63 protein-coding genes, 4 tRNA genes, 1 rRNA gene and 1 pseudogene (1 of these 69 running past the window's edge) are annotated in these 55,232 nt (G+C 54.7%); 58 read left to right on the forward strand and 11 right to left on the reverse strand.

Annotation, left to right across the window (positions count from 1 at the left end):
- Nucleotides 1–39 precede the first annotated feature (39 nt).
- The 51 genes from rrf (at nt 40) to bfr (ending at nt 36,826) form a co-directional block, all read left to right on the forward strand.
- Nucleotides 40–155: ribosomal RNA gene (rrf, locus tag AC1DWM_RS21425) — 5S ribosomal RNA — on the forward strand.
- A gap of 135 nt (nt 156–290) precedes the next feature.
- A complete protein-coding gene (birA, locus tag AC1DWM_RS21430; RefSeq protein WP_223521823.1) occupies nt 291–1,250 on the forward strand; it encodes a bifunctional biotin--[acetyl-CoA-carboxylase] ligase/biotin operon repressor BirA in 960 nt (319 codons plus the stop codon).
- Nucleotides 1,240–1,989 carry a pantothenate kinase gene (locus AC1DWM_RS21435; RefSeq protein ID WP_477796064.1) on the forward strand — a complete coding sequence of 250 codons (750 nt, stop codon included), beginning with the start codon at nt 1,240–1,242 and terminating at the stop codon, nt 1,987–1,989. The genes birA and AC1DWM_RS21435 overlap by 11 nt, the downstream gene beginning before the upstream one ends.
- A 7-nt stretch (nt 1,990–1,996) precedes the next feature.
- The gene (locus AC1DWM_RS21440) at nt 1,997–2,437 is read left to right on the forward strand and encodes a hypothetical protein (protein WP_223521826.1); all 441 of its coding nucleotides are present in this window, start codon (nt 1,997–1,999) and stop codon (nt 2,435–2,437) included.
- Nucleotides 2,438–2,581: 144 nt separating this feature from the next.
- A tRNA-Tyr gene (locus AC1DWM_RS21445) sits at nt 2,582–2,666 on the forward strand.
- Between the two features lie 24 nt (nt 2,667–2,690).
- Nucleotides 2,691–2,764: transfer RNA gene (locus tag AC1DWM_RS21450), tRNA-Gly, on the forward strand.
- 26 nt (nt 2,765–2,790) lie between these two features.
- Nucleotides 2,791–2,866 (forward strand) — tRNA-Thr (locus AC1DWM_RS21455).
- Between the two features lie 84 nt (nt 2,867–2,950).
- Nucleotides 2,951–4,144: an elongation factor Tu gene (gene tuf / locus AC1DWM_RS21460; RefSeq protein ID WP_027924378.1), complete on the forward strand. Its 1,194-nt coding sequence runs from the start codon at nt 2,951–2,953 to the stop codon at nt 4,142–4,144.
- A gap of 53 nt (nt 4,145–4,197) precedes the next feature.
- Nucleotides 4,198–4,273 (forward strand) — tRNA-Trp (locus tag AC1DWM_RS21465).
- Nucleotides 4,274–4,318: 45 nt separating this feature from the next.
- Nucleotides 4,319–4,687 carry a preprotein translocase subunit SecE gene (gene secE / locus AC1DWM_RS21470; protein WP_007896620.1) on the forward strand — a complete coding sequence of 123 codons (369 nt, stop codon included), beginning with the start codon at nt 4,319–4,321 and terminating at the stop codon, nt 4,685–4,687.
- A 9-nt stretch (nt 4,688–4,696) separates the two neighbouring features.
- Nucleotides 4,697–5,230: a transcription termination/antitermination protein NusG gene (gene nusG, locus AC1DWM_RS21475; RefSeq protein WP_007896622.1), complete on the forward strand. Its 534-nt coding sequence runs from the start codon at nt 4,697–4,699 to the stop codon at nt 5,228–5,230.
- 117 nt (nt 5,231–5,347) lie between these two features.
- Entirely contained in the window at nt 5,348–5,779 is a 432-nt protein-coding gene (rplK, locus tag AC1DWM_RS21480) for a 50S ribosomal protein L11 (protein ID WP_007933726.1), read from the forward strand.
- Nucleotides 5,779–6,474, forward strand: coding sequence for a 50S ribosomal protein L1 (gene rplA / locus AC1DWM_RS21485; RefSeq protein ID WP_008041297.1), 696 nt, complete (start codon nt 5,779–5,781; stop codon nt 6,472–6,474). Before rplK ends, rplA begins: the two co-directional genes overlap by 1 nt.
- Before the next feature lie 198 nt (nt 6,475–6,672).
- Entirely contained in the window at nt 6,673–7,173 is a 501-nt protein-coding gene (rplJ, locus tag AC1DWM_RS21490; protein ID WP_038981297.1) for a 50S ribosomal protein L10, read from the forward strand.
- 74 nt (nt 7,174–7,247) lie between these two features.
- Nucleotides 7,248–7,613, forward strand: a complete 366-nt coding sequence (rplL, locus tag AC1DWM_RS21495) for a 50S ribosomal protein L7/L12 (RefSeq protein WP_223521827.1) — start codon at nt 7,248–7,250, stop codon at nt 7,611–7,613.
- A gap of 220 nt (nt 7,614–7,833) precedes the next feature.
- Nucleotides 7,834–11,907, forward strand: coding sequence for a DNA-directed RNA polymerase subunit beta (gene rpoB, locus AC1DWM_RS21500; protein ID WP_477796065.1), 4,074 nt, complete (start codon nt 7,834–7,836; stop codon nt 11,905–11,907).
- Nucleotides 11,908–11,971: 64 nt separating this feature from the next.
- Entirely contained in the window at nt 11,972–16,171 is a 4,200-nt protein-coding gene (rpoC, locus tag AC1DWM_RS21505) for a DNA-directed RNA polymerase subunit beta' (protein WP_008145492.1), read from the forward strand.
- 216 nt (nt 16,172–16,387) lie between these two features.
- On the forward strand, nt 16,388–16,759 hold the full coding sequence (gene rpsL, locus AC1DWM_RS21510; RefSeq protein WP_002555494.1) for a 30S ribosomal protein S12: 372 nt from the start codon (nt 16,388–16,390) through the stop codon (nt 16,757–16,759).
- 118 nt (nt 16,760–16,877) lie between these two features.
- Nucleotides 16,878–17,348, forward strand: coding sequence for a 30S ribosomal protein S7 (rpsG, locus tag AC1DWM_RS21515; protein WP_002555493.1), 471 nt, complete (start codon nt 16,878–16,880; stop codon nt 17,346–17,348).
- A 30-nt stretch (nt 17,349–17,378) separates the two neighbouring features.
- Complete coding sequence (fusA, locus tag AC1DWM_RS21520; protein WP_223521829.1) at nt 17,379–19,484, forward strand: elongation factor G; 2,106 nt, start codon at nt 17,379–17,381, stop codon at nt 19,482–19,484.
- A 30-nt stretch (nt 19,485–19,514) separates the two neighbouring features.
- Nucleotides 19,515–20,708, forward strand: coding sequence for an elongation factor Tu (gene tuf / locus AC1DWM_RS21525; protein WP_027924378.1), 1,194 nt, complete (start codon nt 19,515–19,517; stop codon nt 20,706–20,708).
- Nucleotides 20,709–20,864: 156 nt separating this feature from the next.
- Nucleotides 20,865–21,176, forward strand: coding sequence for a 30S ribosomal protein S10 (rpsJ, locus tag AC1DWM_RS21530; protein WP_003186070.1), 312 nt, complete (start codon nt 20,865–20,867; stop codon nt 21,174–21,176).
- Between the two features lie 80 nt (nt 21,177–21,256).
- Nucleotides 21,257–21,892: a 50S ribosomal protein L3 gene (gene rplC / locus AC1DWM_RS21535; RefSeq protein WP_003186059.1), complete on the forward strand. Its 636-nt coding sequence runs from the start codon at nt 21,257–21,259 to the stop codon at nt 21,890–21,892.
- A 12-nt stretch (nt 21,893–21,904) separates the two neighbouring features.
- Entirely contained in the window at nt 21,905–22,507 is a 603-nt protein-coding gene (gene rplD / locus AC1DWM_RS21540) for a 50S ribosomal protein L4 (RefSeq protein ID WP_007896707.1), read from the forward strand.
- Nucleotides 22,504–22,803, forward strand: coding sequence for a 50S ribosomal protein L23 (rplW, locus tag AC1DWM_RS21545; protein ID WP_002555488.1), 300 nt, complete (start codon nt 22,504–22,506; stop codon nt 22,801–22,803). The genes rplD and rplW overlap by 4 nt, the downstream gene beginning before the upstream one ends.
- Before the next feature lie 14 nt (nt 22,804–22,817).
- Nucleotides 22,818–23,642, forward strand: coding sequence for a 50S ribosomal protein L2 (gene rplB, locus AC1DWM_RS21550; RefSeq protein ID WP_003176423.1), 825 nt, complete (start codon nt 22,818–22,820; stop codon nt 23,640–23,642).
- 16 nt (nt 23,643–23,658) lie between these two features.
- Nucleotides 23,659–23,934 (forward strand): 30S ribosomal protein S19, encoded by a 276-nt coding sequence (gene rpsS / locus AC1DWM_RS21555; protein ID WP_002555486.1) that lies wholly within the window; start codon nt 23,659–23,661, stop codon nt 23,932–23,934.
- 13 nt (nt 23,935–23,947) lie between these two features.
- Entirely contained in the window at nt 23,948–24,280 is a 333-nt protein-coding gene (rplV, locus tag AC1DWM_RS21560) for a 50S ribosomal protein L22 (protein ID WP_003103908.1), read from the forward strand.
- A gap of 13 nt (nt 24,281–24,293) precedes the next feature.
- The gene (gene rpsC, locus AC1DWM_RS21565; protein ID WP_003176422.1) at nt 24,294–24,980 is read left to right on the forward strand and encodes a 30S ribosomal protein S3; all 687 of its coding nucleotides are present in this window, start codon (nt 24,294–24,296) and stop codon (nt 24,978–24,980) included.
- Between the two features lie 12 nt (nt 24,981–24,992).
- On the forward strand, nt 24,993–25,406 hold the full coding sequence (rplP, locus tag AC1DWM_RS21570) for a 50S ribosomal protein L16 (RefSeq protein ID WP_007896757.1): 414 nt from the start codon (nt 24,993–24,995) through the stop codon (nt 25,404–25,406).
- Nucleotides 25,406–25,597 carry a 50S ribosomal protein L29 gene (gene rpmC, locus AC1DWM_RS21575; protein WP_008030901.1) on the forward strand — a complete coding sequence of 64 codons (192 nt, stop codon included), beginning with the start codon at nt 25,406–25,408 and terminating at the stop codon, nt 25,595–25,597. The genes rplP and rpmC overlap by 1 nt, the downstream gene beginning before the upstream one ends.
- Before the next feature lie 2 nt (nt 25,598–25,599).
- Nucleotides 25,600–25,866, forward strand: coding sequence for a 30S ribosomal protein S17 (rpsQ, locus tag AC1DWM_RS21580; RefSeq protein WP_003176419.1), 267 nt, complete (start codon nt 25,600–25,602; stop codon nt 25,864–25,866).
- 23 nt (nt 25,867–25,889) lie between these two features.
- Nucleotides 25,890–26,258, forward strand: a complete 369-nt coding sequence (gene rplN / locus AC1DWM_RS21585; RefSeq protein ID WP_002555479.1) for a 50S ribosomal protein L14 — start codon at nt 25,890–25,892, stop codon at nt 26,256–26,258.
- Nucleotides 26,259–26,269: 11 nt separating this feature from the next.
- A complete protein-coding gene (gene rplX / locus AC1DWM_RS21590; protein ID WP_003176416.1) occupies nt 26,270–26,584 on the forward strand; it encodes a 50S ribosomal protein L24 in 315 nt (104 codons plus the stop codon).
- 20 nt (nt 26,585–26,604) lie between these two features.
- Nucleotides 26,605–27,144, forward strand: coding sequence for a 50S ribosomal protein L5 (rplE, locus tag AC1DWM_RS21595; protein ID WP_003176415.1), 540 nt, complete (start codon nt 26,605–26,607; stop codon nt 27,142–27,144).
- 13 nt (nt 27,145–27,157) lie between these two features.
- Complete coding sequence (gene rpsN / locus AC1DWM_RS21600; protein WP_003176414.1) at nt 27,158–27,463, forward strand: 30S ribosomal protein S14; 306 nt, start codon at nt 27,158–27,160, stop codon at nt 27,461–27,463.
- A 209-nt stretch (nt 27,464–27,672) separates the two neighbouring features.
- A complete protein-coding gene (gene rpsH, locus AC1DWM_RS21605; RefSeq protein WP_003186040.1) occupies nt 27,673–28,065 on the forward strand; it encodes a 30S ribosomal protein S8 in 393 nt (130 codons plus the stop codon).
- 12 nt (nt 28,066–28,077) lie between these two features.
- Nucleotides 28,078–28,611: a 50S ribosomal protein L6 gene (rplF, locus tag AC1DWM_RS21610; protein ID WP_007896774.1), complete on the forward strand. Its 534-nt coding sequence runs from the start codon at nt 28,078–28,080 to the stop codon at nt 28,609–28,611.
- Nucleotides 28,612–28,621: 10 nt separating this feature from the next.
- Nucleotides 28,622–28,972: a 50S ribosomal protein L18 gene (gene rplR, locus AC1DWM_RS21615; protein WP_003186037.1), complete on the forward strand. Its 351-nt coding sequence runs from the start codon at nt 28,622–28,624 to the stop codon at nt 28,970–28,972.
- A gap of 3 nt (nt 28,973–28,975) precedes the next feature.
- Nucleotides 28,976–29,476: a 30S ribosomal protein S5 gene (gene rpsE / locus AC1DWM_RS21620; RefSeq protein WP_007943782.1), complete on the forward strand. Its 501-nt coding sequence runs from the start codon at nt 28,976–28,978 to the stop codon at nt 29,474–29,476.
- A 2-nt stretch (nt 29,477–29,478) separates the two neighbouring features.
- Nucleotides 29,479–29,655 (forward strand): 50S ribosomal protein L30, encoded by a 177-nt coding sequence (gene rpmD / locus AC1DWM_RS21625; RefSeq protein ID WP_003186033.1) that lies wholly within the window; start codon nt 29,479–29,481, stop codon nt 29,653–29,655.
- A gap of 3 nt (nt 29,656–29,658) precedes the next feature.
- Entirely contained in the window at nt 29,659–30,096 is a 438-nt protein-coding gene (rplO, locus tag AC1DWM_RS21630; protein WP_007896782.1) for a 50S ribosomal protein L15, read from the forward strand.
- A complete protein-coding gene (gene secY / locus AC1DWM_RS21635) occupies nt 30,097–31,425 on the forward strand; it encodes a preprotein translocase subunit SecY (protein WP_042610655.1) in 1,329 nt (442 codons plus the stop codon).
- 27 nt (nt 31,426–31,452) lie between these two features.
- Nucleotides 31,453–31,569 carry a 50S ribosomal protein L36 gene (rpmJ, locus tag AC1DWM_RS21640; RefSeq protein WP_002555468.1) on the forward strand — a complete coding sequence of 39 codons (117 nt, stop codon included), beginning with the start codon at nt 31,453–31,455 and terminating at the stop codon, nt 31,567–31,569.
- 130 nt (nt 31,570–31,699) lie between these two features.
- The gene (rpsM, locus tag AC1DWM_RS21645) at nt 31,700–32,056 is read left to right on the forward strand and encodes a 30S ribosomal protein S13 (protein WP_003186020.1); all 357 of its coding nucleotides are present in this window, start codon (nt 31,700–31,702) and stop codon (nt 32,054–32,056) included.
- A gap of 30 nt (nt 32,057–32,086) precedes the next feature.
- On the forward strand, nt 32,087–32,476 hold the full coding sequence (gene rpsK / locus AC1DWM_RS21650; protein WP_002555466.1) for a 30S ribosomal protein S11: 390 nt from the start codon (nt 32,087–32,089) through the stop codon (nt 32,474–32,476).
- An 18-nt stretch (nt 32,477–32,494) separates the two neighbouring features.
- Entirely contained in the window at nt 32,495–33,115 is a 621-nt protein-coding gene (rpsD, locus tag AC1DWM_RS21655) for a 30S ribosomal protein S4 (protein WP_003210056.1), read from the forward strand.
- Between the two features lie 22 nt (nt 33,116–33,137).
- The gene (locus AC1DWM_RS21660) at nt 33,138–34,139 is read left to right on the forward strand and encodes a DNA-directed RNA polymerase subunit alpha (protein WP_003186012.1); all 1,002 of its coding nucleotides are present in this window, start codon (nt 33,138–33,140) and stop codon (nt 34,137–34,139) included.
- Nucleotides 34,140–34,181: 42 nt separating this feature from the next.
- Nucleotides 34,182–34,568, forward strand: a complete 387-nt coding sequence (gene rplQ, locus AC1DWM_RS21665) for a 50S ribosomal protein L17 (RefSeq protein ID WP_140671918.1) — start codon at nt 34,182–34,184, stop codon at nt 34,566–34,568.
- Between the two features lie 189 nt (nt 34,569–34,757).
- Entirely contained in the window at nt 34,758–36,212 is a 1,455-nt protein-coding gene (locus AC1DWM_RS21670; RefSeq protein WP_477796066.1) for a catalase, read from the forward strand.
- 149 nt (nt 36,213–36,361) lie between these two features.
- Nucleotides 36,362–36,826, forward strand: a complete 465-nt coding sequence (gene bfr, locus AC1DWM_RS21675; RefSeq protein WP_007943775.1) for a bacterioferritin — start codon at nt 36,362–36,364, stop codon at nt 36,824–36,826.
- Between the two features lie 63 nt (nt 36,827–36,889).
- Here bfr and uvrA read toward each other — a convergent pair whose 3' ends face one another.
- Complete coding sequence (gene uvrA, locus AC1DWM_RS21680; protein WP_477796067.1) at nt 36,890–39,724, reverse strand: excinuclease ABC subunit UvrA; 2,835 nt, start codon at nt 39,722–39,724, stop codon at nt 36,890–36,892.
- A gap of 191 nt (nt 39,725–39,915) precedes the next feature.
- Here uvrA and AC1DWM_RS21685 point away from each other — a divergent pair, with 191 nt between their 5' ends.
- From AC1DWM_RS21685 to AC1DWM_RS21715, 7 genes and pseudogenes are all read left to right on the forward strand, one after another.
- A complete protein-coding gene (locus AC1DWM_RS21685; RefSeq protein WP_223521833.1) occupies nt 39,916–41,313 on the forward strand; it encodes an MFS transporter in 1,398 nt (465 codons plus the stop codon).
- A gap of 9 nt (nt 41,314–41,322) precedes the next feature.
- Nucleotides 41,323–41,847, forward strand: a complete 525-nt coding sequence (locus tag AC1DWM_RS21690) for a single-stranded DNA-binding protein (protein ID WP_007896798.1) — start codon at nt 41,323–41,325, stop codon at nt 41,845–41,847.
- A 101-nt stretch (nt 41,848–41,948) separates the two neighbouring features.
- Nucleotides 41,949–42,335: a hypothetical protein gene (locus AC1DWM_RS21695; protein ID WP_452628336.1), complete on the forward strand. Its 387-nt coding sequence runs from the start codon at nt 41,949–41,951 to the stop codon at nt 42,333–42,335.
- Nucleotides 42,332–43,120: pseudogene (locus AC1DWM_RS21700) on the forward strand (helix-turn-helix domain-containing protein); the annotation flags it as partial. The gene AC1DWM_RS21695 and the pseudogene AC1DWM_RS21700, both read left to right, overlap by 4 nt.
- A 23-nt stretch (nt 43,121–43,143) precedes the next feature.
- Nucleotides 43,144–43,494 carry a GtrA family protein gene (locus tag AC1DWM_RS21705; protein ID WP_477796079.1) on the forward strand — a complete coding sequence of 117 codons (351 nt, stop codon included), beginning with the start codon at nt 43,144–43,146 and terminating at the stop codon, nt 43,492–43,494.
- Nucleotides 43,491–44,399 (forward strand): glycosyltransferase family 2 protein, encoded by a 909-nt coding sequence (locus tag AC1DWM_RS21710; RefSeq protein WP_477796068.1) that lies wholly within the window; start codon nt 43,491–43,493, stop codon nt 44,397–44,399. The genes AC1DWM_RS21705 and AC1DWM_RS21710 overlap by 4 nt, the downstream gene beginning before the upstream one ends.
- 180 nt (nt 44,400–44,579) lie before the next feature.
- Nucleotides 44,580–45,818, forward strand: coding sequence for a glycosyltransferase family 87 protein (locus tag AC1DWM_RS21715; protein ID WP_477796069.1), 1,239 nt, complete (start codon nt 44,580–44,582; stop codon nt 45,816–45,818).
- A gap of 105 nt (nt 45,819–45,923) precedes the next feature.
- Here AC1DWM_RS21715 and AC1DWM_RS21720 read toward each other — a convergent pair whose 3' ends face one another.
- The 10 genes from AC1DWM_RS21720 to AC1DWM_RS21765 form a co-directional block, all read right to left on the reverse strand.
- The gene (locus AC1DWM_RS21720; protein ID WP_477796070.1) at nt 45,924–48,128 is read right to left on the reverse strand and encodes an OsmC domain/YcaO domain-containing protein; all 2,205 of its coding nucleotides are present in this window, start codon (nt 48,126–48,128) and stop codon (nt 45,924–45,926) included.
- 147 nt (nt 48,129–48,275) lie between these two features.
- Nucleotides 48,276–49,433, reverse strand: a complete 1,158-nt coding sequence (locus tag AC1DWM_RS21725) for a glutathionylspermidine synthase family protein (protein ID WP_223521839.1) — start codon at nt 49,431–49,433, stop codon at nt 48,276–48,278.
- 12 nt (nt 49,434–49,445) lie between these two features.
- Nucleotides 49,446–50,156, reverse strand: coding sequence for a DUF1190 domain-containing protein (locus tag AC1DWM_RS21730; RefSeq protein ID WP_477796071.1), 711 nt, complete (start codon nt 50,154–50,156; stop codon nt 49,446–49,448).
- Between the two features lie 19 nt (nt 50,157–50,175).
- Nucleotides 50,176–50,604 carry a DUF350 domain-containing protein gene (locus AC1DWM_RS21735; RefSeq protein WP_027924370.1) on the reverse strand — a complete coding sequence of 143 codons (429 nt, stop codon included), beginning with the start codon at nt 50,602–50,604 and terminating at the stop codon, nt 50,176–50,178.
- Between the two features lie 14 nt (nt 50,605–50,618).
- The gene (locus AC1DWM_RS21740) at nt 50,619–51,299 is read right to left on the reverse strand and encodes a DUF2491 family protein (protein WP_477796072.1); all 681 of its coding nucleotides are present in this window, start codon (nt 51,297–51,299) and stop codon (nt 50,619–50,621) included.
- Nucleotides 51,286–52,320: an ion channel gene (locus AC1DWM_RS21745; protein WP_223521845.1), complete on the reverse strand. Its 1,035-nt coding sequence runs from the start codon at nt 52,318–52,320 to the stop codon at nt 51,286–51,288. The genes AC1DWM_RS21740 and AC1DWM_RS21745 overlap by 14 nt, the downstream gene beginning before the upstream one ends.
- A 71-nt stretch (nt 52,321–52,391) precedes the next feature.
- The gene (locus AC1DWM_RS21750; protein WP_223521846.1) at nt 52,392–52,955 is read right to left on the reverse strand and encodes a rhomboid family intramembrane serine protease; all 564 of its coding nucleotides are present in this window, start codon (nt 52,953–52,955) and stop codon (nt 52,392–52,394) included.
- Nucleotides 52,956–53,111: 156 nt separating this feature from the next.
- Nucleotides 53,112–53,810 (reverse strand): PspA/IM30 family protein, encoded by a 699-nt coding sequence (locus tag AC1DWM_RS21755; protein WP_223521848.1) that lies wholly within the window; start codon nt 53,808–53,810, stop codon nt 53,112–53,114.
- A gap of 21 nt (nt 53,811–53,831) precedes the next feature.
- On the reverse strand, nt 53,832–54,521 hold the full coding sequence (locus AC1DWM_RS21760) for a YjfI family protein (RefSeq protein WP_477796073.1): 690 nt from the start codon (nt 54,519–54,521) through the stop codon (nt 53,832–53,834).
- A gap of 143 nt (nt 54,522–54,664) precedes the next feature.
- A protein-coding gene (locus AC1DWM_RS21765) for an alpha/beta fold hydrolase (RefSeq protein ID WP_477796074.1) crosses the window boundary here: on the reverse strand, nt 54,665–55,232 show its 3' portion. Its footprint extends 257 nt past the window's final position; only the last 568 of its 825 coding nucleotides appear in the window; its start codon lies beyond the right edge, outside the window; it ends in the stop codon at nt 54,665–54,667.

The following is a 55,232-nucleotide window of genomic DNA, read 5'->3' on the forward strand; positions in this document are numbered from 1 at the left end:
AGCGTGAACCGAAAGGTAAACGACCTGGCTACCGAATTTCTTGACGACCATAGAGCATTGGAACCACCTGATCCCATCCCGAACTCAGCAGTGAAACGATGCATCGCCGATGGTAGTGTGGGGTTTCCCCATGTGAGAGTAGGTCATCGTCAAGATTAAATTCCGAAACCCCTATCTGCGTATGCAGGTAGGGGTTTTGTTTTGTCCGCAGGAAATCCGTCTTGTCGGGTTTCTATGCAACGGCTCGGGGCATGGCTATCATGCGGGCCTCATTGTGAGGCGAGACTTGCATGCTGACGTTGTTAAAGCTTCTTAAGGATGGCCGGTTCCATTCGGGCCAGGCCCTGGGTGTTGCCCTAGGTGTCAGTCGTAGTGCGGTGTGGAAGCAGCTTCAGCATTTAGAGGCTGAGCTCGGCTTGTCAATTCATAAGGTGCGCGGTCGCGGATATCAACTGGCGGCACCGCTGACGTTGCTTGATCCTGTCGCCATAAAAAACAATGCACCCACGTGTGACTGGCCAATTTTGGTCTTCGATTCAATAGACTCCACCAACGCTGAGGCCTTGCGGGCTATTGAGCGTGGCCAAGCTGCGCCATTTTTGGTGCTTGCCGAGCGTCAGACGGCTGGCCGCGGGCGGCGTGGTCGAAAATGGGTCAGTCCTTTTGCAGAAAACATCTATTACAGTCTGGTATTGCGTATTGAAGGCGGAATGCGGCAACTGGAAGGGTTGAGCCTTGTTGTCGGACTTGCGGTCATGCAGACCTTGCGAGCGCTCGGTGTTCCGGAAGTGGGATTAAAATGGCCCAACGATGTTTTGGTGGGGCAGAAAAAGATCGCCGGGATATTGCTCGAGTTGGTTGGCGATCCTGCGGATGTATGTCACGTGGTGTTGGGTGTTGGGATTAACGTCAACATGCAGATGGCGGATGAGGTTGATCAGTTGTGGACGTCAATGCGTCTGGAGTCAGGCAAGGTGTTTGATCGCAATTACCTGGTTTCGGAGTTGGGCTCGATGCTCCAGGCATACCTGGCTCGGCACCAGCTCGACGGATTTTCCTCGATCCAGTCAGAGTGGGAGCAAAACCACCTATGGCAGGGGCGGGCAGTGTCTCTGATTGCAGGCGTAAGCCAGATAGATGGTGAGGTATTGGGTATCGACAGTCAGGGGGCTTTGCGCTTGAAAGTGAATGGCGTTGAAAAAGTCTTTAGTGGCGGTGAGCTCAGTCTGAGGTTGCGCGATGATTCTTGAGCTCGACTGTGGAAATAGTTTTATCAAGTGGCGTGTGCTCTGTGCTGATGTCAGGCGGGTGTTTAGCGAGGGTGTAGTTGATTCGGATGACGCTTTGCTGGAGGTTTTGAGCAGGCTTGGTGGGCTCGCTCTTAGGCATTGTCGGTTGGTTAGCGTCAGAACAGCCGAAGAAACCGCTGCTTTAACTTCTATATTGACGCAAACTTTCGGTGTGGCCGTGGTGTGTGCGACACCTGCTCGCGAAATGGCTGGAGTGCGCAACGGATACGCCGAGTTTGAGCGGCTGGGGCTCGATCGCTGGCTTGCGATGCTTGGAGGGTACCATCTGGCTTCTGGTGCATGCCTGGTGCTTGATTTTGGTACGGCCGTGACTGCCGACTTCATTGCTCAGGATGGGGAGCACCTTGGCGGCTTTATTTGCCCTGGAATGCCCTTGATGCGCAACCAGCTGCGAACCCATACCCKCAGAATCCGATACGGTGACCTGGCTGCCGAGCTCGCGCTAGAGAGTCTCGCTCCTGGTCGTACAACCGTCGAAGCAGTTGAGCGAGGATGCTCTCTTATGTTGAGGGGGTTTGTCCTGACTCAGTTGGAGATGGCGCGTAGTTATTGGGGGGATGACTTTGTTGTGTTCCTCACCGGGGGGGATGCGACTCTGGTCTCCGGAATCGTGCCCGAGGCCAAGCTGGTTCCAGACCTGATTTTTGTAGGTTTAGCGATGGCGTGTCCATTGTCCTGAGGTTTTTATGCGTTGGTTGTTTCTGTTGCTGCTCGTTCTGAACGTCTTTTATTACATTTGGCATCAGCAAGAAGCCCCGCTACGGGCGAAAGATGTAACGCCTTTGAGCTTGTACCGGGGGGCGCAACAGGATATTCGCTTACTAAGCGAGGCAACTGATGCGACCCGTGACAAGGGAAAACCCGCAGTGGCGGGAAATGGCTGTCTCTATTTGGGGGGCTTTGTCCGTCAGGAGTCCGCTTTGGCGGCTGGGCGACGTCTGGGCGAGATCGGTGTCAGGTTCCAGACTCTGCCGAAAGATTCTGCCGAGTCGTCTGGTTACTGGGTGCGTATAGCGCCCGAAAGCCAGCGTTTACTGGATGATTTGCAGCTGATAAACCTTTCTAAAGAATTCAATGAGTTAAAACATAAAATAATGCCGTGCGAGGGGGTTGCACCGGCTGAATAGTTTGAATAGAATGGCGCCCGCTTCGCAGTGAAGACCTTTAACGGTCAACGGTGCGAAAGTGATGTCAACGCAGCTAAGCTCAGGTTTTTAATGAGAAAAATGCTTGACAGAAGGCTGGCATGATGTAGAATGCCGGCTCGCTTAGGAGGGGTTCCCGAGCGGCCAAAGGGATCAGACTGTAAATCTGACGTCTACGACTTCGAAGGTTCGAATCCTTCCCCCTCCACCATTTTTAGCGAGAGCTGCAAGCTCCGCGGGTATAGTTTAGTGGTAGAACCTCAGCCTTCCAAGCTGATGATGCGGGTTCGATTCCCGCTACCCGCTCCAAGTTTGCAGGTCCTGCACAGTGTTTCGCTCTTGTAGCTCAGTTGGTAGAGCACACCCTTGGTAAGGGTGAGGTCAGCGGTTCAAATCCGCTCAAGAGCTCCATATAACAAGGCAGATATGAAAATATCTGCCTTTGTTTTAATGGTTGATATTGGTTGTTCAATTCTTCTGTTGGGGGTTGTTTCGATGGCTAAGGAAAAGTTCGATCGTTCGCTGCCGCACGTCAACGTTGGTACTATTGGTCACGTTGATCATGGTAAAACCACTCTGACTGCTGCTCTGACTCGTGTTTGCTCCGAGGTTTTCGGTTCGGCTATCGTTGATTTCGATAAAATCGACAGCGCACCAGAAGAAAAGGCTCGTGGTATCACCATCAACACCGCACACGTCGAGTACAACTCGAAGATTCGTCACTACGCTCACGTTGACTGTCCGGGTCACGCTGACTACGTGAAGAACATGATTACTGGTGCTGCCCAGATGGATGGCGCGATCCTGGTTTGCTCGGCCGCTGATGGTCCGATGCCGCAAACCCGTGAGCACATCCTGCTGTCCCGTCAGGTAGGCGTTCCGTACATCGTGGTTTTCCTGAACAAGGCTGACCTGGTAGACGACGCTGAGCTGCTGGAGCTGGTTGAGATGGAAGTGCGCGATCTGCTGAGCACTTACGACTTTCCGGGCGACGACACTCCGATCATCATCGGTTCCGCTCGTATGGCTCTGGAAGGCAAAGACGACAACGAAATGGGCACCACTGCCGTTCGTAAACTGGTTGAAACTCTGGACAGCTACATCCCGGAGCCAGTTCGTCTGACTGACAAGCCGTTCCTGATGCCAATCGAAGACGTATTCTCGATCTCTGGTCGCGGTACTGTTGTGACTGGTCGTATCGAGCGCGGTATCGTTCGTGTTCAAGATCCACTGGAAATCGTTGGTCTGCGTGACACTACCGTCACCACCTGCACCGGTGTTGAAATGTTCCGTAAGCTGCTCGACGAAGGTCGTGCTGGCGAGAACTGCGGTGTGCTGCTGCGTGGTACCAAGCGTGACGACGTTGAGCGTGGCCAGGTTCTGGTTAAGCCGGGTTCGGTTAAGCCGCACACCAAGTTCACTGCAGAAGTTTACGTTCTGAGCAAGGAAGAAGGCGGTCGTCATACTCCGTTCTTCAAGGGCTACCGTCCGCAGTTCTACTTCCGTACGACTGACGTGACTGGTAACTGCGAGCTGCCAGAAGGCGTTGAAATGGTAATGCCAGGTGACAACATTCAGATGACTGTTACCCTGATCAAAACCATCGCGATGGAAGATGGTCTGCGTTTCGCTATCCGTGAAGGCGGTCGTACCGTCGGCGCTGGTGTCGTAGCCAAAATCATCGAGTAATTTGTTGTAATGTCTTTTTCGGGCCGGCATAATGGTCGGCCTGATTTTGTTTTAGGTCAGTAGCTCAATTGGCAGAGCGACGGTCTCCAAAACCGTAGGTTGGGGGTTCGATTCCCTCCTGACCTGCCAGATTCACTTGGTGTGTCTGGCTTTCTTTTCACAGGATCTTCATAGATGACTCCTAAAGCTGAAGCTCAAGGCTCTCGCTTCGATCTGCTCAAGTGGCTAGTAGTAGTCGCTTTGGTGGTTGTTGGCGTTGTTGGCAATCAGTATTACTCTGCTTCGCCGATCCTGTACCGCGTACTTGCATTGCTCGTCATTGCTGCTGTAGCTGCCTTTGTAGGCCTGCAGACAGTCAAGGGCAAGTCTTTCTTTGTACTGGTTAAGGAAGCTCGCACCGAGATTCGTAAAGTCGTATGGCCAACTCGCCAAGAAACCACGCAGACCACGTTGATTGTTGTGGCTGTCGTTCTGGTTATGGCGTTGCTGTTGTGGGGGCTCGATTCCCTGCTCGGCTGGCTTGTTTCCTTGATTGTCGGCTAAGGGTGTCCCGTGGCTAAGCGTTGGTACGTTGTGCATGCTTACTCCGGTTACGAGAAGCATGTCATGCGCTCGTTGGTAGAGCGCGTAAAGCTAGCTGGCATGGAAGATGGCTTTGGCGAAATTCTGGTTCCCACTGAAGAAGTGGTTGAAATGCGTAATGGCCAGAAACGCAAAAGCGAGCGTAAGTTCTTCCCTGGTTATGTGCTGGTACAGATGGACATGAATGAGGGTACTTGGCACTTGGTCAAGGATACTCCTCGGGTGATGGGCTTCATTGGCGGTACTGCCGATAAGCCAGCACCAATCACTGATAAAGAGGCAGAAGCAATTCTGCGTCGCGTTGCTGATGGTAGCGACAAGCCGAAGCCGAAGACGTTATTCGAGCCAGGTGAGTCGGTGCGTGTCAATGACGGACCGTTTGCTGATTTTACTGGCACGGTTGAAGAAGTTAACTACGAGAAGAGCCGGATCCAAGTGGCGGTGCTCATTTTCGGTCGCTCTACTCCGGTAGAGCTAGAGTTCAGCCAGGTCGAAAAAGTCTAGCTGAGCAAGCATCCCAACCCCGCAGCCATAGGCTGTGGGGTTTTGTCGTCACTGGGATAAACGCGCAAGTAACCGGGGAGCCTTTCGAGGCGTTTGAACCCGTAATTGGAGTGCCTCATGGCCAAGAAAATTACCGCTTACATCAAGCTGCAAGTGAAGGCCGCTCAGGCTAACCCAAGCCCACCTGTTGGTCCTGCTCTGGGTCAGCACGGCGTGAACATCATGGAATTCTGCAAGGCTTTCAACGCCCGTACTCAGGGTCTTGAGCCAGGTCTGCCGACTCCAGTGATCATCACTGTCTACAGCGACCGTAGCTTCACTTTTGAAACCAAGTCCACCCCTGCTTCGGTTCTGCTGAAGAAGGCTGCTGGTCTGACTAGCGGTTCCGCTCGTCCGAACACCGTTAAGGTTGGCACCGTGACTCGTGCTCAGCTGGAAGAAATCGCGAAAACCAAAAACGCGGATCTGACTGCAGCTGATATGGAAGCAGCCGTGCGTACTATCGCCGGTTCTGCTCGTAGCATGGGCCTTAACGTGGAGGGTGTGTAATGGCTAAGTTGACCAAGCGTCAAAAGGCTATCGCCGGCAAAATCGAAGCAGGCAAGTCCTACAACTTTGTAGACGCTGCTGCTCTGCTGGCTGAGCTGTCGACTGTCAAGTTCAGCGAGTCGTTCGACGTTGCTGTTAACCTGGGTGTTGACCCGCGTAAATCTGACCAGGTTGTTCGTAGCGCTACTGTGCTGCCACACGGCACTGGCAAGACCGTTCGCGTTGCTGTGTTCACCCAGGGTCCAGCCGCTGAGGCCGCTCTGGCTGCCGGCGCTGACCGTGTAGGTATGGACGACCTGGCTGCCGAAATGAAAGGCGGCGACCTGAACTATGACGTAGTTATCGCATCCCCGGATGCAATGCGCGTTGTTGGTCAGTTGGGTCAGATCCTCGGTCCACGCGGCCTGATGCCTAACCCTAAAGTCGGCACCGTAACTCCAGACGTAGCTACCGCGGTTAAAAACGCCAAGGCTGGTCAGGTTCGTTATCGCACCGACAAAAACGGCATCATCCACACTTCCGTTGGCAAGATCGGCTTCGACGCCGTCAAGCTGAAGGAAAACGTTGAAGCCCTGATCGCTGATCTGAAGCGTATCAAGCCAGCTTCCTCGAAAGGCATTTACGTCAAGCGCGTTACCCTGAGCACCACTATGGGCCCAGGTCTGGTCATCGACCAAAGCTCGCTCGACGCTTAAGACACAGGTTGGCGCAAGCGATTGCGCCAATTGAAAGATTGGGGTCCCTGCCTGGCGGGGGCTATCCAAGACCGTAGGCGACGCAAGTCTTAAACCTCAAGCCTACGCAGATGGTGCTCCCGGTTCCTTACCGAATCAGACACCAAAACGACATCCGGCTCCGGCCAGATGAAACGGTAACAAGCAGGAGTTAAACCCGTGGCAATTAAACTCGAAGACAAGAAGGCCATCGTCGCTGAAGTCAACGAGGCTGCCAAAGTCGCTCTGTCCGCTGTCGTGGTTGATGCCCGTGGCGTAACAGTAGGCGCAATGACCGGACTCCGTAAAGAGGCTCGTGAAGCTGGCGTTTACGTACGTGTTGTACGTAACACCCTGCTCAAGCGCGCTGTTGCTGACACTGAATACAGTGTTCTCAACGACGTGTTCACCGGCCCGACCCTGATTGCATTCTCGAACGAACATCCAGGCGCTGCTGCCCGTATCTTCAAAGAGTTTGCCAAGGGTCAGGACAAGTTCGAGATCAAGGCAGCTGCGTTCGAGGGCAAGTTCCTCGCAGCTAATCAGATCGACGTACTGGCAACTCTGCCGACCCGTGACGAAGCAATTTCCCAGCTGATGAGCGTGATTCAAGGCGCTACCAGCAAATTGGCTCGTACTCTGGCGGCAATTCGCGACCAGAAAGAAGCTGCTGCAGCCTAAGGCTCGTCAACTTCTCGCGTTTTTTGTTTATTTCGATGGTCGCGTAGGCCGTCCCCCAATTCAGGAATTGAGTCATGTCTCTGACTAACGAACAAATCATCGAAGCAATCGGCCAGAAATCCGTAGTGGAAATCGTTGAGCTGATTAAAGCGATGGAAGAAACCTTCGGTGTTACCGCTGCTGCTGCATCGGCTGGTCCAGCTGCTGCTGCCGCTGTTGTTGAAGAGCAAACCGAATTCAACGTCATGCTGCTGGAAGCTGGCGAGAAGAAAGTTAACGTGATCAAGGCAGTACGTGAACTGACCGGCCTGGGCTTGAAAGAAGCCAAGGCTGTAGTTGACGGCGCTCCTGCCATGGTTCTGGAAGCCGTTTCGAAAGATGCCGGTGACAAAGCCAAAGCTACTCTGGAAGAAGCAGGCGCTAAAGTCGAGCTGAAGTAAGCATCGACTTTGCTCCTCCAGCCCGAGCGTTAAGCGAAAGGCTGATGGCTGGTGGCTCTTGCCACCGGCCTTTTTCCGTTATTTGCAGCCGACTGGGTCGGTGCTGATAACGAGCTGTAACCACCCGATGTGGTGGCGCAAACCATGGGGTTTGCACGATTTTCTGGCTGCTCCCGTCGGGAGGGGCCAAACAAGCAGGTGACCAAGCTGGGGAACGCTGATGGCTTACTCATATACTGAGAAAAAACGTATCCGCAAGGACTTTAGCAAGTTGCCGGACGTCATGGATGTGCCGTACCTCCTGGCCATCCAGCTGGATTCGTATCGTGAATTCTTGCAAGCGGGAGCGACTAAAGATCAGTTCCGCGACGTGGGCCTGCATGCGGCCTTCAAATCCGTTTTCCCGATCATCAGCTACTCCGGCAATGCTGCGCTGGAGTACGTCGGTTATCGCCTGGGCGAACCGGCATTTGATGTCAAAGAATGCGTATTGCGCGGTGTAACTTACGCCGTACCTTTGCGGGTAAAAGTGCGCCTGATCATTTTCGACAAAGAATCGTCGAACAAAGCGATCAAGGACATTAAAGAGCAAGAAGTCTACATGGGTGAAATCCCCCTGATGACTGAGAACGGTACCTTCGTAATCAACGGTACCGAGCGTGTAATCGTTTCCCAGCTGCACCGTTCCCCGGGCGTGTTCTTCGACCACGACCGTGGCAAGACGCACAGCTCCGGTAAACTGCTGTACTCCGCACGCATCATTCCTTACCGCGGTTCGTGGTTGGACTTCGAGTTCGACCCGAAAGACTGCGTGTTCGTGCGTATTGACCGTCGTCGCAAGCTGCCTGCATCGGTATTGCTGCGCGCGCTGGGCTATACCACTGAAGAAGTGCTGGACGCGTTCTACACCACCAACGTCTTCCACGTGCAAGGTGAAAACCTCAGCCTGGAACTGGTGCCTCAGCGCCTGCGTGGTGAAATTGCTGTCCTGGATATCCTGGATGACAAAGGCAAGGTTATTGTCGAGCAAGGTCGTCGTATCACCGCTCGCCACATCAACCAGCTGGAAAAAGCAGGGATCAAAGAGCTGCAAGTGCCTCTGGACTACGTCCTGGGTCGCACTACCGCCAAGGTCATCGTGCATCCGGCAACCGGCGAAATCCTGGCAGAGTGCAACACCGAGCTGAACACCGAGATCCTGGCCAAAATCGCCAAGTCTCAGGTTGTTCGCATCGAAACTCTGTACACCAACGATATCGACTGCGGTCCGTTCGTCTCCGACACACTGAAGATCGACTCCACCAGCAACCAATTGGAAGCGCTGGTCGAGATCTATCGCATGATGCGTCCAGGCGAGCCGCCAACCAAAGACGCTGCCGAGACTCTGTTCAACAACCTGTTCTTCAGCCCTGAGCGCTATGACCTGTCTGCGGTCGGCCGGATGAAGTTCAACCGTCGTATCGGTCGTACCGAGATCGAAGGTTCGGGCGTGTTGTGCAAAGAAGACATCGTTGCGGTATTGAAGACTCTGGTCGACATCCGTAACGGTAAAGGCATCGTCGACGACATCGACCACCTGGGTAACCGTCGTGTTCGCTGCGTAGGCGAAATGGCCGAGAACCAGTTCCGCGTTGGCCTGGTACGTGTTGAGCGTGCGGTCAAAGAGCGTCTGTCGATGGCTGAAAGCGAAGGCCTGATGCCGCAAGACCTGATCAACGCCAAGCCAGTGGCAGCGGCAGTGAAAGAGTTCTTCGGTTCCAGCCAGCTGTCGCAGTTCATGGACCAGAACAACCCGCTGTCCGAGATCACCCATAAACGTCGTGTTTCTGCACTCGGCCCTGGCGGTTTGACTCGTGAGCGTGCTGGCTTTGAAGTTCGTGACGTACACCCGACTCACTACGGTCGTGTATGCCCGATTGAAACGCCGGAAGGTCCGAACATCGGTCTGATCAACTCCCTGGCCGCTTATGCGCGCACCAACCAGTATGGTTTCCTCGAGAGCCCGTACCGTGTGGTGAAAGACGCTCTGGTCACCGACGAGATCGTGTTCCTGTCCGCCATCGAAGAAGCTGATCACGTGATCGCTCAGGCTTCGGCCACGATGAACGACAAGAAAGTCTTGATCGACGAGCTGGTAGCTGTTCGTCACTTGAACGAGTTCACCGTCAAGGCGCCGGAAGACGTCACCTTGATGGACGTATCGCCGAAACAGGTAGTTTCGGTTGCAGCGTCGCTGATCCCGTTCCTCGAGCACGACGACGCCAACCGTGCGTTGATGGGTTCGAACATGCAGCGTCAAGCTGTACCAACCCTGCGCGCTGACAAGCCGCTGGTCGGTACCGGCATGGAGCGTAACGTAGCCCGTGACTCCGGCGTTTGCGTCGTGGCTCGTCGTGGTGGCGTTATCGATTCCGTCGACGCCAGCCGTATCGTGGTTCGTGTCGCTGATGACGAAGTTGAAACCGGCGAAGCTGGTGTCGACATCTACAACCTGACCAAATACACCCGCTCCAACCAGAACACCTGCATCAACCAGCGTCCGCTGGTGCGTAAAGGTGATCGGGTTCAGCGCAGCGACATCATGGCTGACGGTCCGTCCACCGATATGGGTGAACTGGCACTGGGTCAGAACATGCGCATCGCGTTCATGGCATGGAACGGCTTCAACTTCGAAGACTCCATCTGCCTGTCCGAGCGTGTGGTTCAGGAAGATCGCTTCACCACGATCCACATTCAGGAACTGACCTGTGTGGCACGTGACACCAAGCTTGGGCCAGAGGAAATCACTGCAGACATCCCGAACGTGGGTGAAGCTGCACTGAACAAGCTGGACGAAGCCGGTATCGTTTACGTAGGTGCTGAAGTTGGCGCAGGCGACATTCTGGTCGGTAAGGTCACTCCGAAAGGCGAGACCCAACTGACTCCGGAAGAGAAGCTGTTGCGTGCCATCTTCGGTGAAAAAGCCAGCGACGTTAAAGACACCTCCCTGCGCGTGCCTACCGGCACCAAGGGTACCGTCATCGACGTACAGGTCTTCACCCGTGACGGCGTTGAGCGTGATGCTCGTGCACTGTCGATCGAGAAGACTCAACTCGACGAGATCCGCAAGGACCTGAACGAAGAGTTCCGTATCGTTGAAGGCGCAACTTTCGAACGTCTGCGTTCCGCTCTGGTCGGCCACAAAGCCGAAGGCGGCGCCGGTCTGAAGAAAGGTCAGGACATCACCGACGAAGTTCTCGACGGTCTTGAGCATGGTCAGTGGTTCAAACTGCGCATGGCTGAAGATGCTCTGAACGAGCAGCTCGAGAAGGCTCAGGCCTACATCGTTGATCGTCGCCGTCTGCTGGACGACAAGTTCGAAGACAAGAAGCGCAAACTGCAGCAGGGCKATGACCTGGCTCCAGGCGTGCTGAAAATCGTCAAGGTTTACCTGGCAATCCGTCGCCGCATCCAGCCGGGCGACAAGATGGCCGGTCGTCACGGTAACAAAGGTGTGGTCTCCGTGATCATGCCGGTTGAAGACATGCCGCACGATGCCAATGGCACCCCGGTCGACGTCGTCCTCAACCCGTTGGGCGTACCTTCGCGTATGAACGTTGGTCAGATCCTTGAAACCCACCTCGGCCTCGCGGCCAAAGGTCTGGGCGAGAAGATCAACCGGATGATCGAAGAACAGCGCAAAGTTGCTGAACTTCGTACCTTCCTGGACGAGATCTACAACCAGATCGGCGGTCGTAACGAAGATCTGGATAGCTTCTCCGACCAGGAAATCCTGGATCTGGCGAAGAACCTGCGTGGCGGCGTTCCAATGGCCACTCCAGTGTTCGACGGCGCCAAGGAAAGCGAAATCAAGGCCATGCTGAAACTGGCAGACCTGCCAGAAAGCGGCCAGATGCAGCTGACCGACGGCCGTACCGGCAACAAGTTCGAGCGCCCGGTTACTGTTGGCTACATGTACATGCTGAAGCTGAACCACTTGGTAGACGACAAGATGCACGCTCGTTCTACCGGTTCGTACAGCCTGGTTACCCAGCAGCCGCTGGGTGGTAAGGCACAGTTCGGTGGTCAGCGTTTCGGGGAGATGGAGGTCTGGGCACTGGAAGCATACGGTGCCGCTTACACTCTGCAAGAAATGCTCACAGTGAAGTCGGACGATGTGAACGGCCGTACCAAGATGTACAAAAACATCGTGGATGGCGATCACCGTATGGAGCCGGGCATGCCCGAGTCCTTCAACGTGTTGATCAAGGAAATTCGTTCCCTCGGCATCGATATCGATCTGGAAACCGAATAACACGTGACGCGAATCGAGAGCGGGGCAGGATTGCCCGCTCTCTGCTCCGCCAGGAGGAAAGGCCTTGAAAGACCTACTGAATTTGCTGAAAAACCAGGGTCAAGTCGAAGAGTTCGACGCCATCCGTATTGGATTGGCATCGCCTGAGATGATCCGTTCGTGGTCGTTCGGTGAAGTTAAAAAGCCGGAAACCATCAACTACCGTACGTTCAAACCTGAGCGTGACGGCCTGTTCTGCGCCAAGATCTTTGGCCCGGTAAAGGATTACGAGTGCCTGTGCGGTAAGTACAAGCGCTTGAAGCACCGCGGCGTGATCTGCGAGAAGTGCGGCGTTGAAGTCGCGCTGGCTAAAGTTCGTCGTGAGCGTATGGCGCACATCGAACTGGCCTCGCCAGTTGCTCACATCTGGTTCCTGAAATCGCTGCCGTCGCGTATCGGCTTGCTGATGGACATGACCCTGCGTGATATCGAACGCGTTCTCTACTTCGAGAGCTATGTCGTTATCGATCCAGGCATGACTACCCTTGAAAAAGGTCAGCTGCTCAACGACGAGCAGTACTTCGAAGCGCTGGAAGAGTTCGGTGACGATTTCGATGCCCGCATGGGTGCCGAAGCTGTCCGTGAACTGCTGCACGCTATCGACCTGGAACACGAGATTGGCCGTCTGCGTGAAGAAATTCCGCAAACCAACTCTGAAACCAAAATCAAGAAGCTGTCCAAGCGTCTGAAGTTGATGGAAGCCTTCCAGGGTTCCGGCAACCTTCCAGAATGGATGGTGCTGACCGTTCTGCCGGTTCTGCCGCCAGATCTGCGTCCACTGGTCCCGCTGGATGGCGGTCGCTTTGCGACTTCCGACCTCAACGATCTGTATCGTCGAGTGATCAACCGTAACAACCGCTTGAAGCGTCTGCTCGATCTGTCCGCTCCGGACATCATCGTGCGCAACGAAAAGCGTATGTTGCAGGAAGCCGTCGACGCACTGCTCGACAACGGTCGTCGTGGCCGCGCTATCACGGGTTCCAACAAGCGTCCTCTGAAATCCTTGGCTGACATGATCAAGGGTAAGCAAGGTCGTTTCCGTCAGAACTTGCTCGGTAAGCGTGTTGACTACTCCGGTCGTTCGGTAATTACCGTAGGTCCGACCCTGCGTCTGCACCAGTGCGGTCTGCCGAAGAAAATGGCTCTCGAGCTGTTCAAGCCGTTCATTTTCGGCAAGCTGGAAATGCGTGGTCTCGCTACCACCATCAAAGCTGCCAAGAAGATGGTCGAGCGCGAGCTGCCGGAAGTTTGGGACGTTCTCGCTGAAGTCATCCGCGAACACCCGGTTCTCCTCAACCGTGCACCGACCCTTCACCGTCTGGGTATCCAGGCGTTTGAACCGGTACTGATCGAAGGTAAGGCTATCCAGCTGCACCCTCTGGTCTGTGCTGCGTACAACGCCGACTTCGACGGCGACCAAATGGCCGTGCACGTACCGCTGACACTGGAAGCCCAGTTGGAAGCGCGTGCGTTGATGATGTCGACCAACAACATTCTGTCGCCAGCCAACGGTGAGCCAATCATCGTTCCGTCGCAGGACGTTGTATTGGGTCTGTACTACATGACTCGTGAAGCGATCAACGCCAAGGGCGAAGGTCGTGTGTTCGCGGATCTGCAAGAAGTTGACCGTGTGTTCCGTGCCGGCGAAGCCGCACTGCACGCTAAAGTCAAAGTGCGGATTAACGAAACCGTTAACGATCGTGATGGTGGCAGCGTCAAGAACACCCGTATCGTCGACACCACTGTCGGCCGTGCGCTGTTGTTCCAGGTTGTTCCACCTGGCCTGTCGTATGACGTCGTCAACCAGCCGATGAAGAAAAAAGCGATCTCCAAGCTGATCAACCAGTGCTACCGCGTGGTTGGTTTGAAAGAGACCGTGATCTTCGCTGACCAGTTGATGTACACCGGTTTTGCTTATTCGACCATCTCCGGCGTTTCCATCGGTGTTAACGACTTCGTTATCCCGGATGAAAAAGCCCGCATCATCAATGCTGCTACTGATGAAGTGAAAGAGATCGAAAGTCAGTACGCCTCCGGCCTGGTAACCCAGGGCGAGAAGTACAACAAAGTGATCGACCTTTGGTCCAAGGCGAACGACGAAGTTTCCAAGGCAATGATGGCCAACCTCTCGAAAGAGAAAGTCATCGACCGCCATGGCGTCGAAGTCGACCAAGAGTCTTTCAACTCGATGTACATGATGGCCGACTCGGGTGCACGGGGTTCTGCTGCGCAGATCCGTCAGCTCGCCGGTATGCGTGGCCTGATGGCCAAGCCGGACGGTTCCATCATCGAAACGCCGATTACTGCGAACTTCCGTGAAGGTTTGAGCGTACTTCAGTACTTCATCTCGACTCACGGTGCTCGTAAAGGTTTGGCGGATACCGCGTTGAAAACTGCGAACTCCGGTTACCTGACTCGTCGTCTGGTAGACGTGGCGCAGGATCTGGTTGTGACCGAGATCGATTGCGGCACCGAGCATGGCCTGGTAATGACTCCGCACATTGAAGGCGGTGACGTTGTTGAGCCGCTGGGTGAGCGCGTATTGGGTCGTGTTATTGCCCGTGACGTGTTCAAGCCAGGTACCGAAGAAATCATCGTTCCTGCCGGCACACTGGTAGACGAGAAGTGGGTCGAGTTCATCGAGCTGAACAGCATCGATGAAGTGATCGTGCGTTCGCCGATCAGCTGCGAAACCCGCTACGGCATTTGCGCCAAGTGCTACGGCCGTGACCTGGCTCGTGGTCACCAGGTGAACATCGGTGAAGCGGTCGGCGTTATTGCTGCCCAGTCCATCGGTGAGCCGGGTACCCAGCTGACCATGCGTACGTTCCACATCGGTGGTGCGGCAAGCCGGACCTCCGCAGCTGACAGCGTTCAGGTGAAGAATGGCGGTACCGTCCGTCTGCACAACCTGAAGCACGTTGAGCGAGTGGATGGTTGCCTGGTTGCTGTGTCCCGTTCGGGTGAGCTGGCAATCGCTGATGACTTCGGTCGTGAGCGCGAGCGTTACAAGCTGCCGTACGGTGCTGTGATTTCGGTTAAAGAAGGTGACAAGGTCGACGCTGGCGCAATCGTGGCCAAGTGGGATCCGCACACTCACCCAATCGTTACCGAAATGAAAGGTACTGTGACCTACGTGGGCATGGAAGAAGGCATCACGATCAAGCGTCAGACTGACGAATTGACCGGTATGACCAACATTGAAGTACTCGACGCCAAAGACCGTCCAGCTGCCGGTAAAGATATCCGTCCTGCTGTGAAGATGGTTGATGACAACGGCAAGGATCTCTTGCTGCCGGGTACTGACGTAATTGCTCAGTACTTCCTGCCTGCTAACGCCCTGGTTGGTGTAGCGGATGGCGCGAAGATTGCGATCGGTGATGTTATCGCTCGTATCCCGCAAGAGACTTCGAAGACCCGTGACATCACCGGTGGTCTGCCACGTGTTGCCGACTTGTTCGAAGCACGTCGTCCGAAAGAAGCCTCGATTCTGGCTGAAGTCAGCGGCACCATCGCGTTCGGTAAAGAGACCAAAGGCAAGCGCCGTCTGGTTATCACTCCGAACGACGGCACCGATCCGTACGAAGAGCTGATTCCGAAGTGGCGTCACCTGAACGTCTTCGAAGGCGAACAGGTAAACCGCGGCGAAGTTATCTCCGACGGCCCGAGCGATCCACACGACATCCTGCGTCTGCTGGGTGTGAGTGCGCTGGCCAAGTACATCGTGAACGAGATCCAGGACGTTTATCGTCTGCAAGGCGTGAAGATCAACGACAAGCACATCGAGACCATCCTGCGTCAGATGTTGCGTAAGGTTGAAATCGCTGAATCCGGCGACTCGACTTTCATCAAGGGCGACCAGATGGAGTTGACTCACGTTCTGGTAGAGAACGAGCGTCTGGCGGGCGACGAGAAATTCGTTTCCAAGTTCACTCGCGTGTTGCTGGGTATCACCAAGGCGTCGTTGTCCACCGAATCGTTCATCTCGGCGGCTTCCTTCCAGGAAACCACCCGAGTACTGACCGAGGCGGCGGTAACCGGCAAGCGCGATTACCTGCGCGGCCTGAAAGAAAACGTGGTCGTGGGTCGTCTGATCCCGGCCGGTACCGGTCTGGCTTATCACAGCGAGCGTAAGCGTCGCCGTGATGCTGACAAACCGTTGCGCGTAAGCGCCAGTGAAGTGGAAGCTGCACTGACCGAAGCGCTGAACTCTAGCGGTAACTGAGTTCTGCGATAAATGAGCGTAAGGCCCTGACCGCTCCGTTCATCGAATCGAGACAATTTGTCGAGGTTGGATGGGTGGAGAGGTCGGGGCCTTGCCTTGACTGGGGGCAAGATCCTCTTTAGACTCTTGTACCCCTAAATTTGGCGGGAATTCGTTCCTGCCATTTTGCTTTTCTTGCAAGACAATAGCGTCGCAAGACAACAGTGGAGCTAGTAGATGGCAACTATCAACCAGCTGGTACGTCAGCCGCGTAAGCGTATCGTCGAGAAATCCGACGTACCTGCGCTGCAGAACTGCCCGCAACGTCGTGGCGTATGCACCCGTGTGTATACCACCACGCCGAAAAAACCTAACTCGGCACTGCGTAAAGTATGCCGTGTGCGTCTGACCAACGGTTTCGAGGTTTCCTCGTACATCGGCGGTGAAGGCCACAACCTGCAAGAGCACAGCGTGGTACTGATCCGCGGCGGTCGTGTAAAAGACTTGCCAGGTGTTCGTTACCACACCGTACGCGGTTCTTTGGATACTTCCGGCGTTAAAGGTCGTAACCAGGGTCGTTCGAAGTACGGTACCAAGAAGCCTAAGTAGTAGCGGCTTTTTGTAAAAACTGATTTTCTATTTTTCTGAGTCGATAAGAGTAAGGTCGGAGGCGTCCCGMAAGGGCACCGATTCCGAGCGAACCTGAAGACCGTTTGAGGGCTTATCCATGCCAAGAAGACGCGTAGCAGCCAAGCGCGAAGTGCTTGACGATCCAAAGTACGGCAGCCAGATCCTGGCCAAGTTCATGAACCACGTAATGGAAAGCGGCAAGAAAGCCGTTGCCGAACGTATCGTTTATGGCGCGCTGGAAAAAGTTAAAGAACGCAAGAACAGCGATCCCCTGGAAATCTTCGAGAAAGCTCTCGACGCCATCGCTCCGCTGGTCGAAGTAAAGTCGCGCCGTGTAGGCGGTGCTACTTACCAGGTTCCGGTCGAAGTTCGTCCGTCCCGTCGTAACGCTCTGGCAATGCGCTGGTTGGTAGACTTCGCCCGCAAGCGCGGCGAGAAGTCTATGGCTCTGCGTTTGGCTGGCGAACTGTTGGACGCCGCTGAAGGTAAAGGTGCTGCAGTTAAGAAGCGTGAAGACGTGCACCGTATGGCTGAAGCCAACAAGGCTTTCTCGCACTACCGCTTCTAATTTTAGCGTCACTAATTTTGCGAGGGCTTTATGGCTCGTACAACACCGATTAATCGCTACCGTAACATTGGTATCGTTGCACACGTGGATGCTGGTAAAACCACCACCACCGAGCGCGTCCTTTTTTACACTGGCAAAAGTCACAAGATGGGCGAGGTGCATGACGGCGCCGCGACCACAGACTGGATGGTGCAGGAGCAGGAGCGTGGTATTACCATTACTTCTGCTGCTATTACCGCCTTCTGGCAGGGTTCCGAGAAGCAGCACAAGGACCAATACCGTTTTAACGTCATCGACACCCCGGGCCACGTAGACTTCACTATTGAAGTTGAGCGTTCCCTGCGTGTTCTCGACGGCGCGGTCGTTGTGTTCTGCGGTACCTCGGGTGTTGAGCCTCAGTCGGAAACCGTATGGCGTCAAGCCAACAAGTATGGTGTTCCACGTCTTGTTTACGTAAACAAGATGGACCGTGCTGGTGCGAACTTCCTGCGCGTGATCGGTCAGATCAAGCAGCGTCTGGGTCATACCCCGGTGCCGATCCAGTTGGCTATCGGTTCCGAAGACAATTTCCAGGGTCAGATCGATCTGTTGGCCATGGAAGCTGTTTACTGGAACGATGCTGACAAAGGCATGGTTCCACGTCGCGAGCCTATCCCTGCTGAACTGCAGGAACTGGCTAACGAGTGGCGCGGCAACATGGTTGAGGCTGCTGCCGAAGCCAGCGAAGAGCTGATGAACAAGTACCTCGAAGGTGAAGAGCTCACCAACGCGGAAATCAAGGCCGCTCTGCGTCAGCGTACTATCGCTGGTGAGATCGTTCTGGCTGTTTGCGGTTCTTCCTTCAAGAACAAGGGTGTTCCCCTGGTTCTCGACGCCGTTATCGACTACCTGCCTGCTCCTACCGACATTCCTGCCATCAAGGGTACTGACCCGGATGACGAGACCAAGGAAATGGAGCGTCACGCAGACGACAGCGAGCCGTTCTCGGCTCTGGCGTTCAAGATCGCTACCGACCCATTCGTGGGTACCTTGACCTTTGTTCGAGTTTACTCGGGCGTGTTGGCCTCCGGCGACGGCGTGATCAACTCGGTTAAAGGCAAGAAAGAGCGCGTGGGTCGTATGGTGCAAATGCACGCAAACGCCCGTGAAGAAATCAAGGAAGTACGCGCTGGTGACATCGCGGCCTTGATCGGCATGAAGGACGTCACCACTGGTGAGACTTTGTGCAACGCTGACAAGCCAATCATCCTGGTTCGCATGGACTTCCCGGAGCCGGTTATTTCGGTTGCCGTAGAGCCTAAGACCAAGGATGACCAGGAAAAAATGGGTATCGCTCTGGGCAAGCTTGCTCAGGAAGATCCATCTTTCCGCGTCAAAACCGATGAAGAGACTGGTCAAACGATCATCTCCGGCATGGGCGAGCTGCACCTGGACATCCTGGTTGACCGGATGCGCCGTGAGTTCAACGTCGAAGCCAACATTGGTAAGCCTCAGGTTTCCTATCGTGAGCGCATCACGAAGAACTGTGAAATCGAAGGCAAATTCGTTCGTCAATCCGGCGGTCGTGGCCAGTTCGGCCATTGCTGGATTCGTTTTGCTCCTGCTGACGAAGGTCAGGAAGGTCTGCAATTCGTGAACGAAGTCGTGGGTGGTGTGGTTCCTAAGGAATACATCCCGGCGATCCAGAAGGGTATCGAAGAGCAGATGAAGAACGGCGTTGTTGCCGGCTATCCGCTGATCGGCCTGAAGGCTACCGTGTTTGATGGTTCTTACCATGACGTCGACTCCAACGAGATGGCGTTTAAGGTGGCTGCTTCCATGGCGACCAAGCAACTGGCCCAGAAGGGCGGTGGTGAGTTGCTTGAGCCGATCATGGCGGTAGAGGTTGTTACGCCTGAAGACTATATGGGTGACGTGATGGGCGACCTTAACCGTCGTCGCGGCATGATTTTGGGTATGGAAGACACGGTCTCCGGCAAAGTAATTCGCGCCGAAGTTCCGCTGGGCGAGATGTTCGGTTATGCGACCGACGTTCGTTCCATGTCCCAGGGTCGCGCAAGCTACTCTATGGAATTCAAAAAATACAATACGGCTCCGTCGCACATCGTCGAAACCGTTACCAAAAAACAAGGCTGATTCAGTCCTTTAGGCAAGGAGTTAATTGTCGTGGCTAAAGAAAAATTTGATCGTTCCCTACCGCACGTCAACGTTGGCACCATCGGTCACGTTGACCACGGTAAAACCACTCTGACTGCTGCTCTGACTCGTGTTTGCTCCGAGGTTTTCGGTTCGGCAATCGTTGATTTCGATAAAATCGACAGCGCGCCAGAAGAAAAAGCTCGTGGTATCACCATCAACACCGCGCACGTCGAGTACAACTCGAAGATCCGTCACTACGCTCACGTTGACTGCCCAGGTCACGCTGACTATGTGAAGAACATGATCACCGGTGCTGCCCAGATGGACGGCGCTATCCTGGTTTGCTCGGCCGCTGATGGTCCGATGCCGCAAACCCGTGAGCACATCCTGTTGTCCCGTCAGGTAGGCGTTCCGTACATCGTGGTTTTCCTGAACAAGGCTGACCTGGTAGACGACGCTGAGCTGCTGGAACTGGTTGAGATGGAAGTGCGCGATCTGCTGAGCACTTACGACTTCCCAGGCGACGACACTCCGATCATCATCGGTTCCGCTCGTATGGCTCTGGAAGGCAAAGACGACAACGAAATGGGCACCACTGCCGTTCGTAAACTGGTTGAAACTCTGGACAGCTACATCCCAGAACCAGTTCGTCTGACCGACAAGCCGTTCCTGATGCCAATCGAAGACGTATTCTCGATCTCAGGTCGCGGTACTGTTGTGACTGGTCGTATCGAGCGCGGTATCGTTCGCGTACAAGATCCGCTGGAAATCGTTGGTCTGCGTGACACTACCGTCACCACCTGCACCGGTGTTGAAATGTTCCGTAAGCTGCTCGACGAAGGTCGTGCTGGCGAGAACTGCGGYGTGCTGCTGCGCGGCACCAAGCGTGACGACGTTGAGCGTGGCCAGGTTCTGGTTAAGCCGGGTTCGGTTAAGCCGCACACCAAGTTCACCGCAGAAGTTTACGTTCTGAGCAAGGAAGAAGGCGGTCGTCATACTCCGTTCTTCAAAGGCTACCGTCCACAGTTCTACTTCCGTACGACTGACGTGACTGGTAACTGCGAGCTGCCAGAAGGCGTTGAAATGGTAATGCCAGGTGACAACATTCAGATGACTGTTACCCTGATCAAAACCATCGCGATGGAAGATGGTCTGCGTTTCGCTATCCGTGAAGGCGGTCGTACCGTCGGCGCTGGCGTCGTAGCCAAAATCATCGAGTAAGCTCTTTTTGAGTAAGCTTTGATGACTTGAAAAAGCCCCCGCTCAGCGGGGGCTTTTTTATTGGGTTGACACCTATCTGGGGCGTCTATAGAATTGCGCCTCCTTTTAACGGGCGTATTGCGCTCGGTGGGAATAGCAGCCGGAGTCTGAAATCCAATGCAAAATCAGCAAATCCGTATCAGGTTGAAGGCTTTTGACCATCGCCTGATCGACCAATCCACCCAGGAAATCGTGGAAACCGCGAAACGTACTGGTGCTCAAGTGCGTGGTCCAATTCCACTGCCTACCCGTAAAGAGCGGTTTACCGTTCTGGTCTCCCCGCACGTCAACAAAGACGCGCGTGACCAGTACGAGATCCGTACTCATAAGCGCGTTCTGGACATCGTCCAGCCAACGGATAAAACCGTTGATGCTCTTATGAAGCTTGATCTTGCGGCCGGTGTGGAAGTGCAGATCAGCCTCGGCTAAGACTCGGTCTTAGTCGTGTAACGCTCTGAAATGGGCGGCCATAGCGGGTGAAAGCCCCGTACACTCATGAGGTTTACAACATGACTATTGGTGTAGTCGGTCGTAAATGCGGTATGACCCGTATTTTCACCGAAGAAGGTGTCTCCATTCCGGTCACGGTCATTGAGATCGAACCGAATCGCGTCACCCAGTTCAAAACTGAAGAGACCGATGGCTACCGTGCAGTGCAAGTCACTGTAGGCGAGCGTCGTGCTTCGCGTGTTACAGCTGCTCAAGCTGGCCACTTCGCTAAGGCGAACGTTGCCGCTGGTCGTACCGTAATGGAATTCCGTCTTGAAGAAGGCGAGTACCAGGCCGGCGATCTGATCAACGCTGAAATCTTCGCTGCTGGTCAACTGGTTGATGTAACCGGTCAGTCCAAGGGTAAAGGCTTCCAGGGTACGATCAAGCGTTGGAACTTCCGCGGGCAAGATAATACCCACGGTAACTCCGTGTCCCACCGCGTTCCAGGCTCTATCGGCCAGTGCCAGACTCCTGGTCGTGTATTCAAGGGCAAAAAAATGTCCGGTCATATGGGCGCTGAGCGCGTGACCGTGCAGTCCCTCGAAGTAGTGCGCGTGGACGCTGAACGCAATCTGTTGTTGGTCAAGGGCGCTGTTCCTGGCGCTACTGGCGGCAACTTGGTTGTACGTCCAGCAGCCAAGGCTCGCGGTTAAGGGGAAGCTGACATGCAATTAAATGTAAATGACGCTCAAGCGATCGAAGTTTCCGAACTGACATTTGGCGGCGAATTCAACGAGACGCTGGTTCACCAAGCAGTCGTGGCCTACATGGCCGGCGGCCGTCAGGGTTCCAAGCAGCAAAAGACCCGATCCGACGTTCGTGGTGGCGGTAAGCGCCCATGGCGTCAGAAAGGTACTGGCCGTGCTCGTGCCGGTACTATCCGTAGCCCAATCTGGCGTGGCGGCGGTACCACTTTCGCAGCTCGTCCTCAGGATCACACCCAGAAGCTGAACAAGAAGATGTATCGCGCAGCAATGCGTTCCATCCTTGCTGAGCTGGTGCGTACTGATCGTCTGGTTGTGGTTCAGGACTTCGCTGTTGATGCACCGAAGACCAAAGATCTGCTGAACAAACTGACTGGCATGGGCTTGACTGACGTCTTGATCGTGTCTGAAGTCGTTGATCAGAACCTGTACCTGGCTGCTCGTAACCTGCCACACGTTGATGTGCGTGACGTGCAGGGTTCCGATCCAGTTAGTCTGATCGCATACGACAAGGTGTTGATCACCGTGTCGGCCGTGAAGAAATTCGAGGAGCTGCTGGGATGAACCAGGAACGCGTATTTAAAGTTCTGCTTGGCCCGCACGTTTCCGAGAAGGCTACGGTTCTGGCTGACAAGAAAGGCCAGTTCGTTTTCAAGGTTGCAACTGACGCAACCAAGCTGGAAATCAAGAAGGCCGTCGAAAGCCTGTTCAGCGTGAAAGTAGAGCGTGTTACTACCCTGAATGTTCTGGGTAAGAGCAAGCGCACTGCTCGCGGTCTGGGCAAGCGTAATGACTGGAAGAAGGCAGTTATCTCCCTTCAGCCAGGCCAAGATCTCGATTTCAGCAGCAGTGCTGAGTAAGGAAGGGGTGCATCATGGCAATCGTTAAATGCAAACCGACTTCCCCTGGCCGCCGTTTTGTGGTCAAGGTGGTCAACCAGGAGCTGCATAAAGGCGCTCCTCACGCACCGCTGCTCGAGAAAAAATCGAAGACTGGTGGTCGTAACAACAATGGTCGCATTACCACTCGTCACATCGGTGGTGGCCATAAGCAGCATTATCGTCTGGTCGATTTCCGTCGCAACGACAAAGATGGCATCTCTGCCACTGTCGAGCGTATTGAATACGATCCAAACCGTACTGCTCACATCGCTCTGCTGCTGTACGCAGATGGCGAGCGTCGCTACATCATCGCCCCTAAAGGCGTGAGTGCTGGTGACCAGCTGATCGCAGGTGCTCTGGCACCGATCAAGCCGGGCAACGCTCTGCAACTGCGTAACATTCCAGTTGGTAGCACCGTACACGGCATCGAATTGAAGCCAGGTAAAGGCGCGCAAATCGCTCGTTCCGCTGGTGCTTCGGCTCAGCTGATCGCTCGTGAAGGTGTCTACGTGACCCTGCGTCTGCGTTCTGGTGAGATGCGTAAAGTGCTGGCTGAATGCCGCGCGACCCTGGGCGAAGTCTCGAACTCCGAGCACAGCCTGCGTTCGCTGGGTAAAGCTGGTGCCAAACGCTGGCGTGGCGTTCGCCCAACCGTTCGTGGTGTTGCCATGAACCCGGTTGACCACCCACATGGTGGTGGTGAAGGTCGTACCTCTGGTGGTCGTCATCCGGTATCGCCATGGGGCTTCCCGACTAAGGGCGCGAAGACTCGTGGTAATAAGCGTACCGACAAAATGATCGTCCGTCGTCGCAAGTAAATAGAGGGATACGACAGTGCCACGTTCTCTGAAAAAAGGTCCTTTTATTGATCTTCACCTACTGAAGAAGATCGAAGTGGCGGCGGAAAAGAACGATCGCAAACCAGTTAAGACCTGGTCGCGCCGTTCCATGATCCTGCCACAAATGGTCGGTTTGACCATTGCTGTGCATAACGGTCGTCAACATGTTCCAGTTCTCGTGAACGAAGACATGGTCGGCCACAAACTGGGCGAGTTTGCCGGTACCCGCACATATCGTGGGCACGTGGCAGACAAGAAAGCCAAGCGTTAAGGGGTAAGGAACGATGGAAGTAGCCGCTAAGTTGTCGGGCGCTCGAATCTCCGCCCAGAAAGCCCGCTTGGTCGCCGACCAGATCCGCGGGAAGAAGGTGGGCGAAGCGCTCAACCTGTTGGCTTTCAGCAGTAAGAAAGCCGCCGAGATCATGAAGAAAGTGCTGGAGTCGGCCGTAGCCAACGCCGAGCATAACGAAGGCGCAGACGTTGATGACCTTAAGGTCAGCACCGTTTTCGTCAACGAAGGGCGTTCGCTGAAGCGCATCATGCCACGTGCCAAAGGCCGTGCTGATCGCATCGTCAAGCGGTCTTGCCATATCACTGTCAAGGTTGCTGACAAGTAACGGAGTCGAAGAGATGGGTCAGAAAGTACATCCCATTGGCATTCGCCTGGGAATCGTCAAGGAGCACACCTCCGTCTGGTACGCAGACGGTCGGACTTATGCGGACTATTTGTTCGCTGATCTGAAGGTGCGTGAGTATCTCCAAGACAAACTAAAAAGCGCGTCCGTAAGCCGTATCGATATCCATCGTCCGGCTCAGACTGCACGTATCACCATCCACACCGCTCGTCCAGGTATCGTTATCGGGAAGAAAGGTGAAGATGTTGAGAAACTGCGTCAGGACCTGACCAAGCAAATGGGTGTGCCTGTGCACATCAATATCGAAGAGATCCGCAAGCCGGAGCTCGACGGTATGCTGGTTGCGCAGAGCGTAGCTCAGCAGCTGGAGCGTCGCGTAATGTTCCGTCGCGCTATGAAGCGCGCTGTTCAGAACGCCATGCGCATTGGTGCCAAAGGCATCAAAATCCAAGTGAGCGGTCGTCTCGGCGGTGCTGAAATCGCACGTACTGAATGGTATCGCGAAGGTCGTGTGCCACTGCACACCCTGCGTGCCGACATCGACTATGCCAACTACGAAGCTCACACCACTTACGGTGTGATCGGTGTAAAGGTTTGGATCTTCAAAGGCGAAGTAATTGGTGGTCGCCAAGAAGAACTGAAACCACAAGCACCAGCGCCTCGTAAAAAAGCTGCTAAGTAAGGGGTACGCCAAATGTTGCAACCAAAGCGTACGAAGTTCCGCAAGCAGATGACAGGCCACAACCGTGGTCTGGCTCAGCGCGGTAGCAAAGTCAGCTTCGGCGAGTTCGCGCTGAAGTCTGTAGCTCGTGGTCGTCTCACCGCTCGTCAGATCGAGTCAGCGCGTCGTGCACTGACCCGTCACGTTAAACGTGGCGGCAAGATCTGGATCCGTGTATTCCCGGACAAGCCTATTTCCAAAAAGCCACTCGAAGTTCGGATGGGTAAAGGTAAGGGTAGTGTGGAGTACTGGGTTGCCCAGATTCAGCCAGGCAAAGTCCTGTATGAAATCGAGGGCGTTTCTGAAGAGCTGGCGCGTGAGGCTTTTGCCCTGGCTGCTGCAAAGCTGCCGCTCGCCACCGCTTTTGTTAAACGGACGGTGATGTGATGAAAGCGAATGAACTTCGTGAAAAAGACGCGCCGCAGCTTAACGAGCAACTGCTCGGCCTGCTGCGCGACCAGTTCAATCTGCGGATGCAGAAAGCAACTGGCCAGTTGGGGCAGTCTCACCTGCTCCGGCAAGTTAAGCGTGACATCGCTCGCGTGAAGACTGTGCTCAAACAGCAGGCAGGTAAGTAATCATGGCTGAAGCCGAAAAAACCGTCCGTACGCTGACTGGCCGTGTTGTCAGCGACAAAATGGACAAGACCATCACCGTTCTGATCGAGCGTCGCGTTAAGCACCCGATCTACGGTAAATACGTTAAGCGTTCGACTAAGCTGCACGCGCACGACGAAACCAATCAGTGCCACATCGGCGACAAAGTCACTATTCGTGAAACTCGTCCTTTGGCCAAGACTAAGTCTTGGGCGCTGGTTGATGTTCTCGAACGCGCTGTGGAAGTCTAAGGACTAGGGGTCGGAGAAATTATATGATTCAGACTCAATCCATGCTCGATGTGGCCGATAACTCTGGCGCTCGCCGTGTTATGTGCATCAAGGTGCTGGGTGGCTCCCATCGTCGTTACGCTGGTATCGGTGACATCATCAAAGTTACCGTCAAGGAAGCAATTCCTCGCGGCAAAGTGAAAAAAGGCCAAGTGATGACTGCTGTTGTAGTCCGCACTCGTCACGGCGTACGTCGTGCTGATGGCTCCATTATCCGCTTTGATGGCAACGCTGCTGTTCTTCTGAACAACAAGCAAGAGCCGATCGGCACCCGTATCTTTGGGCCAGTGACCCGTGAACTTCGTACTGAGAAGTTCATGAAGATCGTCTCGCTCGCCCCAGAAGTGCTGTAAGGAGATCCGACATGCAAAAGATTCGTCGTGACGACGAGATCATCGTGATCGCCGGCAAAGACAAAGGTAAGCGCGGTAAGGTGCTTAAGGTTCTCGCTAATAACCGTCTGGTTATTGGTGGTCTGAACCTGGTTAAGCGTCATACCAAGCCTAACCCGATGTCGGGCGTACAGGGCGGTATCGTCGAAAAAGAAGCTCCACTGGACGCTTCTAACGTCGCCATTTTCAACGGCGAAACCAACAAGGCTGATCGCGTTGGTTTCAAAGTAGAAGACGGCAAGAAAATTCGTGTCTTCAAGTCGACCCAAAAAGCGGTTGATGCTTGAACACTGCTAGGTAGAAGACCATGGCACGACTAAAAGAGATTTACTGGAAGGAAATCGCACCGAAGCTTAAGGAAGAACTTAAGCTTTCGAACGTGATGGAAGTTCCACGCGTTACCAAAATCACCCTGAACATGGGTCTGGGCGAAGCAGTCGGTGACAAGAAAGTCATCGAGCACGCTGTTGCCGACCTGGAAAAGATCACCGGTCAGAAAGTCGTTGTGACTTACGCTCGGAAATCCATCGCTGGCTTTAAAGTCCGTGAAGGTTGGCCGATCGGCGTCAAAGTGACCCTGCGCCGTGAGCGTATGTACGAATTCCTGGATCGTCTGCTGTCGATCTCCCTGCCTCGGGTTCGCGACTTCCGCGGCCTGAATGCCAAGTCCTTCGATGGTCGTGGTAACTACAGCATGGGCGTTAAAGAGCAGATCATCTTCCCGGAAATCGACTACGACAAGATCGATGCTCTCCGCGGTCTGGACATTACCCTGACCACCACTGCCAAGAACGATGATGAAGGTCGCGCGCTGTTGCGTGCTTTCAAATTCCCGTTCCGCAACTGATTGGAGTAGGAAAATGGCCAAGATGAGCATGAAAAACCGCGAGCTGAAGCGTCAGCTCACGGTTGCCAAGTACGCCAAAAAGCGTGCAGCACTGAAAGCAATCATCGTTGATCTGAACGCAAGTCCAGAAGCGCGTTGGGAAGCTACAGTAGCTCTGCAGAAGCAGCCACGTGACGCAAGCGCTTCGCGCATGCGTAACCGCTGCCGCCTGACCGGTCGTCCACACGGCGTTTACCGCAAGTTCGGCCTCGGCCGTAACAAGCTGCGTGAAGCTGCAATGCGTGGTGACGTACCTGGTCTGGTTAAAGCCAGCTGGTAAGCACTATCAAAGTCTCGGCGTCCAGGTTCGCAAGATCCTGACCGCCGGTGACCTTGAACTTGAATCAAGCCCCTATTGGGGCTTGATTCATTTGTGGGGTGTGTCTAGAATACCCGGCTCGCCTGAGCCCGTGCTTTTTTCGCATGGATGAGCTCGGCGACAAGTAGTAGCCGCAAGGCTAATTTTTTTGTATTAGGAGCGTCTAGCCCATGAGTATGCAGGACCCGTTAGCGGACATGCTAACTCGAATCCGTAATGCCCAGATGGCTGAAAAGTCCGTCGTAAGCATGCCATCTTCTACTTTGAAGGTAGCTGTTGCCAAAGTCCTGAAGGACGAAGGTTACATTGCGGGTTATCAGATCAGCAGCGAAATCAAACCACTGCTGTCCATCGAGCTGAAGTACTTCGAAGGCCGTCCGGTCATCGAGGAAGTGAAGCGCGTTAGCCGTCCAGGCCTGCGTCAGTACAAGTCCGTCGATGATCTGCCAAAAGTTCGTGGCGGTCTCGGTGTGTCTATCGTCTCCACCAACAAAGGTGTGATGACGGATCGTGCTGCGCGCGCTGCCGGTGTCGGCGGCGAAGTTCTTTGCACTGTGTTCTAAGGGGGGATAAGCATGTCACGCGTCGCTAAGAACCCCGTTAAGCTGCCAGCCGGTGTCGAAGTAAAATTCGCAGGCCAACAGCTTTCGGTGAAGGGTGCCAAGGGTACTCTCGAACTGAACATCCATTCGTCCGTTGAGATCGTTGAAGAAGCTGGTGAGCTGCGTTTCGCTGCTCGCAATGGCGATCAACAAACTCGCGCAATGGCTGGTACCACTCGTGCGTTGGTAAACAACATGGTCCAAGGCGTAAGCCAAGGCTTCGAGCGCAAGCTCCAGCTGGTCGGTGTTGGTTACAAAGCGCAAGCAAAAGGCACAGTGCTGAACCTGGCTCTTGGCTTCTCGCACCCAGTGGATTATGAACTGCCGGAAGGCATCACCGCTGAGACTCCTAGCCAAACCGACATCCTGATTCGGGGTATCGATAAGCAGCTGGTAGGTCAAGTGGCCGCCGAGATCCGCGACTTCCGTCCACCAGAGCCGTACAAAGGCAAAGGTGTGCGCTACGCGGACGAAGTCGTCCGTCGTAAAGAAGCCAAGAAGAAGTAGGGCATAGCAAATGACCGACAAAAAAGTTACTCGACTGCGTCGCGCTCGCAAAGCACGCCTGAAAATGCACGAACTCGAAGTCGTGCGTCTCTGCGTGTTCCGCTCGTCGCAGCACATCTACGCCCAGGTCATTTCGGCCGACGGCAACAAAGTCCTGGCATCTGCCTCGACTTTGGATAAAGAACTGCGTGATGGCGCCACTGGCAACATCGACGCGGCCACTAAGGTTGGCCAGCTGGTCGCTACGCGTGCTAAAGCCGCTGGCGTCTCGCAGGTGGCTTTCGACCGCTCTGGCTTCAAGTACCACGGCCGCGTCAAGGCGCTGGCTGATGCTGCTCGTGAAGCTGGGCTGGAGTTCTAAGTTATGTCAAATAACGACCAAAAGCGCGACGAAGGCTACATTGAGAAGCTGGTTCAAGTTAACCGCGTAGCCAAAACCGTTAAAGGCGGCCGTATCTTCACTTTCACCGCGTTGACCGTGGTTGGTGATGGTAAAGGGCGTGTTGGCTTCGGCCGTGGCAAGTCACGTGAAGTGCCTGCTGCGATCCAGAAGGCAATGGAAGCTGCTCGTCGCAACATGATCCAAGTTGATCTGAACGGCACCACTCTGCAGTACGCAATGAAGTCCGGTCACGGCGCTTCGAAGGTGTACATGCAGCCTGCTTCTGAAGGTACCGGTATCATCGCTGGCGGCGCTATGCGTGCTGTCCTCGAAGTTGCTGGCGTTCAGAACGTTCTGGCCAAGTGCTACGGCTCGACTAACCCGGTAAACGTGGTTCACGCCACTTTCAAAGGTTTGAAAGCTATGCAGTCTCCTGAATCCATTGCCGCCAAGCGTGGCAAAAGCGTCAAGGAGATCTTCTGATCATGGCTACCGTTAAAGTTACGCTGATCAAAAGCATGACCGGCCGCATCCCTAACCACAAACTGTGCGTTAAGGGTCTGGGTCTGCGTCGCATCGGTCACACTGTAGAAGTACTTGATACTCCCGAGAATCGCGGGATGATCAACAAGGCTTACTACATGCTGCGTGTCGAGGGTTAATCGATGAAACTCAATGATCTGAGTCCAGCGCCGGGTTCCCGTCGCGAAAAGCATCGTCCGGGCCGTGGTATCGGTAGTGGTTTGGGCAAGACCGGTGGCCGTGGCCACAAAGGTCAGTCCTCCCGCTCCGGTGGCACCATTGCTCCAGGCTTTGAAGGCGGTCAACAGCCGCTGCATCGTCGCCTGCCGAAGTTCGGTTTCGTTTCCCTGAAAGCCATGGATCGCGCAGAAGTGCGTCTGTCCGAGCTGGCTAAAGTGGAAGGCGACATCGTCACCGTGCAGTCCCTGAAAGATGCCAACGTGATCAACGTCAACGTACAGCGTGTGAAAATCATGCTGTCCGGCGAAGTTACTCGCGCTGTCACCATCGGAAAGGGAATCGGCGCCACCAAAGGTGCGCGTGCGGCTATCGAAGCAGCTGGCGGCAAGTTCGAGGAATAAATGGCTAAGCAAGGTGCTCTCTCTGCGCTCGGCAAAGGCGGTATGTCTGAACTCTGGGCTCGTCTGCGTTTTCTGTTCCTGGCGATTATCGTCTACCGAATAGGCGCACACATCCCGGTTCCAGGTATCAACCCGGACCGACTCGCGGACCTGTTTCGACAGAATGAGGGGACCATTCTTAGCTTGTTCAACATGTTTTCCGGCGGCGCGCTGGAGCGGATGAGCATCTTTGCACTGGGTATCATGCCGTACATTTCGGCATCGATCATCATGCAACTGATGACCGCCGTCAGCCCGCAGCTGGAACAGTTGAAGAAGGAAGGTGAAGCTGGCCGTCGCAAGATCAGCCAGTACACCCGCTACGGCACTGTCGTCCTCGCTCTCGTTCAGGCTATTGGCATGTCCATTGGTCTGGCGGGGCAGGGCGTTGCGTTCACTGGTGACTTTGGCTTCCATTTCGTCGCAGTAACCACTTTTGTGGCTGGTGCGATGTTCATGATGTGGCTGGGTGAGCAGATTACTGAGCGTGGTGTTGGCAACGGTATCTCGATGTTGATTTTTTCGGGTATCGTCGCCGGTCTTCCGAGAGCGATCGGGCAGTCTTTCGAGTCTGCACGTCAGGGTGATATCAACATCTTCGCCCTGGTTGCCATCGGTTTGCTGGCAGTAGCGATTATCGGTTTCGTGGTGTTCATTGAGCGTGGTCAGCGTCGTATTGCTGTTCACTACGCCAAGCGTCAGCAGGGCCGCAAGGTTTTTGCTGCGCAGACTAGCCACTTGCCGCTGAAGGTGAACATGGCCGGTGTTATTCCGGCCATTTTCGCGAGCAGCATTTTGCTGTTCCCGGCTTCGTTGGGTGCCTGGTTCGGTCAGTCTGAAGGTATGGGCTGGTTGCAGGACATCTCGCAGTCGATCGCTCCTGGTCAGCCGTTGAATATTCTGCTGTTTAGTGCAGGGATTATTTTCTTCTGCTTCTTCTATACGGCGTTGATGTTCAATCCGAAAGACGTAGCGGAAAACCTGAAGAAGTCCGGTGCCTTTATTCCGGGCATCCGTCCAGGTGAGCAGTCTGCGCGCTACATTGACGGCGTTCTGACTCGCTTGACCATGTTCGGTGCTCTTTACATGACGGCCGTGTGCTTGTTGCCCCAGTTCCTGGTGGTTGCAGCAAACGTACCGTTCTACCTTGGCGGGACCTCGTTGCTGATCGTCGTCGTGGTTGTGATGGACTTCATGTCCCAAGTACAATCGCACCTCGTTTCGCACCAGTACGAATCCCTGATGAAGAAAGCCAACCTGAAGGGTTACGGCAGCGGCATGTTGCGCTGAGTACCCATAAGGTTCGAGGAGTTGGTGATGAAAGTTCGTGCATCGGTGAAAAAGCTGTGCCGTAACTGCAAAATTATTCGCCGCGAAGGTGTTGTTCGAGTAATTTGCAGCGCGGAACCGCGTCACAAACAGCGCCAAGGCTGAGTGTGATTGTGCTTCAAGCCCGGTAGCTAGTGCGCTACCGGGTTGATTATTTGTTATTACAGCGATATTATCTCGCGCCCTATTTCTTGGCTTCCGGGGCGTAGGTAGCTGTCAATTGGAGTCCCACTGAATGGCCCGTATTGCAGGCGTTAACATTCCAGATAACAAGCATACTGTTATCTCGCTGACCTACATCTATGGTGTTGGTCGCACTACTGCACAGAAGATCTGTGCAGTGACTGGGGTAAACCCAGCCGCAAAGATCAAAGATCTGAGCGACGAGCAGATTGAACAGCTGCGTGGCGAAGTGGCGAAGTTCACCACTGAAGGTGACCTGCGTCGCGAAATCAACATGAAAATCAAGCGTTTGATGGACCTCGGTTGCTATCGCGGTCTGCGTCATCGTCGTGGTCTTCCAGTGCGCGGTCAGCGTACCAAGACTAACGCGCGTACCCGTAAAGGTCCGCGTAAGCCGATCCGCAAGTAATCGCCCCAGCGAATCGACAGGAAATTAATCATGGCTAAACCTGCTGCTCGTCCTCGTAAAAAAGTTAAAAAGACAGTGGTTGATGGCATCGCCCACATCCATGCATCTTTTAACAACACAATCGTGACCATCACCGACCGTCAAGGCAACGCTCTTTCCTGGGCTACCTCCGGTGGTTCGGGTTTCCGCGGTTCCCGCAAGTCCACCCCGTTTGCTGCTCAAGTAGCTGCTGAACGTGCTGGCCAAGCTGCGCTGGAATACGGTCTGAAAAACCTCGACGTTAACGTCAAAGGTCCAGGCCCAGGTCGTGAATCTGCAGTCCGCGCTTTGAACGGCTGTGGCTACAAGATCGCCAGCATCACCGACGTGACGCCAATCCCGCACAACGGGTGCCGTCCGCCGAAGAAGCGCCGCGTGTAATCCAGGAGATTGTAAAGAATGGCTCGTTACATTGGTCCAAAATGCAAACTCGCTCGTCGCGAAGGCACCGATCTCTTTCTGAAGAGCGGCGTGCGCGCGATCGAATCGAAGTGCAACATTGAAGCAGCACCTGGTATCCACGGCCAACGCCGCGGTCGCCAGTCCGATTACGGCACCCAACTGCGTGAAAAGCAGAAGGTCCGTCGTATCTACGGCGTTCTCGAGCGTCAATTCAGCGGCTACTACAAAGAAGCTGCTGGCAAGAAAGGTGCAACCGGTGAAAACCTGCTGCAACTGCTCGAATGCCGTCTGGACAACGTTGTATACCGTATGGGTTTTGGCTCTACTCGTGCCGAATCCCGTCAGCTGGTATCGCACAAATCCGTCAGCGTTAACGGTCAGACCGTAAACGTACCGTCTTACCAGGTTCGTGCTGGTGACGTGGTCGCGATTCGCGAGAAAGCAAAGAACCAACTTCGCATTGTCCAAGCTCTCGATCTGTGTGCCCAACGTGGCCGCGTAGAATGGGTAGAAGTAGACACTGAGAAGAAGTCGGGCGTTTTCAAGAACGTTCCAGCTCGCAGTGATCTGTCCGCCGACATCAACGAAAGCCTGATTGTCGAGCTCTACTCCAAGTAAGGGCTAGAAAATAGGTGCATCCATGCAGATTTCGGTAAATGAGTTCCTGACACCCCGCCACATTGATGTGCAGGTTGTCAGTCCAACCCGCGCCAAGATCACTCTCGAGCCTCTCGAGCGTGGTTTCGGCCACACCCTGGGCAACGCGCTGCGCCGCATCCTGTTGTCCTCAATGCCCGGCTGTGCAGTAGTCGAGGCCGAGATTGACGGTGTACTCCATGAGTACAGCGCCATCGAAGGCGTACAGGAAGACGTAATTGAAATCCTGTTGAACCTTAAAGGTCTGGCTATCAAGCTGCACGGTCGTGACGAAGTTACGCTGACCTTGTCGAAGAAGGGTTCGGGGGTGGTTACCGCTGCCGATATTCAGCTGGATCATGATGTCGAGATCGTTAACCCCGATCACGTAATCGCTAACCTGGCGTCTAACGGCGCCCTGAACATGAAGCTCACCGTAGCTCGTGGTCGTGGTTATGAACCGGCAGACTCGCGTCAGAGCGATGAAGACGAAAGCCGCAGCATCGGTCGCTTGCAGCTTGACTCTTCGTTCAGCCCGGTTCGCCGTATCGCATACGTGGTGGAAAACGCCCGTGTCGAGCAGCGTACTAACCTGGACAAGCTGGTTATTGATCTGGAAACCAACGGTACTCTGGATCCTGAAGAGGCTATCCGCCGCGCTGCAACCATTCTGCAACAGCAGTTGGCTGCGTTCGTCGATCTCAAAGGTGACAGTGAGCCAGTGGTTGTCGAGCAGGAAGACGAGATCGATCCGATCCTGCTTCGCCCGGTTGACGATCTGGAACTGACTGTACGTTCGGCTAACTGCCTTAAGGCGGAAAACATCTACTACATCGGTGACCTGATTCAGCGTACCGAAGTAGAGCTGTTGAAGACTCCGAACCTTGGCAAGAAATCCTTGACTGAAATCAAGGACGTTCTGGCCTCCCGCGGTCTGTCCCTCGGCATGCGCCTCGACAACTGGCCGCCTGCAAGTCTTAAGAAGGACGACAAGGCGACTGCCTGATCGTCGTAATCACCGAACGTCGTGTTTGGTAAGGAATGAACCATGCGTCATCGTAAAAGTGGTCGTCACCTGAGCCGCACTAGCTCGCACCGCAAGGCCATGTTTCAAAACATGGCAGTGTCGCTGTTCGAGCACGAGCTGATCAAAACTACACTGCCGAAAGCTAAAGAACTGCGTCGCGTTGCTGAGCCGCTGATCACTTTGGCCAAGACAGACAGCCTGGCTAACCGCCGTCTGGCTTTCGACCGTACTCGTTCGAAAGCTATCGTTGGTAAGCTCTTCAACGACCTGGGCAAGCGTTACGCTACCCGTGAGGGTGGCTACCTGCGCATCCTCAAGTGCGGCTTCCGCACTGGCGACAACGCGCCTATGGCGTACGTCGAGTTGGTTGATCGTGCTACTGCCGGCGAAGCTGTAACTGCCGAGTAAGACGTCAGTCTGAAACGAAGAACCGGGCCTAGTGCCCGGTTTTTTGTGGGCGTTCGAAAAGTGCTGTGAACGTTAGTTATTTTCTATCGACACTGAAAGGTTAATGAATTTGTAGGTGTAACGTTGGTGATCAATACTCCTTGTCAGCCGATTATCCGGCAGTGAAAGACTGACAAAGGAAGAGATCGCATGAGCCAAAGTAAAACGCTTACCACAGCCAGTGGCGCTCCTGTCGCCGATAACCAGAATTCCCGCTCCGCCGGCCCACGTGGCCCACTGCTGCTCGACGACTTTCATCTGATCGAGAAGCTTGCCCACTTCAACCGTGAAAACATCCCGGAGCGCCGTGTGCACGCCAAAGGTTCGGGTGCCTACGGCACGTTCACCGTCACGCGTGACATCACCCGGTACACCAGCGCCAAACTGTTCGAGGTCGTTGGTAAGCAAACCCCTACCTTCCTGCGGTTTTCCACCGTCGGCGGTGAGCGTGGTTCGGCCGATACCGAACGCGATCCACGAGGCTTCGCCCTGAAGTTCTATACCGAAGAAGGCAACTGGGACATCGTCGGCAACAACACGCCGGTGTTTTTCATTCGCGATCCTTTGAAATTTCCGGACTTCATTCACACTCAAAAACGCCTGCCGCAAAGCAATCTGAAAAGCGCACAGATGATGTGGGACTTCTGGTCGCATTCGCCTGAGGCGCTGCACCAGGTCACCATCCTGTTCTCGGATCGAGGCATTCCTGACGGCTACCGTCACATGCATGGCTTCGGTAGCCATACCTACAGCCTGATCAACGCCAATGGCGAGCGGCACTGGGTGAAGTGGCACTACAAGACCCAACAAGGGATCAAGAACCTCGCGCCAGCAGAAGCAGTGCGCCTGGCAGGCATCGATCCGGATTACGCACAGCGCGACTTGTTCGGCGCTATCGAACGCGGTGACTTCCCGAAATGGCGCGTTTGCATCCAGGTCATGACCGAGGCTCAAGCCGCGGTGCACTACGAGAACCCGTTCGATGTGACAAAAACCTGGTCACAGAAAGAGTTTCCGCTGATCGAAGTCGGTGAACTGGAGCTCAATCGCAATCCGCTGAACTACTTTGCTGAAGTCGAGCAGGCGGCGTTCGGTCCGAGCAATATGGTGCCAGGCGTTGGTTTGTCACCTGACCGCATGCTCCAAGGTCGCGTGTTTGCTTACGCGGATGCGCACCGCTACCGCATTGGCACCAATCACCAGCAACTGCCGGTGAACGCGCCTCGCAGCCCGGTGAACAGCTACCAACGTGATGGGTCGATGGCATTTGGCAGTAACGGCGGTGCGGCACCTAACTATGAGCCGAATAGCTACGTCGAATCGCCGAAGCAAGCGCCTCGTTATGCTGAGCCGCCATTGGCGTTGAGCGGTGCGGCTGATCGCTACGATCATCGCGAAGATACCGATTACTACAGCCACGCCGGTGCGTTGTTCCGTTTGATGAGCGACGAGCAGAAAGCGCTGCTGGTCAGCAACATTGCCGCCGCAATGGCCGGGGTTTCCAGTGATGTGGTTGACCGGCAATTACAGCATTTCTACAAAGCCGATCCGGTGTATGGAGAAGCAATCGCAAAGCTGCTCAACGTACAGCTTAACGAAGTCTAAATGAGAAGCAGAACCGCCCTTGTTTGGGCGGTTTTTGCGTTATTTAAACTACTTTTCTCAGAATATCTTCGCTTTTATCGCGCAAACGAAGTGACCAAACGGTCGCCTTGGTCCAAACTACAGACTTTCAAGCAGGGAGATGTAGGGCGATGCAAGGCCACCCAGACGTAATCGATTACCTCAACACGTTGCTGACCGGCGAACTGGCGGCGCGTGATCAATATTTCGTCCATTCGCGGATGTATGAGGACTGGGGTTTCACCAAGCTCTACGAACGTATCAACCACGAGATGGAAGAAGAGGCCGGGCATGCTGATGCCCTGATGCGCCGGATTCTGATGCTCGAAGGGACGCCTCGCATGCGTCCGGACGACCTTGATGTCGGCACCACCGTGCCGGACATGCTCGCCGCCGACCTGCGACTGGAATACAAAGTCCGCGCCGCGCTCTGCAAGGGCATCAAACTCTGCGAGCAGCACAAGGACTATGTCAGCCGCGAGATGCTGCGGGTTCAATTGCATGACACCGAAGAAGACCACACCTACTGGCTTGAAAAGCAGATGGGTCTGATCAAATTGATCGGTCTCGAGAACTACCTGCAGTCCCACGCCTGATTGCACCGATACAAAAAGCCCCTGTCACTGAGCAAGTGACAGGGGCTTTTTTTGTAGCCGGATTCAGGCCCGATCGCGCTCCAGCAGCGGCTTGAGGTAGAAGCCGGTGTGAGACTGCTTCATCTCGGACACTTCTTCCGGAGTACCGACGGCAATGATCTGCCCGCCCTTGGAACCGCCTTCCGGACCCAGGTCCACCAACCAGTCAGCGGTCTTGATCACGTCGAGGTTATGCTCGATTACCACCACGGTGTTTCCGTGGTCACGCAGTCGATGCAGTACATCGAGCAGTTGCTGGATGTCCGCGAAGTGCAGGCCAGTGGTTGGCTCGTCGAGGATGTACAGCGTCTTGCCGGTATCGCGCTTGGACAATTCGCGGGACAGCTTGACCCGCTGCGCCTCACCACCGGACAGCGTGGTCGCCGATTGCCCCAGCTTGATGTAAGACAGGCCCACATCCATCAGCGTCTGAAGCTTGCGCGCCAGTGCCGGAACTGCGTCGAAGAACACCCGGGCTTCCTCGATGGTCATCTCGAGGGTTTCGTGGATGCTCTTGCCCTTGTACTTGATCTCAAGGGTTTCGCGGTTGTAGCGCTTGCTCTTGCAGACGTCGCACGGGACATAGATGTCGGGCAGGAAGTGCATTTCCACCTTGATCAAACCGTCGCCCTGGCAGGCCTCGCAACGTCCACCCTTTACGTTGAAGGAGAAGCGTCCCGGGCCGTAACCGCGTGAGCGAGATTCCGGTACGCCGGCGAACAGCTCGCGAATCGGTGTGAACAGCCCGGTATAGGTGGCGGGGTTGGAGCGTGGCGTACGGCCGATAGGGCTTTGGTCGATGTCGACGACCTTGTCCAGATGTTCCAGTCCCTTGATGCTGTCGTGCGCGGCAGCTTCCAGCGTCGTAGCGCCGTTGAGGGCTGTGGCGCTCAGGGGAAACAACGTGTTGTTGATCAGCGTCGACTTGCCGGAGCCGGACACGCCGGTCACGCAGGTCAGCAGGCCGATCGGGATGTCCAGGTCGACATTGCGCAAGTTGTTACCGCGAGCACCCTTCAGCGACAGTGACAACTTCTTGTTGCGCGGTGTGCGATTGGCCGGAACGGCAATCTTCACCCGACCCGACAAGTACTTGCCGGTCAACGAGTCAGGGTGAGCCATGACCTCGGCCGGTGTACCTTCGGCAACAATATGCCCGCCGTGTATGCCAGCGCCCGGACCGATATCCACAACGTAGTCCGCCAGGCGAATCGCGTCTTCGTCGTGCTCGACCACTATCACTGTGTTGCCGATATCGCGCAGGTGCTTGAGCGTACCGAGCAATCGATCGTTGTCCCGTTGGTGCAGACCAATCGACGGCTCGTCGAGGATGTACAGAACGCCCACAAGGCCTGCGCCGATCTGGCTGGCCAGACGGATCCGCTGAGCTTCACCACCGGACAAGGTGTCGGCACTGCGATCCAGCGACAAGTAGTCGAGGCCCACGTTGACCAGGAACTGCAGACGCTCGCGGATTTCCTTGAGAATCTTGTCGGCGATTTCGCCGCGACGGCCAGTCAGCTTCAGCACGCCGAAGTATTCACAGGCGTCGCCAATCGGCAGATTTGTCACTGCCGGCAGCGTCTTCTCACCCACCCAAACGTGCCGCGCCTCGCGACGCAGACGCGTGCCACGGCAATCCGGGCATGGCTGAGTGCTGAGGAACTTGGCCAGCTCTTCACGCACCGAAGCGGACTCGGTTTCGCGATAGCGGCGTTCAAGGTTCGGCACGATGCCTTCGAACGGGTGTGAGCGTTTAACGATGTCGCCACGGTCATTCAGGTATTTGAAATCGACGTTCTGCGAGCCGCTCCCATGCAGGATGAATTTCTGCTGATCGGCCGGTAGTTCGTTGAACGGTACTTCGAGGCTGAATTTGTAGTGGGACGCTAACGACCCGAGCATCTGGAAGTAATAGACGTTGCGCCTGTCCCAGCCACGAATCGCACCCTCGGCCAGTGTCAGCTCGCCGTTCACCAGGCGCTTGATGTCGAAAAACTGCTTCACGCCCAGGCCATCGCAAGTCGGGCATGCGCCGGCCGGGTTGTTGAAAGAGAAGAGCTTGGGCTCCAGTTCACTGATGGCATGGCCGCAAATCGGGCAAGCGAAGCGGGCGGAGAAGATCATCTCTTCACCCGGTTCGTCGTCCATCGGCGCAACCAGCGCAATGCCGTCAGCCAGCTTCAGTGCGGTCTCGAACGACTCGGCCAGACGCTGTTGCAGGTCGGCGCGAACCTTGAAGCGATCGACCACGACATCGATCGTGTGCTTCTTCTGTTTATCCAGCTTCGGCAACTCGTCCAGCTCGCAGAGCCGACCGTTGACTCGCGCCCGCACAAAACCTTGCGCGCGCAATTCTTCGAATACCGACAGATGTTCGCCTTTGCGCTCGCGGATCACCGGCGCCAGCAGCATCAGTTTGCTGCCTTCCGGTTGGGCGAGGACCAGGTCGACCATCTGRCTGACGGTCTGCGCTTCCAGTGGAATGTCGTGATCGGGGCAGCGCGGAATACCCACGCGTGCATACAGCAATCGCAGGTAATCGTAGATTTCGGTGATGGTGCCGACTGTCGAGCGCGGATTGTGCGAGGTCGACTTCTGCTCGATGGAAATGGCCGGCGACAAACCTTCGATGGTGTCGACGTCAGGTTTTTCCATCATCGACAAAAACTGCCGGGCGTAGGCCGACAACGATTCGACGTAGCGGCGCTGGCCTTCGGCGTACAGCGTGTCGAATGCCAGGGACGATTTGCCCGACCCGGACAGGCCGGTGATGACGATCAGCTTGTCCCGTGGCAGGGTCAGGTCGATGTTCTTCAGGTTGTGGGTCCGGGCCCCACGAATCAGGATCTTGTCCAAAGTAGCCTCGCTTGGCGGGCGTCGAAAACGTAGGAGTATACGGCCAAATACTGGATGGATGCACACTGTCAAACGAGTGGGTGATTGTCTTACATGAAGAGTCTGTCAGCGGAACGCGTCAAAGCGTCGCGATATACCCTGTCATTCGATGGGACTGGTAGAATCGCGGCCGGTTCACATGAGGTTTTTCCATGCACGATCCCCACAGCGAACGCATGAGTGGCAGTGAGACCCGCGCAGCAAGCGGTCTGGCCCTTGTGTTCGCCTTCCGTATGCTTGGCATGTTCATGGTGTTGCCGGTACTGGCGACCTATGGGATGGATCTGGCAGGCGCAACACCGGCCCTCATCGGGCTGGCGATTGGCGCTTACGGCCTGACCCAGGCAATCTTCCAGATTCCTTTCGGCATCATTTCCGACCGTATTGGTCGTCGTCCGGTTATTTACCTGGGGCTGATCGTCTTCGCCCTGGGTAGCGTACTGGCGGCCAATGCCGATTCGATCTGGGGCGTTATCGCCGGACGAATCCTGCAAGGCGCGGGGGCGATTTCTGCCGCCGTCATGGCGTTGTTGTCAGACCTGACTCGCGAACAGCATCGGACCAAAGCGATGGCCATGATCGGCATGACGATAGGCCTGTCGTTCGCTGTCGCCATGGTGGTAGGGCCGTTGCTGACCCGTGCCTTCGGCCTGTCCGGGCTGTTCCTCGCTACGGGCGGCATGGCGCTGTTCGGCATCGTGATTGTGATGTTCATGGTGCCGAAATCCACCGGACCATTGCAGCACCGCGAGTCTGGTGTCGCGCGCCAGGCGCTGATGCCGACGCTCAAGCATCCGGACCTGTTGCGTCTGGACCTGGGCATTTTTGTGTTGCACGCGATGTTGATGTCGAGCTTCGTTGCCTTGCCTTTGGCACTGGTCGAAAAAGCCGGTCTGCCTAAAGAGCAGCACTGGTGGGTGTACCTGACCGCGCTGCTGATTTCTTTCTTCGCCATGATCCCGTTCATTATCTACGGCGAGAAGAAACGCAAAATGAAACGAGTTTTATTGGGCGCAGTGCTGACGCTGATGCTCACTGAGCTATTCTTCTGGCAGTTCGGCGATAGCTTGCGGGCTCTGGTGATCGGGACTGTGGTGTTTTTCACCGCGTTCAATCTGCTGGAAGCTTCGTTGCCTTCGCTGATCAGCAAGGTTTCACCAGCAGGTGGCAAGGGCACGGCGATGGGGGTTTATTCCACCAGCCAGTTCCTCGGTTCGGCACTGGGCGGTATTCTCGGCGGCTGGATGTATCAGCATGGCGGTCTGTCGGTTGTGTTCCTTGGATGCGCCGGTCTGGCTGCCCTCTGGTTGGCCTTTGCTGTTACCATGCGTGAACCTCCCTACGTGACGAGTCTGCGCTTGCCGTTGTCGCCCGAGGCGATCCGCGAAGCGGGTCTGGTCGAGCGCCTGAAGGCTGTCGTAGGGGTAACAGATGCAGTGATCGTCGCAGACGAAGCGGCGATTTACATCAAATTGGACACCGAACTATTGGATCGCACCACCCTCGAGCGCCTGGTGAACAACCCGGCCGAGGCAGCGTGCGTAGCCTAGGAGAACGTTATGGCCCGTGGGGTTAACAAAGTCATATTGGTCGGCACTTGCGGCCAGGATCCCGAAGTTCGCTACTTGCCTAACGGTAACGCCGTGACCAACCTGAGTCTGGCGACCAGCGAACAATGGACCGACAAGCAAACCGGTCAGAAAGTCGAGAAGACCGAATGGCACCGTGTGTCGATGTTCGGCAAGGTTGCCGAAATCGCCGGCGAATACCTGCGTAAAGGTTCGCAGGTGTACATCGAAGGCAAGCTGCAGACCCGCGAGTGGGAAAAAGACGGTATCAAGCGTTACACCACTGAAATCGTGGTCGACATGCAAGGCACCATGCAACTGCTGGGCGGCCGTCCACAACAGGGCGACCAACAAGGCGGGGGCAACAATTACCAGCAGTCCGCCCCGGCTCCACGCCAGCAGGCTCCGCGTCCGCAGCAGTCGGCACCGCAGCAGTCGCGTCCGGCTCCACAGCAGCAGGCCGCTCCTCAGCCGGCTCCGGATTTCGACAGCTTTGATGACGATATCCCGTTCTAGGATATGGCTTAGACTTTTGTAAGGTTTAGCCTCGAAACCCCCGATCGGTCCTCTTGACCGGTCGGGGGTTTTCTTTTGCGCACCATTTTGTAGGAGCCGGCTTGCTGGCGATCCAGGCCCTGTACGCCTGGCAGAGCTACTACTGCATTGATATCGAATCGCGCTTTTCGTGCTGCGAGCGGCTTCAAGCTCATGAAGTGCATTCTTTGCGCGATTTCATGCAGAAACCGTTGGTTGACGAGAATAACGGCAAGGTCGTTTCGATTTCCCTCCGAGGCAAAACGGTCAGCACAAGCAACCAATATGCGCGCATGTCAGTGATTGCCGATTACCTCGACTTCCTCGCGGGTCAGCTTCAAACGCCATCTACGCAGGGCAGTGAAAATATCAAGCGAATGGCTTATGCGCCAATAGTGGAATGGACGGGGGCTTCCCTGAAAACAAGCTATGCTTCCTCCGTCAGCGCAGGGATGGAGGCGAACAGGTGAACTTCCAAAATATCACCCTTACTTCGGAAGCATGTACGGAACTCACTCGTAGTATCAGGACTGCCACCACCAGTAAGCCTAGAGGCTGGTGCGTTCGGGTGATCCTATTGGCCTCCCAAGGCTGCTCGCGGGTTGAAATAGCCCAAGTGGCCGGGTTTTCACTACGTTCAGTAACACGATGGTGCAACAGTTTCCAAGAACAAAAATTGGCGGGCTTGATCGATAAACAGGAACGCTGGCATACGATGTTGTTACCATCGGATGCACTAAGTGGAGTGCTTGAGAAGGTAGTTCAACCACGTATCGGACAGCATTGCTGGAGTTGGCGAAGCATGGCGCGAGTCGCTGACATGTCACCGGCCAGCGTCCAGCATATATGGGCTGCCACCTACGTAAAACCCCATCTGACACGTACCTTCAAACTGTCCAACGATACAAACCTTGAAGAAAAATTCTGGGATGTCATTGGGCTGTATCCCGATTCGCCGGATAAGACCTCGGTGATCTGTTGCGATGCAAGAATCCAGGTTCATGCCCTTGAGTGTACTCCGTTAGGACTAACTCTGAGCATCGATCATATCCGCAYACAATCGCACGATTATCTTCAGAGATGCTTGATCAGTTGCATCGAACGCCAACACCGGTATCAAAAGTGGCTGGAGCGATGCAAATTTTTCCACATGCATTTCGCTCAAACGTCCAGTTCGCGGATGAGAGTGGAGCGTTTTTTTCGTGACATAACCCTGTATCTATGTACTGGCGGCGTCGACTCGATTCATAAACTTACGGGTAAGAATCCATGCAATTTATGAGATATTTATCTGTAGGGATATTAAATACTTTTACACGCTGGTTAGTCTTTTTTGTTTTTTATTTCTTGCTCGCGAGCTATCAAATTATTTGCAACGTCTCTGCTTTTTTTGTGGCAGTCACAGTGAGTTTTTTTATTAATTCCAAATGGATATTTAAAAAGGAGGCTACTGGGTGGAGATATTTTCTATATGCCGGATTCATGGGGGGAATAGCTACTAGCATTGGAGCCATATCCAATATAGTAAATCTGAATCCAGTATTCACACTAATGTTGTTTTCTTTCACAGGCTTGGCTGTTGGCTTTGTTTACTCAAGGTTTTTTGTATTCGGAGAGCAGACTCCATGAGAATATCTTTAGTAGTTCCAATCTACAATGAACAAGAGGCGCTGCCTATTTTTTATGAATGTATAAGAGGGCGGAATGACCTAAGCAATTATGATATTGAAATAGTTTTTGTTAACGATGGAAGCAGTGATGGAAGTGCAAATATTATTTATGGATTTATGAAAAATGACGCTCTGGTTAAGCTGGTAGAATTCACGAGGAATTTCGGAAAAGAACCTGCACTTTTTGCTGGTCTTGAGTGTTCATCGGGAGAAGCCGTTATCCCAATTGATGTTGACTTACAAGATCCTATCGAAGTAGTGAGTCGACTGATTGAAAAATGGCTGGATGGTGCTAGTGTTGTCTTGGCCAAACGTATTGATAGACATAGTGACACCATGCTTAAAAGAAAAAGCGCTGAGTGGTTTTATAAGCTTCACAATAAAATAAGCCAGCTTAAGATAGAAGAAAACGTCGGGGATTTTCGATTATTATCACGTCAGGTCGTTGATAACATTTTACTGCTACCCGAAAGAAACCTATTCATGAAAGATATTTTATCATGGGTAGGCGGAAAAACTGAGGTCGTAGAATATTGTAGGCCTGAGCGTGTCGCGGGAAAAAGCAAGTTTAACGGATGGAAATTGTGGAATCTAGCAATAGAAGGGATCACTAGCTGCTCAACTGTCCCTTTGAGGGTTTGGACATACATAGGATTTGGCGTTGCCTTGTTTGCGTTTTTATATGCAGTATGGATGATCTTAGATAAGGTTTTTTTTGGAAATCAAGTTCCTGGATATCCTTCATTGATGACGGTAATATTATTTATAGGTGGAGTCCAGCTGATTGGTATCGGTGTATTAGGAGAATATATAGGAAGAATATATACAGAGGTCAAAGGAAGGCCAAAATACATAAAAAAATAAATTTACAGTGCATAAAATCGAAGCCAGCAGGAGCGCACGCTGACACGCATGCAAGCAGTAAAGAGTCTAAGAGCTGGAGGTTCAGATGGATCAGGATGTGAGGTGATTCACGCAGTGATGACTAGACTGCTTTATGCGTCGATCAGAAAATGCATGACATCTATAACATAGGGAACCCCGATGAAAAATCAGCTAACCGCTGTTGCATACAAGGTAAGCCCAGAACTAAGTAGGATAATAATTTTTACGTGCGTAGGGCTCTTAGTGTTCATGGCTTTTGATTTTCAATACCCATCCCTTTTCAGAACAAAAAAGGCTCTAACTGACTTTGATGTATTTTATATCTCAGGAAAAATGTTTTGGGATGGTGCCCTCAATCAAGCCTACCACTATAAAAATCTTTTTGAAGCACAACAAAAACTCTATGGGGCAAGCACCTTTATGGTGTGGTCATACCCGCCACAATTTAATTTCATCACTGCGGCGCTAGCAGTGCTCCCGGCCGGATTGGCATACTTTACGTTTACCGGACTGACGTTTGCATCATACCTGCTCACAATCAAGTCAATATCCTCAGGCTATTTTGGTAGCGTTATTTTGGCAATCTTCCCCGCCATAATCTTAAATATAAGATCAGGTCAAAATGGTTTCCTTACAGGCACAATTGTCGGGTTGTTTTTTTTGGCCTTTATGAAGCGTAAAGCTGTAGCAGGACTGCCTCTAGGGCTGATGATTATAAAGCCACATCTCGCTGTTGGTATAGCGGTACTTTCTTTGATCAGTAAAAGATGGTCAACCTTGGGAGTCGCACTCCTGACGGTCACACTGACCTTAATAGCGTCTACGATTGTATTTGGGCCAAGTATATGGCTTGCGTTTGCTGAAGGAATGAAGGATACAAGCCGCCTCTTAGCACTTGGGGCTTACCCATTATTCCGGATGACATCGATTTACGCCACGCTTCACGAATTCGGAGTTCCTTCTACAATCGCATTGATCATACAGCTTTTAACAGCAGTTGCAGCGTGTTCGACAATAGCGATATCTTATATCAAGCTAAAAAACCCAAGGCATATAGTTGGGATAACCGCTACGGCCTCGCTATACATAAGCCCTTACAGTTTCGACTACGACTTAACACTATTAGGGATCTCTGCCGCAGCACTACTGCCATATATCGCAAGCCGAGCAAAACCTATCGAAATATTTGTATTATTTTTTTTATCGTGGGCTGCCTGTGGGTGGGGGTTGGTGCAGTCTACACTGATAGGAGATAAATATACCAATATAGAAACCACCCATACTGATCCAGTCTATGCACTTTCCAGCATAGCACTCATCCTATTGACCATGCTCACCCTGCACATACTTTTAAGAGGGCGGTTGCAGGAGCTGAGTGCAACACGGCTATTGAATTGAAGCAGGAGTCTCATGTTGCAAACCCATGACTCTCCGAGACTGAACACCTAGTGACAACATCTAAAGCGAAGCCAGTGATCTGGCTTCGCTTTTTTGTGGGCGCTGTTAACTGGATAAAGCGGTCACGTTGGCCCGTGCCGAGTGCAGCTTCTTGTAGCTATCGATCAACCGCAGGTGCCTGTCGAGCCCCTCCAGTTTCATGCTGGTCGGCGTCAAGCCATGGAAACGCACGCTGCCGTCCACCGATCCGATTGCTGCGTCGGTGCGCTCGTTGCCAAACATCCGGCGGAAATTGGCCTCGTAGTCTTCCAGTTCCAGGTCTTCGTCCAGCTTCATTTCCAGCACCACATTGACGGCCTGGTAGAACAAGCCACGCTCAACCGTGTTGTCGTTGTACTGCAGGAACATTTCTACCGCCTCTTTCGCCTCTTCAAATTGCTGCAAGGCGAGATAAATCAGCAGCTTCAACTCCAGGATCGTCAGCTGACCCCAAGCCGCATTGTCGTCAAATTCGATGCCGATCAAGGAGGTGATGTCGGTGTAGTCGTCCAGCTCACTTTCCACCAGACGTTCAACCAGCGCTTGCAGTTCTTCTTCGTCCAGGCGATGCAGGTTCAGGATATCGGCGCGGAAGAACAGCGCTTTGTTGGTGTTATCCCAGATCAGATCGTCCGCGGGATAGATTTCCGAATAGTCCGGCACCAGGATGCGGCATGCCGTTGCGCCGATATGCTCGTAGACCGCCATGTACACTTCTTTGCCCATGCCTTTGAGGATGCCGAACAAGGTCGCGGCTTCCTCGGCATTCGAGTTTTCACCCTGGCCGGAGAAGTCCCACTCCACGAATTCGTAGTCCGATTTGGCACTGAAGAAGCGCCACGACACCACGCCGCTGGAGTCGATAAAGTGCTCCACGAAGTTGTTCGGCTCGGTCACCGCATGCCCTTCAAAAGTCGGCTGGGGCAGGTCGTTGAGGCCTTCGAAACTACGACCCTGCAACAATTCGGTCAGGCTGCGTTCCAGCGCCACTTCCAGGCTTGGGTGTGCACCGAACGAGGCGAACACACCGCCGGTACGCGGGTTCATCAGCGTGACGCACATCACCGGGAATTCACCGCCCAGGGACGCATCCTTCACCAACACGGGGAACCCTTGCTCTTCCAGCGCCTGAATACCGGCGAGTATGCCGGGGTACTTCGCCAGCACATCGGCCGGCACATCCGGCAGTGCAAATTCTCCTTCGATGATTTCGCGTTTTACCGCGCGCTCGAAGATCTCCGACAGGCACTGCACCTGGGCTTCGGCCAGCGTGTTACCGGCACTCATGCCGTTGCTCAGGAACAGGTTTTCAATCAGGTTGGACGGGAAATACACCACCTCGCCGTCCGACTGGCGCACGTACGGCAGCGAGCAGATGCCGCGCTCTTCATTGCCAGAGTTGGTATCGATCAGATGGGAGCCACGCAGCTCACCGTCGCGGTTGTAAATCTTCAGGCAGTACTCGTCGAGAATTTCAGTTGGCAGTGCATCTTTACGGCCAGGCTTGAACCAGCGTTCGTCCGGGTAATGCACAAACGGCGCGTTGGCGATGTCTTCGCCCCAGAACTGGTCGTTGTAGAAGAAATTACAGTTCAGACGCTCGATAAACTCGCCCAGCGCCGACGCCAGCGCGCCTTCCTTGGTCGTACCCTTACCGTTGGTAAAGCACATCGGCGAATGCGCATCGCGGATGTGCAGCGACCACACATTGGGCACGATATTGCGCCACGAAGCGATTTCAATCTTCATACCCAGGTCCGCCAGAATGGCCGACATGTTGGCGATGGTTTGCTCCAGCGGCAGATCCTTGCCCGCGATATAGGTGTGCGCCTCTGAGTTAGAAGCAGGCATCAACAACGCTTGGGCATCGGCGTCGAGGTTTTCGACCTCTTCGATCACAAACTCAGGCCCGGCTTGCACCACTTTTTTCACGGTGCAACGGTCGATGGAACGCAGGATGCCTTGGCGGTCCTTGTCGGAGATGTCCGCCGGCAACTCGACCTGAATCTTGAAAATCTGGTTGTAGCGGTTTTCCGGATCAACAATGTTGTTCTGCGACAGGCGGATGTTTTCGGTGGGAATACTGCGAGTGTCGCAGTACAACTTCACGAAATAAGCCGCACACAACGCCGATGAAGCCAGAAAGTAGTCGAACGGACCCGGTGCCGAACCATCACCCTTGTAGCGGATAGGTTGATCGGCCACCACCGTGAAGTCATCGAACTTTGCTTCAAGCCGAAGGTTGTCGAGAAAGTTGACCTTGATTTCCATGGGTGATTACCAGAATAACGGGCTAGACGAATTGGCCGCCATTATCCGGCTTTTCAGGCGTATGTCTTGTCGTTGTCTGGTTATGAACCTGTTTCACCCTAACGCCCGATGCACGGTACCGGGCGTTTTTCGTGAGGGATGTATTGCTCAGTCGAGTATCAGGTGCGGTAAAAACCGGCTCGAATCCTTGGTGATCAAACTGTTGTCTTCCCGCACGCCAATACCGGCTGCTTGATCGCCAATCACCCAAGAGCCAATCAGCGTATAGCTGTCGCCAAATTTAGGCAGCGGCGCGAATTCCTGAAGGATAAACGGCGCATCGGTGTAGGGCCCGTCCTCTTTCACGATCAGGCCATCGGCGGTTTGCAGCTCGATGTTGGCGCCTTCCCGGGAGAAGAACGGTTTGCGCACCCAACCCTTGGGCACCGCTTTATTCGGATCAGTATCCAGGTGCGCCGCGAGCAGGTTCGGGTGACCTTTGTTGAACTCCCACAGCAACGGCAGGATGCCTTTGTTGGAAATGATGGACTTCCAGGCCGGTTCGAAAAACTGCGTATCACTTTGGGCAATTGCAGCGCCGAAGGGCTCGTGGAAGATGAATTCCCAAGCGTGCAGTTTGAACAGATGAGGAATCCAGCGATCCTCAAGATCGACGAAGCGTCCATCACTGGTCAGGCCGATGTCTTCAATATCGATATGCCGTGATTCGATGCCGACCTTCTCCGCGACCAGCCGCAGGTAATCGGTGGTGCCTTTGTCTTCGACCGAGTGTTTCATCGAGGCGAAATAGAACGGTTGCTTGAGCTGCAACTGAGCAAAGGCTTGATGCAGCTTGGTGTCGATGCTGTTGAACTGGTCAGCCTGTTTGGGCAGCAAACCACGTTCGATGCATTGCTCCAGCCAGCCCCATTGAAACGCAGCGGCCTCATACAGGCTGGTCGGCGTGTCGTAGTTGAGTTCCAGCAATTTGGCCGGCCCGGTGCCGTTGTAGGAGAAATCCATGCGTCCATACAGGTGCGGGTGGCCTTCGAGCCATGAGGTGCGAATCATGTCGTAGAACGCCGCGGGAATACTCAGGCGCTCCAGCAACTCCTCGTTCTGCACCACACGGGCCACCAGGTCCATGCACATTTCATGGATCTCGGTGGTCGGGTCTTCCAGATCGTTCTCGATTTGCTTGAGCGTGAACTGGTAATACGCGCTCTCGTCCCAATAGGGTTCGCCGTCGATGGTGTGGAACAGAAAACCGAGACCTTCGGCGGTTTGTTTCCAGTCATGACGCTCTGCGCAATGGATCTTCTTCATGGCCCGGTTTCCTTAACTGCTCGACCCGCCGCCCCAGCCGCTGCGTGCACTGGCTTTGCTGCCGAAGCCGCCACGCGACGTCGACGAAGCAACGGAAACCGGCTTGCTGGCCGATTTGCTGATGGAATTGGTGTAGCTGCCGCCGTACTTTGCCTGGTTGGACCGGTTAAACGTTGAACCGTTGGCAATGCGCTGGTTGAGCGTTGAAGTGCCGTAGTTACCGCGATTATCGCGGTAGCGGTAGACCGGCTGGGAGTAATAGCTGTTGCGGTTGTTGCTCAGCATGTTGCCGATCAATAGTCCGGTCAGCAGGCTGCTGGTGGAGAAGCCCGAACCGCCGGTGTTGGCTTCCGAGGCCGGCAGTTGCGCCTTGGCGGCGTCCACCTGGGCTTGCGTCACCTGGCCATCGGCTGTCAGCTCGAAGCCGCCGAGCTTGGGGATGAACTTGCCGGCCGAATCCTGCTGGCACCAGTCGGCGACAAAGTCGGCATCGCAATCAGCCTGGTTGTCATACACCGGCGCAATACGGCGATGTTCGGCCATGGCGGTCATGTAGGCGTCCGAGCAGACGTCCACCGGGAGTTTTTCATCGGCGCATTGCTGAACGGACTGAAAGTTGTACTGCTTCTGCACCGGGTAGGTTTTTTCCGTTGGCCCGCAACCGGATATCGCCATGGCGACCGATGCTGCCAGCGAGAGCTGAACGTACTTGCTTCGTTTCATCGGGGGCTCCGCTGCACAATCAATTCTGGGAAGGGGTCATGCACGCGGCATTCAACATGCCGACGCTGATGGCCACTGCCGCGACATAGATACCCGCTGCAATCTCACCTTTTTTAATGCGTTCCGAGGTGCCTTTCAGTACAAGGCTGGTCATCAGGAACGCCAGCAGTTGTACAAACGCAGCGATCACCGCCCAGACGACGAAGTCGAGGAGGCTGATCGAATAGGCAATCACATTGCTGGCCGGAATGGCGAAGCCGATGATGGCGCCACCCAGTGCAATCGCGGCCGCCACGTTGCCTGAACGGATCAGTTCGAACTCCTTGTGCGGTGTGATGCGGGTGTAGATGAACTGGAACAGCGCGAACAGCACGGCGGCGCCGAGAATGTACGAAACAAACCCGAGCACGGCCGCCGGGTTCAGGGAAATGGAGAGTGCTTCTAGCATGGACGTCTTCCTTGTTAAAAAATGTTCAGGTCAGTGGTGTACAGCGAGATGCCCAGCGACGTGCTCAAACTGATGGTGCCTTCGGCGTCTTCTTCTACGGAAAACAGCAGGAATTCCCGGCGATCGGTCAGGCCGGTTTCGCGGGCGTACAGCATCGAACGGTGCTCGATGCTGTAGGACTCATCCGGATTTTTCAGCTGTTCGCTTAGCGCCACCAATTCTGTCTGGCCATTCTCGGTGCCCCATTCGCGGGTGTATTCGACACCGTTGTGGATGTAAGTCGGCAGCCCGATCGGACTTTGCGGACCGGCCAGCCGATGCAACTCCGCTTCACTGCTGATAGTGATGTAGCTGAGGTAATTGAACAGGATCACCGACTCTACCTGTCCGGCGATAGCGCCGGTGGTGTGCACTTGCAGCCAGTAGTCTTCATCGTTCATGTAATAGCGCGAGAGCCAGGTCGACTGCCCGAGATCGACGGTGCCGGCGCTCCAGATCTGTTGGGAGCCCGGGATCGTCACCGTGGTGTTGCCGTCGAGCAACAACCTCAGGCTGGTGTCGAACATCACGCCCTTGCCCAATGCCAGGCCCAGCGGGCCGGTGACAGGCGGCGTGTCGTTGGCGGTCCATTTCGACTGGGTGTTTGTGCCCGTGTTCGGAGCCTCAAGCCCCATCAACTGTTTAAACCATCCCATTGGAAATTTCCTTGAGGCGAGTGGAGGCGATGTAAAAGAGTTCACCGCCCTCAACGCGTGTGGCGCTGGGCGGGTTGATCGAAGGTTGTTGCGCACCTTTGGCGCGATAACCGATGAGGGTGGCGTTATGGCGTTCTTTCATCTGCGTGTACAGATCGCCAAAGGTGGCCTGATACGTCTCGGGCAGTTTCATCAGGTATTGGGTGGCGCCTTCACCCACGCACAGCAGCTCATTGATAACCATTGACGACCCCGGGTCCTGAGAGGCACGCACCAACATCTCGATGGCCATGCTTGAGGTGCATTCCAGGCTGGGGGCGTAGGCGCTGGCGAGTGCGGCGATTTCACTTTCATTGAAGTGTGCGACCACATGCCCGACGGGTTTCAGTTGATTGACCGCCAGCACTGTGGCCAGGGTCAAATCGTCTGACGGGGTTCGCACCAGCACACGCTCGGCACCCGGAACACCGGCGCGCAGTAACAACGCCGCAGAGGACAGGCTTTCACCTTTGATGAGCTCTGCCTTGCCCGGCATGGGGTTTTCTTCAAGGGTGCAATCGCAAATCACGATCAGGTTGTCGTTGGAGGTTTCGTCCTGCAACAACAATTCAATGACTCGCTCACTGGATGCGCCTTCCCAGCCGATGAGAACGGTATGGCCGACCTTGCCGGTGAAATCGCCTTTGCCCTTCATGCCTTTTCTCCATGCATCGATGACACTGCTGGTGGTTTTGCCGATGGCCGCTGTTAGCAGCGCAATGCCGCCGAGCATGATCCAGGTCGCCACGAAAATTCGTCCGGCTGATGTCTGTGGTGTGAGATCGCCATAGCCGACGGTCAGCGTGGTGGTGAGATAGAAGTAGGTAAACGTGGCGGGGGCGGTGAGGTGGTGTTCGCCCAGAAACATCAGGCCCAGCCAGGCCGTGGACAGATGCACGCCTAACGCAATCACCAGGCCTGCCCACCCAAATCGGTGGAAGAGGGACGAGGCGTACATGCGCATTAACAGAAAAATCGACATGGGGTCCCTGACTCAGTGGGCTACTCGTTCCTGGCGATCGCATCGCTTCGGTTCCGAGAGCTCAATTGCGCCTACCGGGCGGCATTAAATCTGCCGCGTGGCGTTGATAAAAGTACTTTGGCTGCAATGAATCCGGCGAATGCCCCGAACAGATGGCCTTCGAATGAAATGCCCCGCCGAGGTAAAAAGCCAAAGACCAGGCCGCCATACAACAGGGCGACGAGGCCCGCCGTGATCACATTGCCCCAGCTCTTCTGGAACCAGGCGCGCGACAGAATGTACGTCCACAGCCCGAAAACCCAGCCGCTGGCGCCAATGTGTACGCCTTTAAAGCCGAACAGCCAGACCAGCGAGCCGCCCAACAAAATAATGATGGCACTGACGGCCATGAACCGATTGAGCCCTTCGATCATCACCAACGTACCCAGGACCAAAAAGGCCACCAGGTTGGCGCTCAGGTGCGAGAAGGACGCGTGTAAAAAAGGTGAAGTGGCGATGCCAAACAGTCCATTCACGGTTCTCGGAATCAGGCCGAATGCCATAAGGCTGTAGCCGGTCGCGGCATTGATCACTTGCAGCGCGACCATGAAGATGGCCAGGCCGGCGATTATCTTGAAACCTTTCAGGGCATCCATCCGTGACCTCGACTCGAGAAAAAACTGAAACGCAATCCATTGTGGGAGCGAGCCGGCTCGCGAAGAGGGCGTGTCAGTCAACATCAATGTCGCGTGACAAACCGCCTTCGCGAGCAGGCTCGCTCCTACAGGTTATGCATCCGGCACCTGAGTCGATTACTCGGCCGATTTTTGCTTCAGGCGTTCCAGAATCGCGTTGGCGCTGCCTTCGTTCGGCGTGATGCCGGCTTCGCGCAGTTTGCGCTCCAGGTCGTTGCCGGTCGATGCGTCGGCCAGTTCGTCCTGCGCTTGCAGTTCTGCGGCGCGTTGCTGCTGCTTGGCCTGCAAACGGTTCAGTGTACCGACGGCGGTTTCCAGCTTGCCGTTGGCGCCGCCGCTGGCGATGGATGCGCTGACCTGGGCTTTCTGTACGCTATCGCGCGCCTTGGCCATGTCTACTTGCTGGCGCAGGCTTTTGATGCGGGCTTCGGCCTTGGTGATGTCTTTGCGCATGCTGTCCGCGTAACCACCGAATTCGCTGGCCTGCTTTTGCTCGACGTCGAGTTCGTTGGTCAGGGTCGAAATCGCTTCGGCCACTTCCATCGCCAGGTCTTCGCGGTTGGCCTGGATCGCGGCCATGGCCTTGGATTCCAGGTCCTTGATTTTGGCGTTGTACTCGCTGACGCGGTCAGCCGACAGTTTGTGCTTGGCCATGATGGTGACCAGCTCACGCTTGGCGTTGGCCAGCGCGCTGTCTGCATCGCGAATTTCCTGGTCGAGGATGCGCAGGGCCTGTTGGTCGACGATCGATTCGCCCACTTCGGTGGCGCCGCCGCGCAACGCGGTGAACAACTTGCTCCAGATGGACTGAGTCATTGAATATTCCTTTCCTGATAATTACTTGAAGAAGCGTTCGAAGGCTTCGATGGCACGCTGGACGTTATCGACGAGGGTTTTTACCTCGGTCACCACGTTGGTCAGGCTGGAGCCGGAACTCAGCGCGCCGAACATGTTGTAAACGACTTGGCCGTTGGGCATGGACTCGATACCGATCGAGGACAGCGGGAACATTTCCCGGCTGCGCAGCACGGCATCGTTGAAGGCCGGCACGTCGTTGATGGACTCGATGTCGACAAGAACGGTGTCGACGATGATCTGATCGCCAACCACCGCGATGTAAATCGGCAAGCCACCGAAATCGTTCATTTCCAGCTTGATGCTGGACTCGGAGCCTTGAACAAGGGAAAGGGTGATGTCGTTCGAAACCACTTCGTCGAGGGCCTTCAGGGCATTGAAGAGGCTATCGATGTTCCAGTTGTTGCTTGCGCTCATGTAATTCTCCGACATGAATGAGCCAGCCAGAATCGGTTGGCGTAGCTGTTGTTCCATCTGCTTGAGCAAGCTTCGGTTTTCCGGAAGCACCCAAGTTTCGTGTTTCACATAGCCGGCGGCTGCCAGGCCTGCACGCATCTGCTTCATGTAGAAGCTTGATGGTTTTTTCACGGACGGTTTCGAACGCTCTCCCTTGGGGCTCTTTGATGTAACAGCAGGCTCGCGAGGCGGGTCTGACGGGGAGCGGCTTTTCATGGGGTGACTCCGTTGTGAACATCTCACGCGTGAGCAACCCTACAACCAAAGAAGTACACCTTCAACGGCTCACGCGTGAGATTTTGTTACCGCATGCGAAAAGGCCCGCAGCAAGACGGGCCTGTAGTATTTCAAGGTGTTTCTCAGCCTTTGGCGAAGGCCAGCATGTCCGCATTCACCTGTTCTTTATGGGTGTCCGTCAGTCCATGCGGTGCCCCTGGATACACAATCAGTTGGGCATGTTCGATCAGCCGCTTACTCTCCAGCCCCGCGGCCTGAATCGGCACAATCTGATCGTCATCGCCATGGATGATCAAAGTCGGGACATCAAACTTCTTCAGGTCTTCACGGAAATCGGTTTCCGAGAAGGCCTTGATGCTGTCCAGAGTGTTCTTGTGACCGCCCATCATGCCTTGCATCCAGAACGAGTCGATCAACCCTTGCGATGACGTGGCGCCAGGACGGTTGAAGCCGAAGAACGGGCCGCTGGCGACGTTCTTGTAGAGTTGTGAGCGGTCAGCGATGGAAGCGGCGCGAATACCGTCAAACACCTCGATCGGCAGGCCTTTGGGGTTGGTGTCGGTTTTCAGCATCAGTGGCGGCACCGCGGAAATCAGCCCGGCCTTGGCCAGACGTTGAGTACCGTGGCGACCGATGTAGCGAGCGACTTCGCCGCCACCTGTCGAGAAGCCAAAAAGGATCACGTCCTTC

This window comes from Pseudomonas sp. P4_C8 (assembly GCF_056401975.1).

What these genes read in the sequence shown, in the direction of transcription:
- birA (WP_223521823.1), top strand. Translation starts at nt 291, where the DNA reads ATGCTGACGTTGTTAAAGCTTCTTAAGGATGGCCGGTTCCATTCGGGC.
- AC1DWM_RS21440 (WP_223521826.1), top strand. Translation starts at nt 1,997, where the DNA reads ATGCGTTGGTTGTTTCTGTTGCTGCTCGTTCTGAACGTCTTTTATTAC.
- tuf (WP_027924378.1), top strand. Translation starts at nt 2,951, where the DNA reads ATGGCTAAGGAAAAGTTCGATCGTTCGCTGCCGCACGTCAACGTTGGT.
- secE (WP_007896620.1), top strand. Translation starts at nt 4,319, where the DNA reads ATGACTCCTAAAGCTGAAGCTCAAGGCTCTCGCTTCGATCTGCTCAAG.
- rplK (WP_007933726.1), top strand. Translation starts at nt 5,348, where the DNA reads ATGGCCAAGAAAATTACCGCTTACATCAAGCTGCAAGTGAAGGCCGCT.
- rplA (WP_008041297.1), top strand. Translation starts at nt 5,779, where the DNA reads ATGGCTAAGTTGACCAAGCGTCAAAAGGCTATCGCCGGCAAAATCGAA.
- rplL (WP_223521827.1), top strand. Translation starts at nt 7,248, where the DNA reads ATGTCTCTGACTAACGAACAAATCATCGAAGCAATCGGCCAGAAATCC.
- rpsL (WP_002555494.1), top strand. Translation starts at nt 16,388, where the DNA reads ATGGCAACTATCAACCAGCTGGTACGTCAGCCGCGTAAGCGTATCGTC.
- rpsG (WP_002555493.1), top strand. Translation starts at nt 16,878, where the DNA reads ATGCCAAGAAGACGCGTAGCAGCCAAGCGCGAAGTGCTTGACGATCCA.
- fusA (WP_223521829.1), top strand. Translation starts at nt 17,379, where the DNA reads ATGGCTCGTACAACACCGATTAATCGCTACCGTAACATTGGTATCGTT.
- rpsJ (WP_003186070.1), top strand. Translation starts at nt 20,865, where the DNA reads ATGCAAAATCAGCAAATCCGTATCAGGTTGAAGGCTTTTGACCATCGC.
- rplC (WP_003186059.1), top strand. Translation starts at nt 21,257, where the DNA reads ATGACTATTGGTGTAGTCGGTCGTAAATGCGGTATGACCCGTATTTTC.
- rplD (WP_007896707.1), top strand. Translation starts at nt 21,905, where the DNA reads ATGCAATTAAATGTAAATGACGCTCAAGCGATCGAAGTTTCCGAACTG.
- rplW (WP_002555488.1), top strand. Translation starts at nt 22,504, where the DNA reads ATGAACCAGGAACGCGTATTTAAAGTTCTGCTTGGCCCGCACGTTTCC.
- rplB (WP_003176423.1), top strand. Translation starts at nt 22,818, where the DNA reads ATGGCAATCGTTAAATGCAAACCGACTTCCCCTGGCCGCCGTTTTGTG.
- rplV (WP_003103908.1), top strand. Translation starts at nt 23,948, where the DNA reads ATGGAAGTAGCCGCTAAGTTGTCGGGCGCTCGAATCTCCGCCCAGAAA.
- rpsC (WP_003176422.1), top strand. Translation starts at nt 24,294, where the DNA reads ATGGGTCAGAAAGTACATCCCATTGGCATTCGCCTGGGAATCGTCAAG.
- rplP (WP_007896757.1), top strand. Translation starts at nt 24,993, where the DNA reads ATGTTGCAACCAAAGCGTACGAAGTTCCGCAAGCAGATGACAGGCCAC.
- rpmC (WP_008030901.1), top strand. Translation starts at nt 25,406, where the DNA reads ATGAAAGCGAATGAACTTCGTGAAAAAGACGCGCCGCAGCTTAACGAG.
- rpsQ (WP_003176419.1), top strand. Translation starts at nt 25,600, where the DNA reads ATGGCTGAAGCCGAAAAAACCGTCCGTACGCTGACTGGCCGTGTTGTC.
- rplN (WP_002555479.1), top strand. Translation starts at nt 25,890, where the DNA reads ATGATTCAGACTCAATCCATGCTCGATGTGGCCGATAACTCTGGCGCT.
- rplX (WP_003176416.1), top strand. Translation starts at nt 26,270, where the DNA reads ATGCAAAAGATTCGTCGTGACGACGAGATCATCGTGATCGCCGGCAAA.
- rplE (WP_003176415.1), top strand. Translation starts at nt 26,605, where the DNA reads ATGGCACGACTAAAAGAGATTTACTGGAAGGAAATCGCACCGAAGCTT.
- rpsN (WP_003176414.1), top strand. Translation starts at nt 27,158, where the DNA reads ATGGCCAAGATGAGCATGAAAAACCGCGAGCTGAAGCGTCAGCTCACG.
- rpsH (WP_003186040.1), top strand. Translation starts at nt 27,673, where the DNA reads ATGAGTATGCAGGACCCGTTAGCGGACATGCTAACTCGAATCCGTAAT.
- rplF (WP_007896774.1), top strand. Translation starts at nt 28,078, where the DNA reads ATGTCACGCGTCGCTAAGAACCCCGTTAAGCTGCCAGCCGGTGTCGAA.
- rplR (WP_003186037.1), top strand. Translation starts at nt 28,622, where the DNA reads ATGACCGACAAAAAAGTTACTCGACTGCGTCGCGCTCGCAAAGCACGC.
- rpsE (WP_007943782.1), top strand. Translation starts at nt 28,976, where the DNA reads ATGTCAAATAACGACCAAAAGCGCGACGAAGGCTACATTGAGAAGCTG.
- rpmD (WP_003186033.1), top strand. Translation starts at nt 29,479, where the DNA reads ATGGCTACCGTTAAAGTTACGCTGATCAAAAGCATGACCGGCCGCATC.
- rplO (WP_007896782.1), top strand. Translation starts at nt 29,659, where the DNA reads ATGAAACTCAATGATCTGAGTCCAGCGCCGGGTTCCCGTCGCGAAAAG.
- secY (WP_042610655.1), top strand. Translation starts at nt 30,097, where the DNA reads ATGGCTAAGCAAGGTGCTCTCTCTGCGCTCGGCAAAGGCGGTATGTCT.
- rpmJ (WP_002555468.1), top strand. Translation starts at nt 31,453, where the DNA reads ATGAAAGTTCGTGCATCGGTGAAAAAGCTGTGCCGTAACTGCAAAATT.
- rpsM (WP_003186020.1), top strand. Translation starts at nt 31,700, where the DNA reads ATGGCCCGTATTGCAGGCGTTAACATTCCAGATAACAAGCATACTGTT.
- rpsK (WP_002555466.1), top strand. Translation starts at nt 32,087, where the DNA reads ATGGCTAAACCTGCTGCTCGTCCTCGTAAAAAAGTTAAAAAGACAGTG.
- rpsD (WP_003210056.1), top strand. Translation starts at nt 32,495, where the DNA reads ATGGCTCGTTACATTGGTCCAAAATGCAAACTCGCTCGTCGCGAAGGC.
- AC1DWM_RS21660 (WP_003186012.1), top strand. Translation starts at nt 33,138, where the DNA reads ATGCAGATTTCGGTAAATGAGTTCCTGACACCCCGCCACATTGATGTG.
- rplQ (WP_140671918.1), top strand. Translation starts at nt 34,182, where the DNA reads ATGCGTCATCGTAAAAGTGGTCGTCACCTGAGCCGCACTAGCTCGCAC.
- AC1DWM_RS21670 (WP_477796066.1), top strand. Translation starts at nt 34,758, where the DNA reads ATGAGCCAAAGTAAAACGCTTACCACAGCCAGTGGCGCTCCTGTCGCC.
- bfr (WP_007943775.1), top strand. Translation starts at nt 36,362, where the DNA reads ATGCAAGGCCACCCAGACGTAATCGATTACCTCAACACGTTGCTGACC.
- AC1DWM_RS21685 (WP_223521833.1), top strand. Translation starts at nt 39,916, where the DNA reads ATGCACGATCCCCACAGCGAACGCATGAGTGGCAGTGAGACCCGCGCA.
- AC1DWM_RS21690 (WP_007896798.1), top strand. Translation starts at nt 41,323, where the DNA reads ATGGCCCGTGGGGTTAACAAAGTCATATTGGTCGGCACTTGCGGCCAG.
- AC1DWM_RS21705 (WP_477796079.1), top strand. Translation starts at nt 43,144, where the DNA reads ATGAGATATTTATCTGTAGGGATATTAAATACTTTTACACGCTGGTTA.
- AC1DWM_RS21710 (WP_477796068.1), top strand. Translation starts at nt 43,491, where the DNA reads ATGAGAATATCTTTAGTAGTTCCAATCTACAATGAACAAGAGGCGCTG.
- AC1DWM_RS21715 (WP_477796069.1), top strand. Translation starts at nt 44,580, where the DNA reads ATGAAAAATCAGCTAACCGCTGTTGCATACAAGGTAAGCCCAGAACTA.
- AC1DWM_RS21720 (WP_477796070.1), bottom strand. Translation starts at nt 48,128, where the DNA reads ATGGAAATCAAGGTCAACTTTCTCGACAACCTTCGGCTTGAAGCAAAG.
- AC1DWM_RS21725 (WP_223521839.1), bottom strand. Translation starts at nt 49,433, where the DNA reads ATGAAGAAGATCCATTGCGCAGAGCGTCATGACTGGAAACAAACCGCC.
- AC1DWM_RS21730 (WP_477796071.1), bottom strand. Translation starts at nt 50,156, where the DNA reads ATGAAACGAAGCAAGTACGTTCAGCTCTCGCTGGCAGCATCGGTCGCC.
- AC1DWM_RS21735 (WP_027924370.1), bottom strand. Translation starts at nt 50,604, where the DNA reads ATGCTAGAAGCACTCTCCATTTCCCTGAACCCGGCGGCCGTGCTCGGG.
- AC1DWM_RS21740 (WP_477796072.1), bottom strand. Translation starts at nt 51,299, where the DNA reads ATGGGATGGTTTAAACAGTTGATGGGGCTTGAGGCTCCGAACACGGGC.
- AC1DWM_RS21745 (WP_223521845.1), bottom strand. Translation starts at nt 52,320, where the DNA reads ATGTCGATTTTTCTGTTAATGCGCATGTACGCCTCGTCCCTCTTCCAC.
- AC1DWM_RS21750 (WP_223521846.1), bottom strand. Translation starts at nt 52,955, where the DNA reads ATGGATGCCCTGAAAGGTTTCAAGATAATCGCCGGCCTGGCCATCTTC.
- AC1DWM_RS21755 (WP_223521848.1), bottom strand. Translation starts at nt 53,810, where the DNA reads ATGACTCAGTCCATCTGGAGCAAGTTGTTCACCGCGTTGCGCGGCGGC.
- AC1DWM_RS21760 (WP_477796073.1), bottom strand. Translation starts at nt 54,521, where the DNA reads ATGAAAAGCCGCTCCCCGTCAGACCCGCCTCGCGAGCCTGCTGTTACA.